56 protein-coding genes, 1 tRNA gene and 1 CRISPR repeat array (2 of these 58 cut by a window edge) are annotated in these 57,671 nt (G+C 39.3%); of the genes, 28 read left to right on the top strand and 29 right to left on the bottom strand.

All coding sequences use genetic code 11. The features are described 5' to 3' along the window. Nucleotides 1-302: the end of a 16S rRNA pseudouridine(516) synthase gene (locus MMO38_RS07680; RefSeq protein WP_241323152.1), read on the top strand. It extends 412 nt beyond the left edge of the window; only the last 302 of its 714 coding nucleotides appear in the window; its start codon lies off the left edge, out of view; its stop codon occupies nt 300-302. Here the strand turns inward: MMO38_RS07680 and MMO38_RS07675 are convergent, their stop codons facing one another. The 3 genes from MMO38_RS07675 to MMO38_RS07665 all read right to left on the bottom strand — a co-directional run bounded on the left by MMO38_RS07675 (nt 303) and on the right by MMO38_RS07665 (nt 2,172). After that, on the bottom strand, nt 303-746 hold the full coding sequence (locus tag MMO38_RS07675) for a GNAT family N-acetyltransferase (protein WP_004670644.1): 444 nt from the start codon (nt 744-746) through the stop codon (nt 303-305). A 99-nt stretch (nt 747-845) separates the two neighbouring features. Next, nucleotides 846-1,154, bottom strand: a complete 309-nt coding sequence (locus tag MMO38_RS07670; RefSeq protein ID WP_004670645.1) for a type II toxin-antitoxin system RelB/DinJ family antitoxin — start codon at nt 1,152-1,154, stop codon at nt 846-848. Between the two features lie 109 nt (nt 1,155-1,263). Further along, entirely contained in the window at nt 1,264-2,172 is a 909-nt protein-coding gene (locus MMO38_RS07665) for a pseudouridine synthase (protein WP_241323151.1), read from the bottom strand. A gap of 117 nt (nt 2,173-2,289) precedes the next feature. Here MMO38_RS07665 and tsaE point away from each other — a divergent pair, with 117 nt between their 5' ends. The 7 genes from tsaE to MMO38_RS07630 all read left to right on the top strand — a co-directional run bounded on the left by tsaE (nt 2,290) and on the right by MMO38_RS07630 (nt 9,018). After that, complete coding sequence (gene tsaE / locus MMO38_RS07660) at nt 2,290-2,766, top strand: tRNA (adenosine(37)-N6)-threonylcarbamoyltransferase complex ATPase subunit type 1 TsaE (RefSeq protein ID WP_241323150.1); 477 nt, start codon at nt 2,290-2,292, stop codon at nt 2,764-2,766. Further along, entirely contained in the window at nt 2,756-4,708 is a 1,953-nt protein-coding gene (mutL, locus tag MMO38_RS07655) for a DNA mismatch repair endonuclease MutL (protein WP_241323149.1), read from the top strand. Before tsaE ends, mutL begins: the two co-directional genes overlap by 11 nt. Nucleotides 4,709-4,714: 6 nt before the next feature. Further along, entirely contained in the window at nt 4,715-5,659 is a 945-nt protein-coding gene (miaA, locus tag MMO38_RS07650) for a tRNA (adenosine(37)-N6)-dimethylallyltransferase MiaA (RefSeq protein WP_241323148.1), read from the top strand. Between the two features lie 90 nt (nt 5,660-5,749). Beyond that, nucleotides 5,750-6,271, top strand: coding sequence for an RNA chaperone Hfq (gene hfq, locus MMO38_RS07645; RefSeq protein ID WP_005197492.1), 522 nt, complete (start codon nt 5,750-5,752; stop codon nt 6,269-6,271). A gap of 352 nt (nt 6,272-6,623) precedes the next feature. Further along, complete coding sequence (locus tag MMO38_RS07640) at nt 6,624-7,481, top strand: EamA family transporter (protein ID WP_241323147.1); 858 nt, start codon at nt 6,624-6,626, stop codon at nt 7,479-7,481. Between the two features lie 245 nt (nt 7,482-7,726). After that, nucleotides 7,727-8,323, top strand: a complete 597-nt coding sequence (locus MMO38_RS07635; RefSeq protein WP_241323146.1) for a TetR/AcrR family transcriptional regulator — start codon at nt 7,727-7,729, stop codon at nt 8,321-8,323. Between the two features lie 68 nt (nt 8,324-8,391). Next, nucleotides 8,392-9,018, top strand: coding sequence for an NAD(P)H-dependent oxidoreductase (locus tag MMO38_RS07630; RefSeq protein WP_241323145.1), 627 nt, complete (start codon nt 8,392-8,394; stop codon nt 9,016-9,018). Nucleotides 9,019-9,133: 115 nt separating this feature from the next. Here MMO38_RS07630 and nfsB read toward each other — a convergent pair whose 3' ends face one another. From nfsB to MMO38_RS07615, 3 genes are all read right to left on the bottom strand, one after another. Next, entirely contained in the window at nt 9,134-9,787 is a 654-nt protein-coding gene (gene nfsB / locus MMO38_RS07625; protein ID WP_241323144.1) for an oxygen-insensitive NAD(P)H nitroreductase, read from the bottom strand. 180 nt (nt 9,788-9,967) lie between these two features. Then, nucleotides 9,968-10,684, bottom strand: a complete 717-nt coding sequence (locus MMO38_RS07620; protein WP_241323143.1) for a UDP-2,3-diacylglucosamine diphosphatase — start codon at nt 10,682-10,684, stop codon at nt 9,968-9,970. A gap of 99 nt (nt 10,685-10,783) precedes the next feature. After that, the gene (locus MMO38_RS07615) at nt 10,784-11,293 is read right to left on the bottom strand and encodes a peptidylprolyl isomerase (protein WP_005197485.1); all 510 of its coding nucleotides are present in this window, start codon (nt 11,291-11,293) and stop codon (nt 10,784-10,786) included. Nucleotides 11,294-11,461: 168 nt separating this feature from the next. Between MMO38_RS07615 and MMO38_RS07610 the strand changes: the two genes are divergently transcribed. Beyond that, nucleotides 11,462-13,189, top strand: a complete 1,728-nt coding sequence (locus tag MMO38_RS07610) for a glutamine--tRNA ligase/YqeY domain fusion protein (RefSeq protein WP_241323142.1) — start codon at nt 11,462-11,464, stop codon at nt 13,187-13,189. Between the two features lie 93 nt (nt 13,190-13,282). Here the strand turns inward: MMO38_RS07610 and MMO38_RS07605 are convergent, their stop codons facing one another. Together MMO38_RS07605 and ahpF are read right to left on the bottom strand one after the other, a co-directional pair. Beyond that, a complete protein-coding gene (locus MMO38_RS07605) occupies nt 13,283-13,594 on the bottom strand; it encodes a hypothetical protein (RefSeq protein ID WP_241323141.1) in 312 nt (103 codons plus the stop codon). Nucleotides 13,595-13,752: 158 nt separating this feature from the next. Then, nucleotides 13,753-15,318, bottom strand: coding sequence for an alkyl hydroperoxide reductase subunit F (gene ahpF, locus MMO38_RS07600; RefSeq protein ID WP_241323140.1), 1,566 nt, complete (start codon nt 15,316-15,318; stop codon nt 13,753-13,755). 232 nt (nt 15,319-15,550) lie between these two features. Here ahpF and MMO38_RS07595 point away from each other — a divergent pair, with 232 nt between their 5' ends. Together MMO38_RS07595 and MMO38_RS07590 are read left to right on the top strand one after the other, a co-directional pair. Continuing rightward, complete coding sequence (locus tag MMO38_RS07595; protein WP_004670660.1) at nt 15,551-15,766, top strand: DUF1653 domain-containing protein; 216 nt, start codon at nt 15,551-15,553, stop codon at nt 15,764-15,766. A 40-nt stretch (nt 15,767-15,806) separates the two neighbouring features. Beyond that, a complete protein-coding gene (locus tag MMO38_RS07590; RefSeq protein WP_241323139.1) occupies nt 15,807-16,394 on the top strand; it encodes a class I SAM-dependent methyltransferase in 588 nt (195 codons plus the stop codon). On the opposite strand, the gene MMO38_RS07585 is transcribed toward MMO38_RS07590, so the two are convergent. Beyond that, the gene (locus tag MMO38_RS07585) at nt 16,371-17,420 is read right to left on the bottom strand and encodes an AraC family transcriptional regulator (RefSeq protein WP_241323138.1); all 1,050 of its coding nucleotides are present in this window, start codon (nt 17,418-17,420) and stop codon (nt 16,371-16,373) included. The two genes, MMO38_RS07590 and MMO38_RS07585, sit on opposite strands and share 24 nt — an antisense overlap. A 119-nt stretch (nt 17,421-17,539) precedes the next feature. Here MMO38_RS07585 and MMO38_RS07580 point away from each other — a divergent pair, with 119 nt between their 5' ends. Then, entirely contained in the window at nt 17,540-18,733 is a 1,194-nt protein-coding gene (locus MMO38_RS07580; RefSeq protein ID WP_241323137.1) for an alkane 1-monooxygenase, read from the top strand. A gap of 60 nt (nt 18,734-18,793) precedes the next feature. Here MMO38_RS07580 and MMO38_RS07575 read toward each other — a convergent pair whose 3' ends face one another. After that, nucleotides 18,794-19,009: a KTSC domain-containing protein gene (locus MMO38_RS07575; protein ID WP_004670664.1), complete on the bottom strand. Its 216-nt coding sequence runs from the start codon at nt 19,007-19,009 to the stop codon at nt 18,794-18,796. A 251-nt stretch (nt 19,010-19,260) separates the two neighbouring features. Beyond that, nucleotides 19,261-19,824: an alkyl hydroperoxide reductase subunit C gene (ahpC, locus tag MMO38_RS07570; protein ID WP_004670665.1), complete on the bottom strand. Its 564-nt coding sequence runs from the start codon at nt 19,822-19,824 to the stop codon at nt 19,261-19,263. Between the two features lie 346 nt (nt 19,825-20,170). Between ahpC and MMO38_RS07565 the strand changes: the two genes are divergently transcribed. The 3 genes from MMO38_RS07565 (at nt 20,171) to MMO38_RS07555 (ending at nt 26,472) form a co-directional block, all read left to right on the top strand. Continuing rightward, nucleotides 20,171-21,331, top strand: a complete 1,161-nt coding sequence (locus MMO38_RS07565) for a sterol desaturase family protein (protein ID WP_241323136.1) — start codon at nt 20,171-20,173, stop codon at nt 21,329-21,331. A 112-nt stretch (nt 21,332-21,443) separates the two neighbouring features. Beyond that, a complete protein-coding gene (hrpA, locus tag MMO38_RS07560; RefSeq protein ID WP_241323135.1) occupies nt 21,444-25,319 on the top strand; it encodes an ATP-dependent RNA helicase HrpA in 3,876 nt (1,291 codons plus the stop codon). Between the two features lie 46 nt (nt 25,320-25,365). Beyond that, on the top strand, nt 25,366-26,472 hold the full coding sequence (locus MMO38_RS07555) for a beta-ketoacyl-ACP synthase III (protein WP_241323134.1): 1,107 nt from the start codon (nt 25,366-25,368) through the stop codon (nt 26,470-26,472). A gap of 67 nt (nt 26,473-26,539) precedes the next feature. Here MMO38_RS07555 and MMO38_RS07550 read toward each other — a convergent pair whose 3' ends face one another. Together MMO38_RS07550 and lipA are read right to left on the bottom strand one after the other, a co-directional pair. Further along, nucleotides 26,540-28,246 carry a DUF4394 domain-containing protein gene (locus MMO38_RS07550; protein WP_241323133.1) on the bottom strand — a complete coding sequence of 569 codons (1,707 nt, stop codon included), beginning with the start codon at nt 28,244-28,246 and terminating at the stop codon, nt 26,540-26,542. A gap of 364 nt (nt 28,247-28,610) precedes the next feature. After that, nucleotides 28,611-29,624 carry a lipoyl synthase gene (gene lipA / locus MMO38_RS07545; RefSeq protein ID WP_004670670.1) on the bottom strand — a complete coding sequence of 338 codons (1,014 nt, stop codon included), beginning with the start codon at nt 29,622-29,624 and terminating at the stop codon, nt 28,611-28,613. Between the two features lie 188 nt (nt 29,625-29,812). On the opposite strand from lipA, the gene sthA reads away from it, so the two are divergent. Together sthA and MMO38_RS07535 are read left to right on the top strand one after the other, a co-directional pair. Further along, on the top strand, nt 29,813-31,228 hold the full coding sequence (gene sthA / locus MMO38_RS07540; RefSeq protein ID WP_241323132.1) for a Si-specific NAD(P)(+) transhydrogenase: 1,416 nt from the start codon (nt 29,813-29,815) through the stop codon (nt 31,226-31,228). An 80-nt stretch (nt 31,229-31,308) separates the two neighbouring features. After that, complete coding sequence (locus MMO38_RS07535) at nt 31,309-31,776, top strand: DUF3465 domain-containing protein (RefSeq protein ID WP_241323131.1); 468 nt, start codon at nt 31,309-31,311, stop codon at nt 31,774-31,776. A 40-nt stretch (nt 31,777-31,816) separates the two neighbouring features. Here the strand turns inward: MMO38_RS07535 and MMO38_RS07530 are convergent, their stop codons facing one another. The 8 genes from MMO38_RS07530 to MMO38_RS07495 form a co-directional block, all read right to left on the bottom strand. Beyond that, on the bottom strand, nt 31,817-32,269 hold the full coding sequence (locus tag MMO38_RS07530) for an Mpo1-like protein (RefSeq protein ID WP_004670673.1): 453 nt from the start codon (nt 32,267-32,269) through the stop codon (nt 31,817-31,819). A 158-nt stretch (nt 32,270-32,427) separates the two neighbouring features. Next, nucleotides 32,428-33,039: a septal ring lytic transglycosylase RlpA family protein gene (locus MMO38_RS07525; RefSeq protein ID WP_004670674.1), complete on the bottom strand. Its 612-nt coding sequence runs from the start codon at nt 33,037-33,039 to the stop codon at nt 32,428-32,430. Nucleotides 33,040-33,371: 332 nt separating this feature from the next. Then, complete coding sequence (gene mltB / locus MMO38_RS07520) at nt 33,372-34,373, bottom strand: lytic murein transglycosylase B (protein ID WP_005197461.1); 1,002 nt, start codon at nt 34,371-34,373, stop codon at nt 33,372-33,374. 19 nt (nt 34,374-34,392) lie between these two features. Next, complete coding sequence (gene rodA / locus MMO38_RS07515) at nt 34,393-35,535, bottom strand: rod shape-determining protein RodA (RefSeq protein WP_004670676.1); 1,143 nt, start codon at nt 35,533-35,535, stop codon at nt 34,393-34,395. Nucleotides 35,536-35,717: 182 nt separating this feature from the next. After that, complete coding sequence (locus MMO38_RS07510) at nt 35,718-36,377, bottom strand: hypothetical protein (RefSeq protein WP_004670677.1); 660 nt, start codon at nt 36,375-36,377, stop codon at nt 35,718-35,720. A 33-nt stretch (nt 36,378-36,410) separates the two neighbouring features. Further along, nucleotides 36,411-37,226, bottom strand: a complete 816-nt coding sequence (gene queF / locus MMO38_RS07505; RefSeq protein WP_241323130.1) for an NADPH-dependent 7-cyano-7-deazaguanine reductase QueF — start codon at nt 37,224-37,226, stop codon at nt 36,411-36,413. Next, nucleotides 37,223-37,996, bottom strand: a complete 774-nt coding sequence (locus MMO38_RS07500; RefSeq protein WP_241323129.1) for an ABC transporter permease — start codon at nt 37,994-37,996, stop codon at nt 37,223-37,225. The genes queF and MMO38_RS07500 overlap by 4 nt, the downstream gene beginning before the upstream one ends. Next, nucleotides 37,993-38,928 carry an ABC transporter ATP-binding protein gene (locus MMO38_RS07495; RefSeq protein WP_241323128.1) on the bottom strand — a complete coding sequence of 312 codons (936 nt, stop codon included), beginning with the start codon at nt 38,926-38,928 and terminating at the stop codon, nt 37,993-37,995. Before MMO38_RS07495 ends, MMO38_RS07500 begins: the two co-directional genes overlap by 4 nt. Before the next feature lie 267 nt (nt 38,929-39,195). On the opposite strand from MMO38_RS07495, the gene MMO38_RS07490 reads away from it, so the two are divergent. Next, nucleotides 39,196-39,699 (top strand): hypothetical protein, encoded by a 504-nt coding sequence (locus MMO38_RS07490; RefSeq protein ID WP_241323127.1) that lies wholly within the window; start codon nt 39,196-39,198, stop codon nt 39,697-39,699. A gap of 309 nt (nt 39,700-40,008) precedes the next feature. Here the strand turns inward: MMO38_RS07490 and MMO38_RS07485 are convergent. The 3 genes from MMO38_RS07485 to MMO38_RS07475 form a co-directional block, all read right to left on the bottom strand. Further along, nucleotides 40,009-40,084: transfer RNA gene (locus MMO38_RS07485), tRNA-Arg, on the bottom strand. Between the two features lie 122 nt (nt 40,085-40,206). After that, the gene (locus MMO38_RS07480; RefSeq protein WP_241323126.1) at nt 40,207-40,779 is read right to left on the bottom strand and encodes a hypothetical protein; all 573 of its coding nucleotides are present in this window, start codon (nt 40,777-40,779) and stop codon (nt 40,207-40,209) included. Nucleotides 40,780-40,880: 101 nt separating this feature from the next. Further along, entirely contained in the window at nt 40,881-41,573 is a 693-nt protein-coding gene (locus MMO38_RS07475; RefSeq protein WP_241323125.1) for a DUF3820 family protein, read from the bottom strand. 257 nt (nt 41,574-41,830) lie between these two features. Between MMO38_RS07475 and MMO38_RS07470 the strand changes: the two genes are divergently transcribed. Then, nucleotides 41,831-43,069 (top strand): alpha/beta fold hydrolase, encoded by a 1,239-nt coding sequence (locus MMO38_RS07470; protein WP_241323124.1) that lies wholly within the window; start codon nt 41,831-41,833, stop codon nt 43,067-43,069. Between the two features lie 293 nt (nt 43,070-43,362). Further along, entirely contained in the window at nt 43,363-44,619 is a 1,257-nt protein-coding gene (gene glyA, locus MMO38_RS07465; RefSeq protein WP_004670686.1) for a serine hydroxymethyltransferase, read from the top strand. 156 nt (nt 44,620-44,775) lie between these two features. Here glyA and MMO38_RS07460 read toward each other — a convergent pair whose 3' ends face one another. Together MMO38_RS07460 and yiaA are read right to left on the bottom strand one after the other, a co-directional pair. Further along, on the bottom strand, nt 44,776-45,210 hold the full coding sequence (locus tag MMO38_RS07460; protein WP_241323123.1) for a glycine zipper domain-containing protein: 435 nt from the start codon (nt 45,208-45,210) through the stop codon (nt 44,776-44,778). Between the two features lie 258 nt (nt 45,211-45,468). Next, on the bottom strand, nt 45,469-45,936 hold the full coding sequence (yiaA, locus tag MMO38_RS07455) for an inner membrane protein YiaA (protein WP_241323122.1): 468 nt from the start codon (nt 45,934-45,936) through the stop codon (nt 45,469-45,471). A 252-nt stretch (nt 45,937-46,188) separates the two neighbouring features. Between yiaA and prfA the strand changes: the two genes are divergently transcribed. Together prfA and prmC are read left to right on the top strand one after the other, a co-directional pair. After that, on the top strand, nt 46,189-47,277 hold the full coding sequence (prfA, locus tag MMO38_RS07450; RefSeq protein WP_004670689.1) for a peptide chain release factor 1: 1,089 nt from the start codon (nt 46,189-46,191) through the stop codon (nt 47,275-47,277). Continuing rightward, nucleotides 47,277-48,095: a peptide chain release factor N(5)-glutamine methyltransferase gene (prmC, locus tag MMO38_RS07445; RefSeq protein ID WP_241323121.1), complete on the top strand. Its 819-nt coding sequence runs from the start codon at nt 47,277-47,279 to the stop codon at nt 48,093-48,095. Before prfA ends, prmC begins: the two co-directional genes overlap by 1 nt. Here the strand turns inward: prmC and MMO38_RS07440 are convergent. Then, on the bottom strand, nt 48,092-48,724 hold the full coding sequence (locus MMO38_RS07440; RefSeq protein WP_241323120.1) for an FMN-binding negative transcriptional regulator: 633 nt from the start codon (nt 48,722-48,724) through the stop codon (nt 48,092-48,094). The two genes, prmC and MMO38_RS07440, sit on opposite strands and share 4 nt — an antisense overlap. Nucleotides 48,725-48,737: 13 nt before the next feature. Beyond that, nucleotides 48,738-49,799, bottom strand: coding sequence for an AraC family transcriptional regulator (locus MMO38_RS07435; protein ID WP_241323119.1), 1,062 nt, complete (start codon nt 49,797-49,799; stop codon nt 48,738-48,740). A gap of 144 nt (nt 49,800-49,943) precedes the next feature. Between MMO38_RS07435 and MMO38_RS07430 the strand changes: the two genes are divergently transcribed. Together MMO38_RS07430 and MMO38_RS07425 are read left to right on the top strand one after the other, a co-directional pair. Further along, on the top strand, nt 49,944-50,714 hold the full coding sequence (locus MMO38_RS07430) for a 3-hydroxyacyl-CoA dehydrogenase (RefSeq protein WP_241323118.1): 771 nt from the start codon (nt 49,944-49,946) through the stop codon (nt 50,712-50,714). A gap of 148 nt (nt 50,715-50,862) precedes the next feature. Further along, nucleotides 50,863-51,546, top strand: coding sequence for a superoxide dismutase (locus MMO38_RS07425; protein ID WP_277602816.1), 684 nt, complete (start codon nt 50,863-50,865; stop codon nt 51,544-51,546). Between the two features lie 190 nt (nt 51,547-51,736). Here MMO38_RS07425 and MMO38_RS07420 read toward each other — a convergent pair whose 3' ends face one another. After that, nucleotides 51,737-52,756, bottom strand: a complete 1,020-nt coding sequence (locus tag MMO38_RS07420) for an AraC family transcriptional regulator (RefSeq protein WP_241323117.1) — start codon at nt 52,754-52,756, stop codon at nt 51,737-51,739. Between the two features lie 279 nt (nt 52,757-53,035). Here MMO38_RS07420 and MMO38_RS07415 point away from each other — a divergent pair, with 279 nt between their 5' ends. The 4 genes from MMO38_RS07415 to MMO38_RS07400 form a co-directional block, all read left to right on the top strand. Then, on the top strand, nt 53,036-54,055 hold the full coding sequence (locus tag MMO38_RS07415; protein WP_241323116.1) for a triacylglycerol lipase: 1,020 nt from the start codon (nt 53,036-53,038) through the stop codon (nt 54,053-54,055). A gap of 82 nt (nt 54,056-54,137) precedes the next feature. Further along, the gene (locus MMO38_RS07410; protein ID WP_241323115.1) at nt 54,138-55,172 is read left to right on the top strand and encodes a lipase secretion chaperone; all 1,035 of its coding nucleotides are present in this window, start codon (nt 54,138-54,140) and stop codon (nt 55,170-55,172) included. 1 nt (nt 55,173) lies between these two features. After that, a CRISPR array of direct repeats spans nt 55,174-55,983; the repeat unit is 28 nt; unit sequence TTTCTAAGCTGCCTATGCGGCAGTGAAC. A gap of 247 nt (nt 55,984-56,230) precedes the next feature. Next, the gene (locus MMO38_RS07405) at nt 56,231-57,004 is read left to right on the top strand and encodes a HesA/MoeB/ThiF family protein (RefSeq protein ID WP_241323114.1); all 774 of its coding nucleotides are present in this window, start codon (nt 56,231-56,233) and stop codon (nt 57,002-57,004) included. A 57-nt stretch (nt 57,005-57,061) separates the two neighbouring features. Further along, nucleotides 57,062-57,671, top strand: partial view of an AarF/UbiB family protein gene (locus MMO38_RS07400; protein WP_241323113.1) — the 5' portion only. 689 nt of this gene lie beyond the right edge of the window; only the first 610 of its 1,299 coding nucleotides appear in the window; its start codon is at nt 57,062-57,064; the stop codon falls past the right edge of the window.

Raw genomic sequence — 57,671 nt, 5'->3', positions numbered from 1 at the left:
CAGATCCAGTAACAACTGAACAAAAACACCAATTAGAGTTGGGCGTGGAACTACGCAATGAAAAAGGTATTTATGCGGCAACCGATGTTCAGTTAATCTCAGAAAATCAGCTTTCAATGACCATTCATCAAGGCGTCTATCATCAAGTTAAACGCATGTTGGCAGCCGTGGGTAATAAGGTTGAATCTTTACATCGGCATCAAATCGGATTGCTCGAACTTCCTCAGCTCGACGAAGGCGAGTACTTCTATTTAACACCTTCGCAAAAGCAGTTGAGTCAGAATATTCAATTGGATCTGTAATTATTTTAAAAAGCAGTGAAAGGTTTTAAATTCATCATCATGGATAAATCCCATTTTTTCATAGAGCTGATGGGATTGGTAATTATTCTTTTGCGTTTCAAGGCTAATGCGTTGAGCATTTTCATGACGAGCAAACAGGATAGCGGTATCGATCAATTGTTTTGCAGAACCTTGTTTCCGATAAGTCGGGGTAACGTAGACATCATCTAATACATAGTAGGTTTCACAAGCAACGGATGAAAAGGCGAGATAAAGTAAAACAAAGCCTGTAAAAATTTCATCTTTTACATGAATAAAAATAACACTGTCTTTGTTGTCAAATCGATGATTTAAAAATTGAAAAGACTGCACAACATTGGATGAAGCACCGTAGAACTGACGATATTCATCAAATAAGACTGCCAATTGATGCAGGTCTTCTTTGGTTGCTCGCTTTACAATCATCCTTAATTCATCCTATAGCTTATCGTTTTATTTGGACTGTCAGGATAGCGAAAAAAATTCAGCTTAAAAATTAAAAACTTGTGTATAAATGCGACATTGTTAAGTTTTGTCACTTTCACCTAAAAGCGCATTCAGCTCTTCAAATAAATCCTCGTGATCATCTTCAATATTCACATCTGATGGATTCTCTGTTGTTGCTGTCGCTTTTGATTTCCTTAGTTTGAGCAATTGTTCCATATTGATATTCTGGTTTTCAATTGCAAAGGGAATAGATTTAGTAAGCACCACCTGTTTAAAGAAAAGGCGGACTGCTTGAGCAGGGGAGATACCAAGCTGTTTAAAAACGGCAAAGGCTTGTTTCTTTTCCTGTGAATCAAGTCGAACCTGATAAACTTCTGTTTTTCGCATGAAGAATAAGACCAAATATTTTTAGTTATGGTCATGTATTTTAAACGATCACAATGTAATTTCAATATTTTTGCAGTGAAAAAATAGAATTTTTGTCATTACGTTGTGTTTACAGTGTTAGTTCATAGTTAGAACTAAAGCTCATTTGCATATCTAAAATGGGATCTATGAAGTGAATTGCTTTTGCAAGTAATTGTAAAGGATGACTAAAGTCTTCATCTGCTTTGTGTACAACGTTTGGATAAAATGAGTCATTTAGGATTGGAACACCGAGATAATTGAGATGTACACGCAACTGATGTTGTTTACCAGTTTTTGGTTTGAGTAAATATTTTGCGTGTGTTTGGTCGTGATCTAACAATTCGATCCATGTCTCAGTGTTACTGGGTTTATTCGCATTGACTTGCATGGTGTAAAAAGGATCACTTTTTTCTAAATGCAGTTGTAAGGTCTGTGGAAATTTGAGTTCAGGGCGATAGGCCGCGATGGCGTGATAAGTTTTTTGAACTTTTCGTTCTGCGAACAGTTGTTGGTAAGTACCACGTGATTCTGTTCGTTTACAGAACAAAACCACACCTGCTGTTTCTCGGTCAAGCCGATGGATTGGAGTCAAATCTGCATAGCCAGTCTGTTTTTTTAACCGAACCAATAAGGTTTCCTGAACGTATTGACCAGTTGGGCTCATCGTTAAAAAATGCGGTTTGTCGACGACGAGCAAGTCTTCATTTTCAAACAGGATTTCGTGTTGAAAGGGCACGTGGATTTCATACGCCAAAAAACGATAATAAAAAATATGAGTATTCGGCGTATAAGGGCTATTTAATTGTAATATTGAGCCGTCTGCAGCATAAATCAGTTCATCTTTAAAGCGTTGTTGCCATTCTTGAGATTGGATATGAGAAAAATGCTGACACAAATACTCAAAAATAGTGGGTGTAGAAATATCATTGGGTAAAAAAACTTTACTGGCACTCACGCCATTGATGAGTGGTGGTGTGAATTCAATGATGGGTTTCATGCAACAATACTAACCTAGAGTGAACGCTGTAAAATAAGCCAGTTTAAAAGCTGTTTATTAGGCTTTAAAGCAGCGCAATGTTATCATAGCCACCATCCCAATTTTGTTTTATTTGCCATGTCATATTCAGTGAAATTTACCTTAAATCATGAACAAGACACTCAACATTTTGCACAAGTGCTTTCTCAATATGTGCATTCAGGCGTTATTTATTTAATTGGGGATCTTGGTGCAGGTAAAACCACATTCACACGCTATTTTCTACAACATTTAGGGCATCAGGGTTCGGTCAAAAGTCCAACGTATACGTTGGTAGAACCGTATACGATTCAGGGCAAAGAAATTTTCCATTTTGATTTATATCGTTTAGATGATCCTTATGAATTAGAACTAATGGGAATCCGTGATTATTTGGAAATAGAGGATGCATTATTCTTATTTGAATGGCCATCTAAAGGCGGTGATGAAATTCCCAAAGCGGATGTTGTTGTTGATATCCAAAAATCGGACGATGAATTAACCCGATTTGTAACTTTAACCGTTAACTCCGAATTGTTATCCCAAACTTTGCAGGAACAATTGAATGGTGCATGATTCAACCCGTCGTATTCATACACTTAATGCCGCTTTAGCCAACCAGATTGCTGCGGGTGAGGTGATTGAACGCCCATCCTCAGTGGTGAAAGAGTTATTAGAAAACTCGATTGATGCGGGTTCAACTGAGCTGATTATTCGTATTGCTCAAGGTGGTTCGACCCTGATCGAAATCATTGATAATGGTAACGGCATTCACGCTGAAGATTTACCATTGGCGGTGATGCGTCATGCCACCAGTAAAATTCAAACAGCTGAAGATTTACATGCCATTGTGAGCTTAGGTTTTCGGGGGGAGGCATTAGCCTCTATTGCTGCGGTTTCACGGTTGACATTGACCAGTAGCCAAGATGAAGCTGGGATTGGTTATCAAGTTGAAGTCAATGGTACGGCTTTTGATCACCAACAAGTACAAGCTGTCGCAGCACAAAAAGGCACACACATTCGCGTGCAGGATTTATTTTTTAATGTGCCTGCTCGCCGTAAATTTTTAAAAAAACCAAGTACAGAGTTTGGCCACATTGAAGAAATTGTACGCCGTTTGGCTTTAACCCATTTCGATATTCGTTTTGTACTTGAACATAACGATCATATTCGTTTGAATTTACCGATTGCGGATAGTGGCGAGCTGCGTTACCAACGAGTACAACAATTACTCGGACAACAATTTATTCAAAATGCCTATTGGATTGATGCCGAAAGCATCAATATGCGATTGTCGGGTTGGTTAGGTCATCCTTCTGATGCCAGAGCGCAGGCCGATATGCAATATGTCTATGTGAATGGTCGTATTGTAAAAGATAAAACCATTTCTCATGCGTTGCGTATGGCCTATGATGGGATTTTGCATGGACATCAACATTCTTCTTATTTGTTGTTTCTAGAAGTAGATCCTGAAAATATTGATGTCAATGTCCATCCAACTAAGCATGAAATCCGTTTCTTGAATCAGCGTGAAGTACATGAGTTCGTACGTCACTATGCCAAAGCAACTTTATCTCAGTTTCAAACCGCCAGTGCAGATTTAGCACAAGCGATGAAAGTGGATGAACTGGTAACTGAGAATGCCCAATACCAGCCGCAGCCTAAGTATCAAGAACAGTTTCCTTTGCATCGCGCAAATGATGCGATTGAGCCACAGTCGCATGATCAAAATCAAACTGATGTATCGACAGATTTACTCACTGAGTTTAATCAAAGTCGACCTCAGGCAGTGCAATACAATTCATCTCATTCGCAACAACCAAGATATAATGGCTCTACGCAACTGAATAATGCATTAAAGAGCTATTTATCACCGTTACGTGATGATGCGGACCTGGATTCGGAACAACAAATGCCATCTCGAGTAGATGAATTTCCACTGGGTATTGCGATTGCACAATTGCATGGCATTTATGTTTTGGCACAAAATACCGAAGGTTTAATCATTGTTGATATGCATGCAGCCCATGAACGAATTTTATTACAGCAGATGAAAGCCGCATGGGATAAGCCTGAGTTTTGGACATCACAACAATTACTGATTCCAAAAATAGTTTCAATTGCCCGAATGCAAGCAACACGTGTAGATGAGTTGCAATCACAATTGCAACGTTTGGGCTTGGAGGTTGATCAATATGGTGATGAGCAAGTCATTGTTCGTGGTGTACCTGCGATTTTACACAAAGCGAATTTTGAAAAACTTATTCCTGAACTACTCAATGATCTTGATCCAAATGACGAAGCGAGAGGATTGTTGCAAAAGCGTGATGAGCTATTGGCAGGTATGGCGTGTCATGGGGCAGTGCGAGCACATCGGCAACTGAGTTTGTCCGAGATGAATGCGTTGTTACGTCAAATGGAACAAACTGAATTTGCCAGCCAATGTAATCATGGTCGCCCAACCTGGCGCGCATTTCCATTGCATCAATTAGATAAATTATTTGCTCGAGGAGAGTAGTTTTACATGTCAAATCAATTGCCCGTGATTAATTTAATGGGGCCTACCGCAAGTGGTAAAACAGCATTGGCATGTGAGCTATATGAGCGTGGTAATTTTGAGTTAATTTCTGTTGATTCCGCTTTGGTGTATAAAGATATGGATATTGGTACTGCGAAACCGACTAAAGAAGAGCAAGCGCAGTATCCTCATCATTTGATTGATATTATTACGCCGTTAGAGGTTTATTCTGCAGCTCAATTTGTTGAAGATGTTTGTCCTTTAATTAATGATATGCATGCGCGTGGCAAAACCCCAATTTTGGTCGGCGGAACCATGTTGTATTTTAAAGCGTTACTGGAAGGTCTTGCAGATAATCTGCCAAATGCAGATCAGGCAATACGTGATGCGATTGTTGCAAAAGCCGAGGCGGATGGCTGGCAGGCAGTTTACGATGAGCTGGTAGCAGTTGATCCTGTTGCTGGTGAGAAATTTAAAGTATCTGATAAACAAAGAATTATTCGAGCATTAGAGGTCTATCGGATTACAGGTGAGCCCATTACAAAATTGCAAGCGGAGCAGCCTAAAAATCAACCCTATCGTTACATATTTCATAACTACGCATTGATGCCTGATCGGTTAGAATTACATCAACGCATAGAGCAAAGATTGAGCAAAATGTGGAGCATTGGTTTTTTAAATGAAGTAGAGGAATTAATTAGAAAATACGATTTAAATGATAATTTACCCTCCATGCGGTCTGTGGGTTATCGCCAAGCTTTAGATTTTTTATTAAAAAGTGACCTAAGTCTCAAAAATAAAGTAGAAATGGAGAACAAAGCGTTATTCGCGACACGGCAACTCGCCAAACGTCAATACACTTGGTTACGTTCTTTGCAAGAAATACACGATTTTAAAACTTACGTGACGATAAAGCAGGCGAAAGAAGACTTGCGAAACTTCTTGGGATAAAGCAAAATTCGCAGGCTGTCTTTTTATAATTTTTAGTTGAAAAATAAAGATAGTTTTTTTGCGCTGATTTAAAAATTTTTGGAGTTAAAAATGTCTAAAGGTCAAACTTTACAAGATCCGTTCTTAAATTCTCTCCGTAAAGAACGTATTCCAGTTTCTATTTTCCTTGTGAACGGTATTAAATTGCAGGGTCATATTGAGTCTTTTGACCAATATGTTGTTTTATTAAAGAATACTGTAAGCCAAATGGTTTATAAGCACGCGATTTCTACAGTCGTTCCTGCACGTAATCCACGTCCAGCTGGTGCTCAAGCTACTGGCGGCTTCCCAGCACAAGCTGGCACTACTGGCGGTTTCGGTGGTGGTCAAGGCGGTGCTGCAGGTGGCTTCGGCGGTCAAGGCGGTGGTTTTGGTGGTCAAGGCGGCGGCTTTGGTGGTCAAGGTGGCTTTGGTGGTCAAGGTGGCTTCGGTGGTCAAGGTGGCTTCGGTAGTCAAGGCGGTTTTGGTGGTCAAGGCGGCGGCTTTGGTGGTCAAGGTGGCTTCGGCGGTCAAGGTGGTTTTGACAGCGAAACTAAATTTGAAGATGGTCAAGAAGACGAAAATAATCGTTAATTGATGGATGATCTTTAAAAAAATGCCAGTCTTAAAATAGACTGGCATTTTTATTTGTGCTTTAAGGGTCTGTTGACATTTCAGCCATGCATTGCGTTATAGGCTAAAACAACGCAAACAAGGCATGAAACGTAGGCAATGGCTACTCCCTTGTCAAGTTTCATAACGGAGTTTGAGGAAGTTTTAGCCATAACCCTTCGGGATAGGGATATTTTTTGCCGCTACTGTGTTATGTCTTGCGCATTTAGAATGACTAAATTTTGCAAAACATGCCTTGTATCGACTAAAAATATCCACTGTCGCAAGCATCTGTGAAATGTCTACAGCCCCTTATATAAGTTCAAGAATTGCTATGGAAATCATTTTTGCTGCGGCATGTTGTAGCGTTATCGTTTCAATTTTGCTGAAATTTCTAAAAACTAAAGGTTTTGATGTTTTACAAATGATTGCATGGAACTATTTCAGTGCAAGCATTCTATGTTTCTATTGGTTTAAAACCGATATTACCCATATCTCATGGGCGCATACACCTTGGTGGTTGATTTTAATCCTCGCTGTGTTATTGCCTAGTATTTTCTTGTGTTTAGCAAAGTCATTACAATACGCTGGGATTTTAAAGACAGAAATAGCCCAACGGCTAGCTGTGATACTTTCTTTGTTAGCCGCCTATTTTATTTTTGCGGAACAGTTTAGCCAATTAAAATTAATCGGTGTTGTTTTAGGTGTGATTGCGATATTGGCGATTATTTTTGGCCAAGCAACTGAAAACACCAATAAAAGTTTAAATCTAAAATCGGCACTATTTTTATTTTTTGTATGGGCGGGCTACGCTGCGATTGATGTATTGCTCAAATATAGTAGCAGTCTGGGTTTACAGTTTGCTGTCACGTTAAATTTAACTTTTATCGGCGCATTTATTTTGTCGATTGCTTATCTTGCAGTGACTCAGCCTCATTGGCAGCCAAAGAATATTTTCATGGGTTTAATTTTAGGTGGACTGAATTTTGCCAATATTGCTTTATATGTCAAAGCACATATGATTTTTAAAGATACACCTGCCATAGTATTTGCAGGGATGAATATTCTTGTGGTGGTACTCGGGGTATTGAGTGGTGTGGTTTTATTTAAAGAACGATTAAAAGTCTATACTTGGGTGGGACTGATCTGTGGAATTGTTGCGGTACTGTGTTTAGCCAAAGCTATGATGTAGAAATTGTATATTGTAAAAGCAGGTCTTTTAAATTTTGATTCAAAGAATTTTAATGAAAGATAAGACTTCTTTCTTGAACCACTTGTATCCCTTTCCATGAGAGATGCAAAGTGGGTGTACATAATGATGAAAGCGGTCTATGGGGGTGATGCATAGGCATGCATGTAATTATTACTGAAGATAACTGAGTTTAAAGTTGTATTCTAAGTAAAATATACAATGCGAATGATGATGAGATCGTATATATGACTGGTAAAAGACTAAGCAAAGATGACCGTAGACAGCAGCTTTTACATGTCGCTCGATCGATTATTCGTGAACAGGGTGTTGAAGCGCTAACATTGGGTTACTTAGCGGAACAGGCTGGGATTAGCAAACCAATTGCGTATCGGCATTTTAAAGATAAAGAAGGTTTATTAATCGCCATTTATAAAGAATTTAGTGACAAACAAAAACAGGATTTATCCAGCGCATTAGTACAGCATGCAAATAGCTTAGATCAGACCATTCATATTTTTTGTAGCGCGTGTTTGAAATGTCATATTGCAATGGGGCCAGAAGTTGGTTTGGTTGTTGCTGCACTTTCTGGAACGGATATCCTGCAAACTTACCTACTGCAGTGCCAAAAAGAATTTATTGATATTTTTAAAGATAGTATTCATCCCTTTATTCGACTCGAAGGTCAAGATGGTGAAGCAATCATTATTGCAATAACAGGACTGATGGAAACAGTTTGTGTGGCTGCAAGTAATAATGTGATTGGGGCTGCAGCGGCACAAAAGGTGATGGAAAACTCTATTCTTCTTATACTCCATGATTTTTTAAACAAAGCGGATGTTTGACAGAGACTATTGATCACATAAGTTACTAATGGTAACTTATGTATTATAATATCTCTGGAATAATATTTATGTCGATTTTAGAACAAAACAAAAATGCATTGGTTGTCATTGCTCACCCGGACATGAAGTCGTTATCGCATCAAATCTCACACTATATCGCGAGGCATTTGACTCAGCAGGGAATGAATGTCGAAATTGCTGACTTGTATGAAGAGGACTTTAAACCAGCTATCACCATTCCTGATCTCAAGGCCTATCGTGGTCAGCAAACATTGGGCAATGATATTTTGTTGGAACAAGCACGTTTTGACCGTGCCGATATCGTTTATTTTGTTTTCCCTATCTATTGGTGGTCTATTCCTGCTGTTTTAAAAGGTTGGTTTGAACGTGTATTTACCCACGGTTGGGCTTTTAAAGTAGATGATCAGGGTGTGTTAACTGGAGAACTTAAAAAGATACCTATAAAACTTATTGGAACGGGTACAGGAGATCAAGCTGGATATGATAAGCATGGTTATACCCAAGCGATACATACACAGGTCGTAGAGGGGATTTTTGGATTTTGCGGAATAGAAGATGTGCAAACATCGATTCTCTATAATTCTGATTTTATTCAGGCTGAAGATCTACAGACATTTTTAAAAGAACTTGATACTAATGTTTTAGATCTAAATCAGCGAAGTGCGAGTTGTTAGATAAATAATTCTAGATAGATCAATTAAAAAGCCACTTTAACAAGTGCTAACTTGATCTATCTGCCGCTAATGTTCCGAATTAAACGAGTGCGGTTTTCCGCTGTGAACTCACAAGTTATAAACGAGTAAAAATGACATCTTCCGGAAGTCGTGATTTGGGTAGATTCGCATTAAAATCTTGTTCACTGCGATAACCTAAAGCGACGATGACAGAGGCTTTTAAACCTTTTTCGGTTAAACCAAATTCTTGATCAATGGTATTCCGATCAAAACCTTCCATTGGTGTCGCATCAATCCCTTCAAGCCCCGCAGCAAAAAGGAGTTGACCCAGTGCTAAGTAAGTTTGATTTTCCATCCACGCAGAAAGATTTTTCAATTCGTTGCGATAAAACTCAACGTAACCTTGACGTGTATCTCGTTGACCTTGTTTAGCTGCCTCATCTTTAAAGCGACCACTGGCGGCATCTTGTTGAAGTAGTTGTTCTAAGTATTCAGGTGTGATGTCGGTACGGGTACAAAAGACCAAAGTATGTGAAGAGTTCAATACTTTAGCAGCATTATAAATGTAATTGCCTGTCAGACCTGCTGCAATACGTTGTTTAGCTTCGTCGGTCTCAGCGACAAGGAAATGCCAAGGTTGAATATTTACAGAGGACGGGCTAAAGCGTAAAACTTCTAAGAGTTTTTCGAATTGTTGCTTTGGGATTTTTTTATTTGCATCGTAAGCTTTAGTTGCATAACGTGTTTTTGCAGTAAGGAGTGTATCCATGTTTTTGAATCCAATTAAAACTCGCTTTATTCTACTGGATATATATTTCACTGAAAGTAGCTAAATGTGATTTCTATATAGATTTAAGTCGTATATGAGTGCGTCGTAGCAGTTATTTTTTTGGTAATGAGTGTAAGTATAAATAAGGACAATGATTGATGACTTAAATGTTAACTGATCCTAATATGACCACTGTTTAAAATCGAATTGATCATTTTCTTGCTCATTGATTTCTAAAATCCAAGCCGAATTTGCGCGCCAGTCACCCAATACGATACGTTGTTTATTGCCTAGTTGGTGGATTTCTGGACGGTGTGTATGCCCATGAATTAAGAAATCGACTTCGCTAATCACATTTTCTACAGCTTGTGCATTTACATCCATGATGTCATAGCTTTTGAGTTGCTTGGTTTCACTGCTTTTTTTACGAAATCCATTGGCAAGTTTTTGTCTAAAACTTAATGGTGTGCGCTTTAAAAAACCGAGTAAAACAGGATTGCGAATTATTTTACGGAAACGTTGGTATGCAATATCGTCAGTACATAGGGCATCGCCATGTTCGAGACGAATTTTCATGTGGTTGATTTCGAGGCTATAGACATCAGGTAACAAAATTCCGTCGAATTGATCTAAGAATTTTTGACCTAAGGCGAAATCACGATTACCCACTTGGAAGTAAACTTGGTTGCCAGCAGAAGTAAATGTTTGCAAGGCACTGATAATTTCATTTAACCACGGTGCAGTATAATCATCACCGATCCAAGCGTTGAACCAATCGCCTAAAATGTAGAGTTGGGTATTTTTATTTTTATATTCGTTCAGTAATTCTAAAAACCCTCGAACGAGTCGAGGGTGATCAGGTGACAAATGTAAATCTGAGATAAATAGGTAAGTCACACTTTTATCCTTTTAATCTCCCTAAATCCCTCTTTAAAAAGAGGGACTTTCCTCCCTTTATAAAGGGATTTGCGTAGCAATGCTACTCAGGAGGGATTATTATTCAGAGATAATTTTAGCAGATTCGATCACAACATTCTCTAAAGGAACGTCTGCATGATAACCACGATTACCTGTACGTACGCCTTTGATTGCATCTACAACGTCCATACCTTCAACAACTTTACCAAATACAGCATAACCCCAACCTTGAGCTGTTTTGCCTGTGTGGTTTAAGAAAGAGTTATTTTTAACGTTAATGAAGAATTGAGCAGAAGCAGAGTGCGGTGCTTGAGTACGTGCCATTGCAACAGTACCTTCATCGTTACTTAAGCCGTTGTCAGCTTCGTTTTCGATTGAATCACGCGTTGCTTTTTCTTTAAAGTTTTCGTCCATGCCGCCGCCTTGGATCATAAAACCTTCAATCACACGGTGGAAAATTACGCCATCATAGAAACCGTCACGTACATATTCTAAGAAATTTGCAACCGTTTTTGGTGCTTTTTCAGCATTAAGCTCAAGAACAATACGGCCTTTATTGGTGTTTAATTCGACTTGAGGAAAACTCATTACATTAATCTCCTAAACATGGGCAAATTGACCATGGGTTTTTGGTTGAGAGAAGCATAAGCAAACTGTAAACTACAAGGCAAGTAAAAAACGTTAAAATCTTTGAGAAAAAGTAAAGATTGCGTTTTTATTCCCTATTTTTTAACTGTAAGAAGTGATTTACACACTATGAAGCCAAATGATGTTGTTTCAGAACTGCCAAAGACCCCGACACCGAATACTCATGCCTCTGTCGATGCAGCGCAGCAAGAACAACAGGCTGGCTTAGATTTTGTACGCCAAGTAATTACTGATGATTTAAGTGATGGACGTACCCAAAAAGTTGTTACTCGTTTTCCACCTGAGCCAAATGGTTATTTGCATATTGGTCACGTAAAAGCGATTTGTTTAAACTTTGGTATTGCCGAAGAGTTTAACGGTTTATGTAATTTGCGTTTTGACGATACCAATCCAGATGCTGAAGAACAAGAATATGTAGATGGTATTGCCAATGATGTGAAATGGCTCGGCTTTGACTGGAATGGCGAGCCACGCTATGCTTCGAGTTATTTTGACCAGCTCTATGCATGGGCAGTGCAATTGATTGAACAGGGCGATGCCTATGTTGATTTGCAAACACCTGAAGAAATTAAGTTAAATCGCGGTAATTTTGTTGAGCCTGGGAAAAACTCGCCGTATCGTGATGCGACTATTGAAGAGAACTTGGCGCGTTTTGAGCAAATGCGTAATGGTGAGCTTCAAGAGGGTGCTGCGGTTTTACGCGCCAAAATTGATATGGCAAGCCCAAATGTGCACATGCGTGATCCGATTCTTTATCGTGTGTTGCATTCAGAGCATCACCAAACGGGTGATAAATGGAAAATGTATCCAATGTATGACTATGCGCATCCATTGTCTGATGCGATTGAAGGCATTACCCATTCACTTTGTACTTTAGAATTTCAAGATCACCGTCCATTTTATGATTGGATCGTTGCAAAGGTTCATTCTCAAGCCGTACCACGTCAGTATGAATCATCACGTTTAAATATTGATTACACCATCACCTCTAAACGTAAGCTGCGTAAGCTCGTTGAAGGTGGTCATGTCAATGGTTGGGATGATCCACGTATGCCAACCGTAGTCGGTATGCGTCGTCGTGGTTTTACCGCTGAGGGTTTACGCGATTTTTGCAAACGTGTTGGTGTTTCAAAAACTGATGGTATTGTTGATGTTGCAATGCTTGAATTCTGTATTCGCCAATCTTTGGAAAATACGGCTGCGCGCGGTATGGCGGTATTGAATCCATTAAAAGTGACATTGACCAATTTGCCTGAAGAATTGGACTTAACTCATGCCCGTCATCCAAATGTCGATATGGGTGAACGTATCATTCCTCTAACACGCGAAATTTATATTGATCGTAAAGATTTTGAAGAAGTGCCGCCGAAAGGCTTTAAGCGTTTAATTCCTGAAGGTGAAGTGCGTTTACGTCATGCCTATGTGATTAAATGTGATGAAGTGATTAAAGATGCTAATGGCGAAGTGATCGAACTGAAATGTTCAATTGATCCAAATACCTTAGGTAAAAATCCTGAAGGGCGAAAAGTCAAAGGGGTAGTGCATTGGGTATCAGCGAGTAAAGGCATTCCAGCGGAAGTGCGTATTTATGATCGCTTATTCACAGAATCGGATCCTGAAACAGGCGATGATTTCTTGGCAAATCTTAATACAAACTCACTGCAAATCGTGCAAGCGGTGGTTGAACCTGCTTTAGCGCAAGCGAAACCTGAAGACCGATTCCAATTTGAACGTGAGGGTTATTTTGTTGCTGATCAATATGATCATCATATCGAAAAACCAGTGTTTAACCGTATTCTTGACTTGAAAGACAGCTTTAAAGTCGAGAAAAAGTAAAAAACCGAGTGAGTTTTCTTCTATTTAAATGATATTTGAAAACCTGAAATAAAAAAGCCTCTGATAACAGAGGCTTTTTTTAATCTCAACGAATTATTGTTGAGCTTTTTCTTTCGCATCAGCAGCTGTAGATTCAATAGCACCTGCAGCATTTGCAGCAGCTTCACGTGCAGCAGCTTCGGTATCCGCAGCAGCTTCAGCAGTAGCAGTTGCGGTGTGATCAGCAGCAGCATCGATTTGATCACCAGCAGTGTCAATAGCTGTTGCAACATCATGACCCGCTTGGTCAGCAGCATGCTCTAAGTGTTCGCCAGTTGTAGCCCCTGTTTCAGGTGCTTTATCTTTATTACAGCCTACAAGAGCAACAGTAGCAGCGAGACCTAAAGCAACAAGTAATTTATTCATTTTCATATTTCCTTTTCATTGTGGCATCCAAAAACAATGGATAGCAAAAATATAAACACAAAGCGGATAGATAATAAAGTTGAATATTTGTTGATAACTTGTAAAAACACGCACTTACATTTGAAAATGTAGATGCGTGCACATGTTTTTAAGCTGTGTTAATTACCCGAACGAATCATATAATCAAAAGCAGAGAGTGATGCTTTAGCGCCTTCACCCGTTGCAATGATGATTTGTTTGTAAGGCACAGTGGTACAGTCACCCGCAGCAAACACACCTTTGACATTGGTTTCATTACGATCATTCACCATGATCTCACCACGATTACTGAGTTCAACCGCACTGTCTTTCAAGAAATCGGTGTTTGGTAATAAACCAATTTGTACAAAGATCCCTGCAAGTTCAACCACATGTTCTTCATCAGTTGCACGATCTTTATACTTTAAGCCAGTGACTTGAGAACCATCACCCAACACTTCTGTACTTAATGCGTTCAGAATCACGGTGGTATTTGGCAAACTATTTAATTTGTTCTGCAACACTTGATCGGCACGAAGTTTGGTATCAAACTCGACCAAAGTGACATGCTCAACGATGCCAGCAAGGTCAATTGCTGCTTCAACACCTGAGTTCCCGCCACCAATCACCGCAACACGTTTACCTTTGAACAGTGGACCGTCACAGTGCGGACAATACGCCACACCACGGGTACGGTATTCTGCTTCACCTGGTACATTCATTTCTCTCCACCGCGCACCTGTAGAAAGAATGATGGTTTTTGATTCTAGCTTGGCACCATTTTCAAGTTCAACTTCAACCAAGCCAGATGCTGTTTGATCTGCACCGATGATTTTGCTGACACGTTGCAAGTTCATGATATCGACATCATATTCACGCACATGCGCTTCCATCTCGGCAGCAAACTTAGGGCCGACAGTTTTTTGTACAGAAGTAAAGTTCTCGATATCCATGGTATCCATCACCTGACCGCCAAAGCGCTCTGCCACGATACCGGTATTGATCCCTTTACGAGCCGCATAGATCGCTGCGGTTGCCCCAGCAGGACCTCCACCGATCACCAAGACATCAAAGGCATCTTTGGCATTGATCGCTGCTGCATCTTTCTCAGCTGAGTTGGTGTCTAACTTGGCAAGGATTTCTTCCAAAGTCATACGACCTTGACCAATGTGTTGATCATCTTGGAATACCATCGGTACAGCCAAGATTTTGCGTTGTTCCACTTCGTCTTGGAAGAATGCACCATCAATCATGGTGGTGGTGGTATTGGGATTGTTGATCGCAATCAAGTTCAATGCCTGAACCACATCTGGACAGTTATGACAGCTCAATGAGATAAACACATCAAAGTTTGCCGCAAGATTTAAGCCTTTAATTTGGTTTAAAACCTCATCAGAGACTTTAGGGGCATAACCAGACACTTGTAACAATGCCAAGATCAAAGAGGTAAACTCATGTCCCATCGGTAAACCGGCAAAGAATACACGTGGCTGTTCACCTGCTTTCGCTACCCCAAAACTTGGACGTCGAGCATTTGAACCATCAAAACGCGCGGTCACCTGATCAGATAACTCAGCAATTTCAGTGACCAGTTCTTTGATTTTTGCAGCTTTGTCGGAATCATCTAAAGCAGCAACCAACTCGATCGGACTTTCTAAACGTTCTAAATAAGCTTTTAATTGAGTTTTAATATTTTGATCTAACATCGATGTCTCCAAATTCTCAACAATTCAAGTCGGCTAAATTCATTCAATGAGGCTATAGTACGCAAAAGCACTAAATAGGTAAAACAGTATGTTTTTATGGGTTTGATCGGTTTTTTGGATTGATGCTGTGGCTGTTGTATTTTTGATCATTGATATCTTTAAAAGTTTGATTAGGATAGATCTTGTTATATAAATGCAATCATTTCATGGCATAACTAAAAAGGTAAGCGAGATGGCGTTACAACGTGGTATCTATCAACATTATAAAGGACAGCTTTATCAGGTGTTTAACGTGGCTCGACATAGTGAAACAGAAGAAGAGTTGGTGGTTTATCAATGCTTATATGGTGATTACTCGATGTGGGTACGCCCACTTACCATGTTTACTGAAACTGTTCAGCTTGAAGGGCAAGTTATTCCAAGATTTAAGCTGATACAAGCGACCTAAACTCGATATTTTTTAGTTTGAGCATCATGGAGAATCAGATATGACCAACACTGTTTTTTTACAACGTATTGCTGATTTATATGATGAGTTTAAACAACATGATGCTCGGCAGTCGGATCGTTTAAGGCGTTACCGCAATATCGAGGCAGAATCAGCTAAATTGCTGGCGATGCTGGTACGTACACAGCAATCAAAACGCATTCTCGAGATTGGAACTTCCACAGGATACTCCACCTTATGGTTGGCAGAATCAGCCAAAACGGTTCAAGGGAGGGTGCTCACTTTAGAAATCAATGCATTTCGGAGTGCGCAAGCCAAAAAATATGCAGAAGATTTTGAGTTAGAAGGGTTTATTGATTTTTGGGTGGGTGATGCCGCTGACTATTTGAAACAAGCAATGGAACCCTTTGATCTCATCTTGTTAGATGCAGAACGTGGCAGTTATGTGAGTTATTGGGAAGACTTAAAACGCTTATTAAAATCCTCTGGCAGCACCTTGATTATCGATAATGTTATTTCACATCCAGCCGAAGTTAAGCCAATGTTAGAATTGATTAAACAAGATGAACACTATATGAGTAGTATTTTACCAGTGGGAGCTGGTTTATGTATGGTTGTTGTCAAATAGCTGACTTCTATTTTGATGCTCTAAACGATAAGCCTGTGGACTATAACCTCGTATTTTATGAAAAGCGCGGGTGAAGTTGGCGGGGTTTGAGTACCCTAATTCATAGGCAATATGGGTAATGGTAAACTTAGAATTTTCTAATAGATCAATGGCTCGTTCGGTACTAATCTTTTGCTTTAGTTGGTGGAATTCGACACCGTACTTTTGCAGATAACGTTGCAATGTTTTGGTCGAAATATTTAAGACTTTTGCACATTCATTTAATGTCGGGATTTGATTGGCTTGACGAAGCATCATACTAACCCATTCGACAATCTCTCCCTGATGATAAATTCTTTGAATTTGCTCCTGACAACGTTGTTCGACCACTTTTAAACTATGGGCATCGGCTAAAGGCAAGGGAAGTGAGAGCTGCTGTTGATCCATAATCACGCGAACGCCTGTAATCCAATGATCGTTAAAATGAAAATTAGCTTTGATTAAATGGATATACTGTTCTTTATATTTTGGTTCGGGTACACTGAGATAAACCTGATATCGTTGTAATTGGTTCCCAGCTAATTCTAATAAACTGTAATAAAAAGCCACTGCAATCGCTTCGATATGGAAGGCAAGACATTGTTTATTCATTTGTAATATCGGTTCAAATAATAACTCAACTTTTTGCTGATCGTGTTGAAACTGAATCGTGAGTTTAAAGCTTGGCATAATCAGTCTGAAGTATTGAGCGATCAGTCGTAAAGCATGTTCAAGATGTGGGCTGGTCATGAGGGCATAACCCACCAGACTATGTGAGCTTAGCTTGATATTTTTGCCTAATTGGAATGCGAGGTCTTCGGTATTGGGGAGGTTTAAACCCATTTCAATAAATTGTTCAATCTGTTGAATGCTAAGGAGTTCAGTCGTAGAAAGTTGATCACGTAATTGCATTAATAGGTTGTTATCATATTGATTTGTTTGAATTAAAATATAAATCAATCGTAGATAATAACGTGAAGGAATGACAGGAATTTGTTGGTTTTGCACAATTAACAATCCATATAGTCTTAAAATGATAATACCAAGTCTTAAAATGATAATAAAGACTCACTTTAAAAGAACACAATTAATGGAAGCAAAAAGAGTAATTGATTGAGGAGTTTCTAATGAATATGCATACTCAACTGGATGTAGAGCACGCAACAACACGGTTCAAAGATAAAAAACGTCATTGGTGGTTATTAGGTTTGGCTGTACCTGCAATTGCCATGAGTGGCTTAGCTGGTTATCAGTTTGGTCCTAAAAAAACGAAAAAGTTTTTTGCTTCATTTGGTCCTTTGTTTTTGCATGGTGTTATTCCGAGTTTGGATAAGCTGATTGGTGAAGACGCTGAAAATCCACCGATTGATGCAATCGCAGATCTAGAAGCTGATCCATATTATGCGCGTATTGTTAAACTGTATATTCCCTTGCAATACGCTGTAAATATCTACGGTACATATCTCGCAAGTCGAAACAATACGTCTGTCGCCGATCAAGTTTTATTGGGAACATTAATCGGCATGGTGAATGGTGTCGCGATTAATACTGCACATGAGTTGAGTCATAAAAGTGGCAAGCTAGAACATTATTTATCGCATCTGGCATTAGCACCATCAGGTTATAACCATTTCCGTATAGAACATCCTTATGGTCACCATCGTCGTGTTGCTACCCCAGAAGATCCCGCTTCATCACAATTTGGCGAAACTTTTTGGAAATTTTTACCACGTACAGTCATTGGAAGTTTTAAGTCCGCGATTGAAATCGAAAAGAGCCGTTTAGCTCGTAAAAAATTACCATTTCTATGTAAAGAAAATGAGCTCTTACATGGCTGGGCAATGTCAGCCATTTATCATGCAGCGATGTTTAGCAAATTTGGTGTACGTTCAATACCGTTTCAAGTGACTCAGGCGGCGTATGCAGTAACGCTGTTTGAATCTGTAAATTACATCGAACATTATGGTTTAAAGCGTGAAAAGCAAGCCAATGGAAAATATGAAAGGACATTGCCTGAACATAGTTGGAACAATAATAATGTGGTGACCAATTTGTTTTTGTACCAATTACAACGACATTCGGACCATCACGCCAATCCAGCGAGAAGTTTTCAAACCTTACGTCATTTTGAAGATGCACCTCAATTACCCGCGGGTTATGGTGCAATGATTCTCCCTGCATTTGTTCCTGCATGGTGGTCAAAAATTATGGATGATCGAGTCGTGCAGCACTACAACGGTGATTTAGCTAAAATCAACATGCATCCGAGTGCCAAAGAAAAAATGTTTGAGAAATATGCAGAGCAAACGGATGTTGCGTGATTAGGGACTATAGATATTCTCATTTTAGCAACAGAAATCAGCCCAAATCGGGCTGATTTTTTATGAGGAAGCTGAAATAGAGAGTCGTTTAAAATGTAAGTCAAATTCAAGATACTTGTGTACAAATGCAGCTTTGTCGGTAGAGCGGAGTAAGTTGTCGTAAATAAATTTTGGTACGGGATGGTACAGTTCACCTGAACCATTATTATAAAATATTTTTAAATAGCGTGAAGAAACGTCATATTTCCAAGAAGTTACGATAACAGTTTTTTCCATACATTTGCCCCCATATCTACAGTAGACCCATGTCCATATAAAAAACGCTTTACTCCATCATTTGACAGTACCCCAAGTCTCAGAAGCTGACAATTGATAAATGAACTTTGCTATGAAGATATAAGTATAAGAATTGTAAAAAAATTGCAATTAAAAAGAAGCGCAGACAAGCAGAAATTTATAAATATTTTAGACAAAAAGAAACCACCCAAAAAAGGGTGGTTTCGGACTTATCTGTTGAATCTAATGAATTAGATTTTACCAACTAAGTCGATAGATGGAGCGAGGGTAGCTTCACCTTCTTTCCATTTCGCTGGGCAAACTTCACCTGGGTGGCTAGCTACGAATTGAGCAGCTTTAAGTTTACGTAAAGTTTCTGATACATCACGAGCAATTGAGTTGTCATGAATTTCAGCAGTTTTGATTACGCCTTCAGGGTTAATGATGAACGTACCACGAAGTGCTAAACCAGCTTCTTCAATATGAACATCAAAAGCGCGTGTTAATTGATGAGTAGGATCACCAATTAATGGGAATTGAGCTTTACCAACAGCAGGAGAAGTTTCATGCCATACTTTGTGAGAGAAATGAGTATCAGTCGTTACGATATAAACTTCCGCACCAGCTTTTTTGAATTCTTCATAATTGTCAGCAGCATCTTCAACTTCTGTTGGACAGTTGAATGTAAATGCAGCTGGCATAAAAATAAGAACAGACCATTTACCTTTAAGATCTGCTTCAGTTACTTGAATGAATTCACCGTTACGGAATGCATCAGCTTTAAATGGTTTAACTTCAGTATTAATCAAGCTCATCATTGTCTCCATGATTGCGGTATATCTTTAAACTAGGAAAGTGTTTACGAGATATAGAATAGTTAATTTTTAATTATTGGGGAAATGGTATTTTTACATGATTAGAATCGGAAAAATGAATTGATCGATTTAAATCCACATTTTCACCCAATCTATCCTGATTTGACTTCAAGTTGATGACGTCAAGATGACAGGAGATTTTAAAATTAATGCGTTAGACAACATGCAGTCTATATCATTAAAATTCAAGGGTAGAATGGAAAAATATATAAAAAATGTTTAATTTCTAGACTATAATTTAATTTGTGAGCTTTTTGCTCGAGTAGATAGCGAATTAACACCAACAATGACTGATCATTTAAGAACAAGATTCGAAAACTTAGAACTGAATATGGGTTTGGGGAAAATTAGCGCTTTTATTTCAATGTCCTTAGGTCTGCTAAGTATATTCGGCGCTTTATGTTTTTTATTTCCCACAGTATTAACGACACCAGAACTTCGCCCATTTTATGTGCAATATCATGATGTATTTTATTTTAGTTTAATATTGGCTATTGTTCTGAGTGTCGGTTTTGGCACATATAGCTCAATCATTCGTCAAAATCGATATGGGTTTTACGGATTATGTTTTGCTTTAGTTGCAGCAGTTCTCGGCTGTGGCTTGATCAAAGCACCGATACTTCCAAGTCTTCCTTTCTATGCTGGGATTGATTATTTCGTTCTGACGCTTGTGATTTTGGCTGTTATTTTTATTCCGCTTGAGGGTTTTTTTGCCAAAAATCCTGAGCAAAAAATTCTTAGGGTTGGCTGGGTGACAGATATGAAATATTTCATGTTTAGTCATATTGGTATTCAGTTATTCACCTTTTTAACAGTCATGCCAATTCAATATTGGATCACTCATTTACCAAATAATCCAATTGTGCCTTATGTGCAGGCGCAACCGATTTGGTTACAGTTCATCGAGTTACTGATTGTTGTGGATTTTGTGGTGTATTGGCTGCACCGAGCGATGCATGAAGTGAATTTCCTTTGGCGTTTTCATGCCATTCATCATTCTACTGAATATATGGATTGGCTGGCATCTTCACGTTTGCATGCTGTTGAAGTGTTAATGACACGTTTTTTAGCAACTTTACCTATTTTTCTTTTGGGTTTTCACACTTCAGCCGTGTTTGCGTACCTGATCTTTATTTCCTTTCACGCCATATTTATTCATTCTAATGTACGTTTTCGCTTTCCTTATTTGCGTTGGATTATTGCCACTCCTGAGTTTCATCATTGGCATCATTCTTCTGAAAAGCCTGCAATTGATAAAAATTATGCCGCATTTATCCCTGTGTATGATGTCATTTTTAAAAGCGTGTATATGCCAAATCATTTGGCGAGTGTGTATGGTACGGTAGGCTATAAAATTCCAAATAGTTTTGTGAAGCAGTTTACTTGGCCTTTTAAAAAATACGTAAAGCGTTTTCTTCAGCGTTTTGATTCGTCATCTAAATCTTGAAGATATTGATCAATCTGCATCAATTTCCCAACGGGATTGGTGCAGTTGCTTTGCATAGCAACACTTTAAAGCGTAAAATAGCCGATTATTTTATTTTCAGGAAAGCTGTTCAGTGCAGAGTCATTTAAATGTAGATCAATGGGTTATGGCACGTGACCGCCACCGTTTAAATCGACTGCGCAAAGATAAAAAAACCGAAACAGCAGAAATTGAAAAACTATTTGCACAATCGAATCATAAAGTTAAACAGCGATTGGCGCGTCTCCCAAAGATCAAGCTTAACCAAGACCTACCTGTTACGCGCTATGCAGATCGTTTGATTGAAGCGATTCAAAAGCATCAAGTGATCATTGTGGCGGGGGAAACTGGCTCAGGTAAAACCACACAGCTTCCTCAAATTGCAATGCTGGCAGGTCGTGGTTTGACAGGCATGATCGGGCATACTCAGCCACGTCGTTTGGCTGCACGCAGTGTATCGCAACGTATCGCGGAAGAAGTGGGCGAAAAACTCGGTGAATCCATTGGTTTTAAAATTCGATTTAATGAACAAGGGTCACAAGACTCGATTGTTCGTTTAATGACGGATGGTATTCTGCTTGCTGAACTGACCAATGACCGATTCTTATCAAAATATGACACGATTATTATAGATGAAGCGCATGAGCGTTCGCTCAATATTGATTTTATCATGGGCTATTTAAAGCAGCTTTTGCCGAAGCGCCCAGATTTAAAAGTGATCGTGACCTCAGCCACGCTTGATGTAAATCGTTTTAGTCAGTATTTTTACAATGCACCCGTATTTGAAGTTGAAGGGCGGAGTTTCCCTGTTGAGCTTCGTTATCGTCCAATTTCTGAACTGAATATTGTCGGCAGTGATGATGACGAGTTTGATGATTTTGAGGAAAATTTACCGCGTGCGGTCGTACAAGCGGTAGAAGAATGTTTTGCTGATGCGGATAGCAAAGGTCATCCAGAACATGCTGATATTTTAATTTTTGCCAGTACTGAGCAAGAGATTCGAGAATTACAGGAAACCCTGCAAAAATTTGGTCCTCGTCATACTGAAATACTTCCGCTATATGCACGGTTAGCGATTGCAGAACAACAAAAGATTTTTAGTCCGAGTGGAAAAGGGCGACGGATTATTATTGCCACTAACGTTGCTGAAACGGCACTTACCGTACCGAATATACGTTATGTGATTGATAGTGGTTTTGCACGTCTTTCACGTTATAACTATCGTTCGCGGGTACAACGTTTACCGATCGAGGCGATTTCACAAGCTGCGGCGAACCAACGTAAAGGGCGTTGTGGTCGTATCGCTGCGGGTGTGTGTATTCGTCTTTATAGCGAAGATGACTTCCTTAGCCGCCCAGAGTTTACCGAACCAGAAATTAAGCGAACCAATCTTGCCTCTGTGATTTTACAAATGCAAAGTTTGGGATTGGGCGATTTGGAAGATTTCGATTTTATCGAGCCACCTGATTTCCGTTTAGTCAATGATGGACGTAAGTTGTTGGTTGAGTTGGGCGCTTATAACGAGCACACTCAATCCGCTCATAAGAAGAAAGGTGGATTAACCAAAATCGGTCAAATGATGGCACGTATGCCGATTGATCCTCGTTTGGCGCGTATGATTATTGGTGGTGCGCATTTCGGTGTGCTGAAAGAAATTTTGGTGATTGTCAGTGCTTTGGCGGTTCAAGATCCGCGTGAACGTCCTGCGGATAAACAAATGCAGGCGGATCAAAAGCATGCCTTATTTAAAGAAACCGATTCTGACTTTTTATTCTATTTAAAGCTATGGGATACCTTACAAACCAGCCCAGAGACACAATCAGAAAGTAAGCGTCGTCAATTCGCGCGGAACCATTTTTTAAGTTGGTTGCGTTTACGTGAATGGAAACAAACTTATCAGCAGTTGGTTGAGTTGGCTGAAGGTTTGAAACTTAGCTTTAATGAAAAACCAGCCAATTATGAGAATTTACACCGTGCTTTGTTAACAGGTTTACTTTCCTTTATCGCCAACAAAACGGATGAACGAAATACCTTTATGGCAGTGCGCCAACAAAAAGCCAAGGTATTTCCAGCCAGTACTTTACATAAGACCAATACCGCTTGGGTGATGGCATTTGAGATGGTGGAAACTTCTCAAGTCTATTTGAGGACGTTGGCGAAAATTGATCCTGAATGGATTTTATTGGCTGCTGGCGATTTATTGAAACATCACTATTTTGAACCGCACTGGTCGAAAAAAGCGGGTATCGTCAACGCCTATGATCAGATTTCATTGTTTGGTTTGATTATTGAACCTAAGCGACTGATCAATTTTGAAAAAGTGGACCAAGCTGCTGCACATGAAATCTTTTTACGAGATGCGTTAACAACAGGGCATTTGGGGATTACTCCACCATTCCTAAAACACAACTTATTAAAACTTGAGGAAGTTGAGCGCGTTGAAGACAAATTACGTCGTCGTGACTTGGTGGTCGATGAAGAAACGATTTACCAGTTTTATGCCAATAAAGTTCCGACCGAAATCGCCAGCCGTCGTAGTTTTGAAGATTGGCGAGCAACGGTAGAGCCTGAACATCCACGTTATTTATTTGTTGATGATGACGCGTTGTGGATGAATGATCGCCCAACCACGCAGCAGTTTCCTGATTATTTGCATAATGGACAATTACGCTTGGCGGCCAGCTATCGTTTTGACCCAAGTCATGATGAAGATGGCGCGACTGTGAAGATTCCAGTGCAAGCCTTAGCACAAGTTGATGAAAATCAATGGTCATGGGGCATTCCAGGTTGGCGACAAAATTTAATTGAGGCGCTGTTAAAAGCATTGCCAAAAGATAAACGTCGAAATATTGTTCCTATTCCAGATACAGCACGAAAGTTGATACAAGGGATCGATGCAGTTCATTTGCGTGAACATTTATTTAGTTATTTGGCTTTTGCCTTACGCGGTGAGCAAATCACTGAAAAAGATTTTTCTTTTGAACGAATTGATCAATACCTTATTCCTTTTATTAAAGTTCTCGATGAAAAAGGTAAATTAATCGCGCAAGGTCGTGACTTGGATGAGTTAAAAGCGCGTTGTCGTGTAGAAACGCATCGCGCTGTAAAGCAACATGAGGGTGAGTTTAAAACTTTTCCTGAGCATTTTGTTTTTGAAGCTTCACAAAAAGTGACGGGTGTATTGGTGAAACAATATCAAGCACTGGTACCAAGTAAAGCATTTGCTGATTTAGATGCAAAAGATGAATCTGGTGTTGTGATTCAGACGTTTAATGATCAAGAAGAAGCAATTAAACAGCATAGAGAAGGGATAATTCGCCTTGTTCACATGCAACTTGGTGATTTGATTCGTCAATTGAAGAAGCAAATTTCAAAACCATTGGCATTGGCTTATTCACCATTAGGTGATAAAGCAAAGTTGGAACAAATGTTGGTTTACGCGACTTTGCAAGTTTCGATTCAAACACTTCCTATTGATGCCGTAGAGTTTGAAAGCTTATTGGCAAATACCAAAAAGCATTTTTTATCTTTGGGTCAACAGACATTGATTGATTTGACTGAAATATTTACGCAATGGCAGCAAGTTCGCCGTGAATTGCTCGTCCTCGATCAAACCATTTTCACTCGCAGCGTAGATGACATCGAAGATCAACTAGATCTTATGTCCCTCGCAAACTTTGTTTATAGTCGTCCCGCTGATCTTTGGCAGGAATACCCGCGTTATTTAAAAGCTTTGCTATTGCGTTTAGATAGATTGCCCAATAATCTACAAAGAGATCTTGCGGCAATTGATGAAGTCGATCCTTGGATGGACAAGCTATTTAAATTTAAAAATGATCCTAAAATCAAAGAATTGTACTTGATGATGGAGGAGTTGCGAATTTCCTTGTTTTCTCAACCGATGAAAACAAAGATGCCAATTTCACCAAATAGATTACAAAAACTATGGGATCGATTATCAATCGGTTAAACTGAGCAATAATGAAAGCTAGAACCATTCTTTACAGGAGTTTTACATGGGCATTCGTATAACAGGTACAGGGTTATTTCACCCGACCGAATCTATTTCCAATGCAGAATTGGTGGAAAGTTTAAATGCTTATGTAGAACAATATAACCAAGAACATGCTGACAAAATTGCAGCAGGTGAATTAGAGCCATTACGCGGTTCAAGTCCTGAGTTTATTGAAAAAGCATCAGGTATTCAGCGCCGTTATGTGGTTGAGAAGTCTGGTATTCTTGATCCAAAGCGTTTACGTCCTCATTTACAAGAACGTAGCAATGATGAGCTTTCACTTCAGGCAGAGTGGGGTGTGATCGCAGCCAAACAAGCGATGGAAAATGCAGGTGTTACTGCAGAAGACATCGATGTTGTGATTTTAGCTTGTTCAAATATGCAACGTGCTTATCCAGCAGTGGCGATTGAGATCCAATCCGCACTTGGCATTCAAGGCTATGCTTACGATATGAATGTAGCTTGTTCTGCTGCCACATTTGGTTTAAAGCAAGCTTATGATGCGGTGAAGTGTGGTGCTCGCCGTGTTTTACTGCTCAATGTTGAGATTACATCAGGTCATTTAGACTATCGTACCCGTGATGCACACTTTATTTTTGGTGATGTTGCGACAGCATCGATTATCGAAGAAACTGAAACAAAATCAGGTTATGAAATTTTAGATATTCATTTGTTCACGCAATTCTCAAACAATATTCGTAATAACTTTGGTTTCTTGAACCGTAGTGAAGATGCGGTGGTGGATGATAAATTATTCCGTCAGGATGGTCGTAAAGTCTTTAAAGAAGTTTGCCCACTTGTTGCAAAAATCATTACTGCACAATTGGAAAAACTTGAATTGACAGCTGAGCGGGTTAAGCGTTTCTGGTTACACCAAGCCAATGCCAATATGAATGAACTGATTTTAAAATTAGTTGTGGGTAAAGAGGCTGATTTAGAGCGTGCGCCAATCATTTTAGATGAGTTTGCAAATACCTCATCTGCGGGTGTGATCATCGCGATGCATCGTACAGGTGAACAGGTCAATGATGGTGAATACGCCGTGATCTCTTCATTCGGTGCAGGTTATTCAGTCGGTTCGATCATTGTGCAAAAGCATATTGTATAAGTTTGTGAAAGTTTAAAAAAAACACCGCATCTGAATATGCGGTGTTTTTTTATTTAAGCAATGATATTTACTTCAACATAATGGCGAGGTCTATCAGTTGTGGGGTGGTGGTGCTACCAATTGTCGAAGCAGCCAGATTGGGTGTGCCGTCTACACTAATGGCGAGTCTTGCTCTTGGTGTCATAATCGTTGTATCACTGTTTAAATCGATGCGATATAAAACGGATGGCCCGGTCATTCCAGACACGGTTGCTAAAGCAAAACCATTGTCTCCACCAGCAATGTCAAAACCATTATCCATACCTAGATTGATTCCTAATGCACCAATTGAATTGAGTACACCATCATTTGGTGGACTTTGTTTCACTAAAAGTTGGTTGCCTTGATCTAAGTTAAATAGTTCTGTACCAATCATTGGGATAGGTGTTTGGAAACTGTTGGTATAGGCTGCTGCACTGACAACCGCATCATCAATACCATTTAAGTCACCATCAGTAATGGTGTCACCTGTATCAACATTGATCCTTAAACTTTGTCCTGTATTACTAATGACACGTAAACGATCAGCAGCAGGGTTAAAGTCAACAGCAAAGCTTGTACCAAGTAGCATTGTGAAAGGATTATCATCACCCGTCGCAGCTTTCAGTGAGGATTGAAGTGTTGCCATACCTGTTTGAGTATTAATGGTATATAGATTTGATTGGTCACTGAGTCCATATAGCATGCCAGATTTATCAGTCGTGGTTTTAAATCGAAAATCGATTCCAATAATTTTTTCTGCAACTTTTAAACCGGTAATATTGGTCTGTTTGACTGAATTTGGTGTGTTCGCCATAAAATGAATCAGCTGGTTGTTGGCACTCAAACCATATGTATGTGCGCCGCTATCGGCAGTACTTGCGAGTGCTAAACCTCGAATACCAGAAGTCTGAAATAGATTTGGCAAGTTTTTGCTTTCAACAACGGCAGCATTTTCTGAGCCGACGGCAGCAACATTGAGGTGGTGGAGTTGATATGTGCCTGCTACTTTAAGGGCGGCATAGCCAACGTTATTAATCGGGTCAATATCAAAACCACCGCCGCCTTCAACATCAACACCTGATGCAAGCATTGCTGAATTGCCTAATGTGCCCGCATTTGCATTTTGTAAATAGATACGATCAGTATTCTGGTCAATACTAAATAATCGTGTTGAAGCTGTACCAGCAAACGCATTGGTATATGCAGCAGCAATAATGGCGACTGATTCACCCCCTAAACTAATGTTGCCATCTGTGATCGTCGCCCCCGTATCAACATTAATTCGCAGATTTTGTCCATCATTGCCGATGACTCGCAAGCGATCCGCTGCTGGATTAAAGTTTACAGTCATCAGGTCAGGATTGCCTGTGATTTTGTCAAATGGTGCATTGCCGTCTGTAGTATCCGCTGGGTCAGCAACTAACTTACTTACCCAAGTCGCACGTCCAGTTTGAGGGTTTAGCGTATAGATATTGCCCATAGTGCCGACGGCATATAATTTTCCATCTTTTGGACGGTGGTCAATGCCAATCAGTTGTTCACCAGATTGCAGATTTGTGATTTTTAAATTAGAAACCAACATTTCAGGTTGATCACGATTGATTGAACCTATCATTCCATTGCTTGTCAGAATCAGCACATCGCCCGTTTTCGTGGGAGAGGGATTGGAATTATTATTTGAGTCATTATTGCAACCCAAAAGGAATAAGCTGCCTAAGACTGCGGTAGTCAGTGATAATATTCTTGTATTCATTTTTTAAATCCTGATTAATATTTTTGTTCATAAAAAGCCTTAAGAAATATTCCTTATTAATTATAAAACTTGGGGCTTCTGTGATTGAGGGACTTACTGTAAATAAAGATTGAGCGCTTTATTTTTAGCTGTTAATTTAAAAAAATTTATTAACTAGAATCAGCATATAAGTGCTGATATTGAAAGTAAATCAATGTTTTTAAGTGGTTTTTTTGTAGTTGGGTTTTGAGTTGTAATTATTCACGCGGACTTCACGGCTGATCAGAAATTTTAATTTTTAGGATGTGGTGATTTATGTGAGTTAGTGTTCTTAGGTATAAAAAAAAGAGAGAATCATGGGATTCTCTCTTTTGCTTGGAAACGATTATGCTTCTACTGTTTGGACTGCGATTTTTTTAGCAGGATCTGCTTTACGTCGAACAGCAGGAACCGGTTCACCACGATATTGGCGGTCAGCGAAATAGCTAGAACGTACCATTGGTGCAGACCAAATATTTCTAAAACCTAATTTACGTCCATGCTCAGCATAACGCTCGAATTCTTCAGGTGTGACAAAACGATCAATTGGTGCATGTTGTTTCGATGGCTGTAAATACTGACCAATCGTGATGTAATCTACGTCATGTGCTCTAAGATCATCCAAAAGGGCAATCACTTCTTCTTCAGTTTCACCAATGCCGACCATCAAACCACATTTGGTTGGAATATCTGGACAATATTCTTTAAACATTTTTAACAGATTTAAAGAATGTTGGTAGTCAGAGCCCGGACGCATGGCTTTATATAAGCGTGGTACGGTTTCAATGTTGTGGTTGAAAACATCAGGCGGGCATTCGGTCATGATGCGAAGTGCAATATCGAGGCGTCCACGGAAGTCTGGAACTAAAATTTCCAACAATGTATTTGGACTAAGTGCGCGTGCTTCTCTGATACAGTCAACAAAATGTTGAGCACCGCCATCAAGTAAATCATCACGGTCCACTGAGGTGATTACGGCATATTTTAAGCCGAGATTCGAGATCGTTTCTGCCATGTGGCGTGGTTCATCCGCATCAAGTGCATTTGGACGACCATGCGCAACATCACAGAAAGGACAGCGACGTGTACAAATATCGCCCATGATCATAAAGGTTGCTGTACCACCACCAAAACACTCTGGCAGGTTGGGGCAAGCAGCTTCTTCACAGACAGTATGCAGTTTTTGCGAACGCAAGGTTGTTTTGATACGTTGAACCTCTTCTGGTGCGGCCATCTTGACGCGAATCCAGTCTGGTTTACGAGGTACTTCAACCGTAGGAATCACTTTTACAGGAATTCTTGCGACTTTTTCGGCGCCACGAAGTTTTAAGCCCTGTTCAGCTTTACGGTGTTCAGACATATCTTTTCTACAACCTTTAACTTGAGATATCTAGACATTATAGTCAAATTTACGAGTGTATAGGACGAAATAGGTATTCATTTTAAAAATGTGTATATATAAAATATATGGTTGAGAAATACATCAATTCAACGCATATTGGTTATCATGTATATAGTAATAAACGTTTAACAGTCAAGGAGCTTTGAATGCCACGTAAGAAAGAGGTCGTTGGTGGGAATATTGTAAAATATGATGCAGTCATTCTCGGTTCTGGCCCAGCTGGTGAAGGCGCGGCAATGAAGCTGGCAAAAGCAGGTAAACGTGTTGCAATAGTGGATGTTCGTGATCAACTCGGCGGTAACTGTGCGCATGTCGGTACTATTCCAAGTAAAGCGTTACGTCAAACAGTTTCAAGTATTATCCGTTATCAACGTGACCCAATGTTTCAAAAAGTAGGTGAGTGGAAACAATTCACCATGAAACAGGTGCTACGTAACGCGCACAAAGTGATTCAGCAACAAGTCGATACGCATACCCGTTTTTATGATCGCAATAAAATCGAAACTTTTCATGGCCGTGCCTATATCCACGATAAAAACACCGTCTTGATTTTCAGTCATGATGGGATTAAAGATACGATCATTTGTAAACAAATCGTGATTGCTACGGGCAGTCGTCCTTATCAACCCCAAGGATTAGATTTTAATCATCCTCGCGTATTTGATTCAGACAAAATTTTAGATTTAGATTATACGATTCAAAAAATTATCATTTATGGTGCGGGTGTTATTGGATGTGAATATGCGTCTATTTTCATTGGATTAGACCATAAAGTTGACCTAATCAATACTCAGCAAAAGTTATTGAGTTATTTGGATGATGAGATTGCTGATGCCTTGTCTTATCATTTGCGTGAACAAGGCGTTTTGATTCGTCATAATGAACAAATTGATCGTTTAGAAACGTTTGACGATCACGTGGTATTGCATTTACTTAGCGGTAAGAAAATCAAAGCTGATGCGATCTTGTGGTGTAATGGTCGTTCAGGCAATACCGATGGTTTAGGTTTAGAAAATGTTGGTTTAGTGCCAAATAGCCGCGGTCAGTTGATGGTTAATGATCAATATCAAACCGAAGTAGAAAATATTTTTGCTGCGGGCGATGTCATTGGTTGGCCATCACTAGCATCCGCTGCCTATGACCAAGGGCGTTGTGCAGGTGCAAATATGGTTGGCGAAAAAAATGTCAAACCAATTAAAGATGTGCCAACTGGAATTTATACCATTCCAGAGATTTCTTCGATTGGAAAAACCGAGCAAGAACTAACGGAAGAAAAAATCCCATATGAAGTAGGACAGGCTTCTTTCCGTCATTTGGCACGTGCCCAAATCACAGGTGATACGGTCGGCGAATTAAAGATTTTATTCCATCGAGATACTTTAGAAGTGCTGGGCATTCACTGCTTTGGTAACAACGCGGCTGAGATTATTCACATTGGGCAGGTGGTGATGCATAGTCCAAACAATACCTTAAAGTATTTTGTAGAAACGACATTTAACTATCCGACGATGGCAGAAGCATATCGTGTTGCTGCCTTGAATGGGATGAATCGTCTATTCTAAGTGTGCTAGACATTGTATGATCTAAATGCCAATCAAATTGATTGGCATTTTGCTATTTTGTATTTGATAAAAGGGTTGCTATGAAAACTCAGAAAAATAATGTACTGGTCTTGATTGTTATTACCTTGCTGATCTTTGCTTATGTTGGTTTAGAGCTTAAGCAAAAGAGCACACAGTTCGAGACATCTTCATCTGTTGAGCAGCGTGTTATTGATGATCAAGCCAAGATCATGCAAGCCTATCAACAACAACGAAGTAAGCTTCAGGTGCGCTCACAAGGAATAGTGAAAGCGATTTTGCCTGATGACAATGATGGCTCAAGACATCAAAGAATGATTTTAGAGTTGGACAATGGTTTGACGGTTTTGATTGCCCATAATATTGATTTGGCACCACGAATAGAGGGATTGCAAAAAGGCGAAACGGTAGAGTTTTATGGGGTGTATGAATATAACAATAAAGGTGGGGTGATCCATTGGACACACCACGACCCAAGAAGAAAACATATTGATGGATGGTTGAAATATAAAGGAAGAATGTATCAGTAACGATCTTCCTTTATGGGTTGCTGTAAAGATATACGCTAAATCAGCTTGTAAGCGCCAATTTTTGACGGGATTTCCATTTAGGTAGGACTTTAGCTAAATAAGCATCCATACACCATACAGGGCCAATCAGGAGGAATTGTAAGTCTTTAAAGAAAGACGGTTTTTTACCTTCCACTTTATGTCCGTAAAATTGACCAATCCAAGCGATGACGAATATGCCGATATAGAAACCGATGCCCACAGGTAAGATAATAATCAGCCATGCCATTACAGCGAGTAAAGCAGCCATTGCAACCGCAAGTACAATATCTAGGCGAGCATAGAAAACCAAAGTCAAAACAAGTAATAGCGCGGTTAATAAGGCACTAAAGTGCGCGAGAATACCAATAATCGAAAAAAGAATTGCTGGAACACATACCCAATGGATTTTTTTATTGGTTTGGTTTTGATGACTTTCACTATATTCATCGAACCATTCGTCGATTGATTTCACAGCGCTCTCCTTGCGATCTTGGTTATTTTTAATTATCTCAATATACCGAAGAAAGTTAGAAGGGTCAAAATATCTGCGGGGTGGTATGGTGTGTTGCCGTGCAAAAATGATAAAAGCCACACTAGGCGGCTTTTATTGATTGTATGACTGACTGTAACTTAAGAGTTAGGCCCGTCTACACGTTCGATGCTCACTTTACCAAGACCTGCATTTGTAAGTCCAATTTGCTTCGCTGCACCATAAGATAAATCAAGTACACGGTTACCATGGAAAGGACCACGATCGTTTACCTTTACCACAACACTTTTACCATTATCACGATTGGTTACACGGATATAGCAGTTTAGTGGAAGGCTACGGTGAGCAGCGGTCATTGCATTCATATCGAATGTTTCACCACTTGCTGTTTTACGGCCATGGAACTGACGACCATACCAAGAAGCAACGCCAGTTTGGCTAAACTTACGAACTGTGTTCGAAGCAACCGCATTAAGCTTTTCAATCACTGAAGGCTCTTCTTCAGGAATGTCAATTTTTGCTGCAATCGTTTGGCGACGTACTTGGTCACCCGAACGCTCAGTGATTGAAAGACTATTTACGTTAGAAAGACGCGAATTAAAATTTTGAGAATCTTTACTTAGAACACGAGCGGCTAAGTTAGATCCATCCACATCATTACTCAATGATGAAGATTGTACCATTTCTGCATGTAACGGGCTTAAACTTAAGCCGGCTGTCAGCGCTAGAATATATTTTAGCGAAAACTGCATTGTATAAACTCCTAGAGAACATGCTTTTCTACTTCAATCAAACAGTCTGAAATATAGTGCACATGTCTAATTATTCACTTTTGCAATTTGCAATTTGGGGGCAGTTGTAACCACTTAAAGAGTTTGAACAGCCCGAACACTTGGGATGGATAATATTCATCGGCTATGAAGTGTGTCTAGTCATTAAAGATAAATAGCAACAAAAAGAACAAAAACACACAGTTTTTGATTAAAAAATGAACAATATTGTAACCAAATATGAAAATAGCTCAAAAATCATACTTTTTTAATAATAAAATTATTGACTTTTTAGTGTTGCTGAAAAAGCTAGTCTATCGACTAGCTACTTCAGTGCCTAATAACCATACAGCAGTCGCATACATACGGCTTCTGTTGTAGGTGGTAATGACTTGGAAATTTGGATAAGTGATGTAATAGATCGGACCAGAACGATCTTGTAATTCAATGACATTTACAAGGTCTAAATCATCAATTTTTACCAAAGGGTTAACAGGTGATATACCCAATCGTTTGAGTTCACCGTAAGGTCTAGGTAAGGTCAAATCTTTCGCAATCACGCTTTCTGGATCATTGCCTAAATAACGAGCAGGGAAGCCAATTGGTCGATCTCGTTCCCAACCATGTTTAGCTAAATAGTTCGCAATTGATCCAATTGCATCAACAGCCGAATTTCTAAGATCAATATGACCATTACCATCGTAATCTACACCGAGTTTTTGAATATTGCTCGGCATGAACTGTGGATAGCCAATTGCACCTGCATAAGAACCAACAATACTATTGGTTGGATAGCCTTCTTTATATGTCCATGCAATTAGTGCTGCCAGTTCATCACTAAAGTAATCTGCACGACGAGGGTAGCCAAATGCAAGTGTTGCTAAGGCATCGCGGGAGACGAAAGAGCCTTTATTTGCGCCGTAGCCTGTTTCTACCCCTAAAACACCGAGGATAACTGCTTTAGGTACACCAAATTGCTGTTCTGCGCGGTTTAGAGTATCTTCGTATTGATTTTTAAAACGGATACCGCGTTGAATCGTGCCTTCAACCAAAAACATTGAACGATAATCATACCAAGGTTTACTTTCACCTGGACGCGTCATAATATTTAGAATGTTAGGAATATTACGCGCACCACTCATGGCAGTATCGATTTGTTCACCGCTCAAATTATATGTTGTCATCGCTTTTTGTTTAAAAGCCATATAATTTGGATGAGTGTAAAATTCGTTCGCGTATGCCCAATTACAGCTTAAAAATAAACTGGCACTTAAGCTAAGAAATTTAACTGTTTTATTTAAAGTTATATGCAACATATGTTTATAAAATTCCTCGTTATCGATGCGTATGGATGGACATAACCAGTCCAAAAGTAGACATCAGCGTTATAATTGCAGTTCCGCCATAACTCATGAACGGTAACGGCACACCTACTACGGGTAAAATACCACTGACCATGCCAGCATTTACAAATACATAAACAAAAAATGACAAACCAAATGCGCCAGCGATCAAACGGCCATAATTATGGAAGCTTTGTAACCCAATTTGGAATGTTCTAAAAATAATCGCGAAATATAAAAGAATAAGTAGTATTACGCCAATCAAACCAAATTCTTCTGAATATGCGGCAATAATAAAGTCGGTATGACCCTCAGGAAGAAAATGTAGATGAGCTTGCGTGCCTTCTAAGAAGCCTTTTCCAGAGAACCCACCAGAACCAATTGCTGTTTTGGATTGGATAATATTCCAACCTGTACCTAAGGCATCCGCTTCAGGATTTAAAAGTGTGAGTACACGTTGACGTTGGTAACCATGCAATAAAAATGTCCATGCGATCGGAATAATAATGGCGACTGCACCAGCGGCAGCAGCGATCAGCTTCCAAGATAAACCACTTAAAAAGAGTACAAAGATACCACTTGCAATAACCAGTAATGAAGTGCCTAAGTCGGGTTGTTCTGCGATCAATAAAAAAGGAATAAGAATCAGAACTAATGACAGTATGACTTGAGAAAAACTTGGGGGTAGTGCTTTGCGTGACAAGAACCACGCAATCATCATCGGCATGCCGACTTTCATAAACTCGCTGGGTTGCACACTACCAAAGCCCGGAATATCAATCCATCGCTGCGCACCCATACGCACTTCACCAAAAACCATAACCGCAATCAGTGACAACACGCCAAAAATGTAAAAGTAGGGCGAAAATGCCTGATAGACTTTTGGGGGGATTTGAGCCAAGCCCAACATGACGCCAAAACCGATGCCAAAACTTATTGCTTGTCTCGTAACTAAGCCAACATTCTGAGCGGAAGCACTATATAAAATAGTCAATCCAAGTATGGCATTTAAGATCAAGAACAGACAAAGCCATGGATCAATGTGTAATTGTTGCCAACGAGAAAGCTGCGTGGCTGTACTTAATCCATCGCGGGGTGCTTGACGTAAAAATTTATATTGTGAGCTTGGGGACATGTGATTCTAAATCAGGTAAAGCTAAGCTTCGAGAATGCTAACATAAACGTGAGCAAGACCAAAGCAACGCTTTGGTTGAAGCGCAAGAGACAATCAAAATTTAGAAAATGTGACATTTATAAGTTTTAGTTTACGATAAAAAAACGGCCATTTTGAAATGACCGTTTTTTATCAGCAAAAGCTTATTTTTGTACTAACAATTGATCAAAGTGTTTAGCGAATACTGCAAGCTCAGCTTGGCTTAGACTTGGAATTAATTTCTTAATTACAATATGAACCGCAGTCTCTACACCGCTGGTTGCAACGCTTGCAGCACCACGTTTAAGCATCCCTAAACCTAGCGTCTTATTGTACTCAGTCATAAAATGATGAATCAACGCATCAGCAAACGATTTAAACTGTTTGGTGAGCGCATCACGTTGTTCCTTGCCATTACCAGCTTCGACTTCCGCAAAACTCTTTTTCATATCAGCAACAAGACTATCAGGCAGTACAGTACCAATACGTTGTTTACCTTCGTTGTCGATAAACAAACTTTTTTCCATAAAGTTCAATGACTCTAATACTTGGTCATTTGATGTTTTACCGAGTAGTTGTTTCATCAAAGACGAAACAATGCTACGAATTTTTTGAGCAAGTTCTTCAGTGGTATCTCGTTTGTCACTTGGTGGAAACTGTTGAACCAAATGAACCAACATGGTGTCAATTAACTCATCAGTAAGCTGTAGAGATATTTTGTCACGTAAAGGGTATTGTGGTTCTTTACTGTCACGATTGGCTTGTGCAAGTTGAATATCCTGACTCAAGCTTGCTGAAGGAAGAATACCGAAATAACTGGTCATTGAAGAACGTCCTCTATATCAAATTTATTCGTTTTATTGTCGTGCCAAGCGAATTGGCTCGGGCATCCATGACAAATCTGAAACTCGACATGGATTAATATCCAATCCTCCACGACGAGTATAAGTTGCATAGACCATCAACTTTTCTGGTTTAAGCAATTGCCAAATATCCGCAAATATTTGTTCTACGCATTGCTCATGAAAACCATTATGCTGACGGTACGAGATAATATAAGCTAATATGCTGCGATAACAAGGTCTTTTGCCTTTAAAACGGATAAAAACAGTCCCCCAATCTGGCTGTCCAGTCACAGGACAATTACTTCTAAGAAGATGTGAGTAAAGCTCAATTTCTATATTATCTTGTGTCGTCATATCGTGCTGCAACAAAGTTGCATCGGGGTGCTCAGACAAACGCTCAGGGATAAGGTCATCAATACAAATACCCGTGGGTTGAGTAATCTTCAGATCATCCACTTGAAACAATTCAAGTTTAAGCGTTGCGCCAGCAGCTTTTGATAAATCTTGCTCAACAGTCTCAATAAATACCTGTCTAGACGCAAATTGAGTGAAGTTCAAACTATTAAAATAAAGCTTGAGTGATTTTGATTCGATCAGATTTGGCGAGCTTGCAGGCAAGGTAAGACGGCCAATCGCAACTTGGGGTAATCCATGAGGATTTAACCAAGAAATTTCAAACACATGCCACCAGTCTTTGCCCTGAGTAATCCCATCAATATGTGCATATTGTTGGCGGGATTCAGCGCGAGCGATTGGAAATAAAACGTCTGGCTGATATTGAGTTGGGTATTGGGTGTCTTTACCCAACAAAGAATGTTCTACACTCATTCACGCATTCCTGAACCACGAGCTAATAAATGATATGCAATTGCATAAAGGACAACACAGCATAAGGTCACAACGATTAATGAAAGTGAAACATTCACGTCACTATGCCCTAAAATGCCAAAACGGAAAGCATTGACCATATATACAATTGGGTTAATTAAAGATAAGTTTTGCCAAAAAGGACTTAATGCACTAATGGCATAGAACACGCCGCCTAAGTAGGTCAGCGGTGTCAATACAAAGGTCGGGATAATTGAAATATCATCAAATGACTTGGCATATACAGCGTTGATTAAACCACCAAGTGAAAACAATAACGAAGTAATGATGACCGTATAAATAGTCACAAAGAAATTATGAATTTCTAGATGTGCAAAGAACAAGCTCATGATCGTCACAATTAAGCCAACCAATACACCACGAGAAACGCCGCCAATCACATAACCCCACAGGATCAGATGTAGAGGTACAGGACTCATAATCAATTCTTCAATGCTTTTTTGAAATTTGGCACTAAAGAAACTTGAGGATACATTGGCATAGCTGTTGGTGATGACTGCCATCATGATTAGACCAGGGATAATGAACTGCATATAGCTAAAGCCGCCCATTTCACCAATACGTGAGCCGACTAAGTTGCCAAAAATCACAAAGTACAAACTCATGGTGATCGCAGGGGGCAATAAGGTTTGTGGCCAGATCCGCATAAAACGGCGAATTTCTTTAACAACTAAAGTCCAAAGCGCGGTTTGTAATTGACTAAAGTTCATTGATCCGCTCCTGCAAGATTCTTCTCAACCATTTTTACGAATAATTCTTCTAAGCGGTTCGATTTATTTCGCATACTACTGACGTGGATATTCTGTGACTGTAACAATAAGAATAAATCATTCATGTTATGTGCTTTATCCATCGTTACTTCTAAAGTCACAGGATCAATTAAATTAAAGGTGAAACCGATAATATTAAAATCAATCGAATTGATCGGTTCTACCAGATCACAAATGAACGATTCTTCATTCATTTGATTCAGGAAACCTTTCATCGAGGTATCTTCTTTTATGACGCCACGATCGATGATCGCTATACGACGGCATAGCATTTCAGCTTCTTCAAGATAGTGGGTCGTCAGAATGATTGATGTTCCATTTTCATTCATTTCAGTCAGGAAATCCCACATTGAGCGACGTAATTCAATATCGACACCCGCCGTTGGTTCATCCAGAATCAGCAACTTAGGTTCATGCATCATGGCACGTGCAATCATCAAGCGGCGTTTCATACCACCAGAGAGCATACGAGATTGAATGTTTCGTTTGTTCCATAAGCCAAGTTTTTCTAAATATAATTCGGCACGTTGTTCCGCCAGTTTTTTGGGAATACCGTAATAACCTGCTTGGGTCACTAAAATATCAAAGGTTTTTTCAAACTGACCAAAATTGAATTCTTGAGGAACAACACCCAGACATTGCTTGGCATGTGAAGGGTGGGTATCTAAGTTATGCCCAAAAATCTCAACTGAACCCGATGTTTTTTTGGTTAAAGAGCTAATGATACTAATCGTCGTCGATTTACCTGCACCATTAGGTCCTAATAATGCATAAAATTCACCTTCAGGCACGGTCAAATTAATACCTTTTAACGCCTGAAAACCATTACGATAAGTTTTGGACAAATCGCTCAACACCAAAGCATCAGTCATGAACGTCTCACGTTGTTAAATAGAATGAGTATTCTGAGCGATATGGAAAAATAAACCAAGTGGAAAAGTGGTTTATCATGTTCTATATATGGAACAGAGTAGCAAAGAGCATGGCAACTAGTGTTGATTATTAGCATTGTACGAGGCACAGCGAGTAATAAATTTGGTTTGGCGATTGATTTTTACTTACTCAATGCCAATTCATAAATTTAACCTAGCTTTTCCTATTGAAACAAAATATGCTCGTAGAAAACATGGGAATTTTTTATGAAAAAGTTTTTATTATACGGGGCTTTGCTTGCTTTAGTTGGGTGTACATCAATTCAAGAAAACAAGAATGATACCTTAGAGGCAATATCAGATCCATTGGATGAACTTTTATATAATCAGAAAATTATCGATGCTAACTATAAGTTTTATAACCTGAAAGACTATCAAACGGATCCGGTTCTTCTCAAAGCAGTAAATAATTATTATAAAGATCTTCCCAGAGAAGTAAGTATTGGGCATAGCATAGATTCAGTTGATTTTAGTCGTAATCATTTTTTTATTAGACATTCGATTGATACGAAAATATATAGAGGACCAATAAAAATAGACAATCGACAATTATTAAAAAAGATTCTTGTTGAAGAGCAATGCAAGGGTTTATTTGCACATAGTAAAGCAATAAAAAAGAAAGGAGGTATGGGCATTACTCAAACCTATTATTTTGTAAAAGAAAAATTTAGGGTGGTGATGGATATGAACACTCTAGAGTGTAAAAATTAAAGAGTCGCACGAGTTTTTAATGACCTCATTTTTATCAATAATTAAAAATAATCCACCACCATCTATCAACTTAGTAATTGAGTTGGCTGAATTTTCTTGTGGTAACTGATCTTTGATTTAATGCGACTATCAGTAAGGCTAACGACTTGTTTTGAAATTTACGGTAACTTTTTTAAGTGATTAAGCACTTACCGCAACTGATGCGGTAATTATTGAGAGAGCATGAGAAGAATTGATAATAAACTTGATCGAAGAATATTTGTTTTGCAATGTTTTTTAGATGATTTGAGAAGGGATGAAAAGTAATTATGGTGCGCTCAGCGGGACTCGAACCCACGCCACAGGCTTCGGAGACCTGTACTCTATCCAGTTGAGCTATGAGCGCATGTGTGCCACATCATAGGCAAAAAATACTTATAGGTAAATATATACCTTTAAACAAAGATGCTTCTTGATTATTAAAACAACGATTTTAGTATTATTTAGAAATACTCATCCCGATATGTTCTATAAATGCCGCACCGAGTAATTAATCAATTTCAATGTTTGATTCAACTGATTTGGTGCAATGCGAGATTCCTGTAGAGACGTAATCCATTGCATCTGACAAAGTTTGAGTTGAGATATAGTCTTGCTCTTTTGTATCTGCTGAATCAATGGTTTTGCCATTAAACCGCAATAGGTGGTTAGTGTTTGAATCATGACTTGCTGAACTTCAACAAAAGAAAGTTTTTCTAACGCAAGTACCTCTTCAATATTTTGATTGTTCGTCGCTGTTGTTGTCTCTACGCTTTGTGTCGGCATAGAGTGCGTTAAATTATTTGCTTTATGATTTTCTATGTATAAATCTTCTTGGACTCTCATTTTTGTAGTCGATGAAGTTTGCTCAGCTAACAAGCCCATGTCTATTAATTGTTGAACAAGCTCAGTTGGGGCAATTTTCTTCTTATAGTCATGATCAAGCATTTGGAAATCTTCATGATCAATCAGCAGTAATAAACGACGTTGGCGCGCATTTAAAGCAATATTACGTTGTTGTAAGGCTGTTTGTCCCAGCTCAGTTTTAAAAAAATGTGACATATGTTCGTCTTGCCCCCAGCCAAAAATTTGATAGGGGCTAAGATACGGTGCAATAATGACATTTATGTTAATAATTTATTAAATATCATTGGGTTGATATTTTATTTAATCAGTTTCGTCTCTAAAGCCTTACGTAAATAAATATCTAAATCATCTTGGCGCAGTAACCATTGAATATAGTCAGCTGGTAAGTCTTGGATGGCTGTACCTTTATGTTTACCAAAAGTGATCGTTTTAGGAATACGTGCTTCTTCTGAGGCAAGATAAAGTTGTTCAATATTCTGAATATCCAACTGATGAATAATATGCATCAAAATATTGGCTGTTAAGATGATATCAGCATCAGCACGATGCGCACCTTTTAACATGTCTCGCGCTTTATCGCTGCCTTTAGAGATCAAATAAATTAAGGCTGAAATATTGTACGCTTCAGCATCTTCCCATACTCGACGTGCAAGCGCTAAGGTACAAATCGGTTTTAATTTTGAGATATCCACGCCACATTTGGCGATGGCTGTCACATCATAATCAACATTATGACCAATGATATAAGTGGTTTGTTCTGGCAGTTGGAACGTCGTGTAAAACGGTCGATCAATTAAATCTGATTCTAAAATATGATGCACCGCCATTGCGGCAAAGGAAATCGGTTGACCGACTTGATAAAGCTGATCAAAAATTTTCTTTTTATCTAAGCTTAATTTTCCATTTTCTATTTCGATGGGTGCATAAGCGATTTCAATCGGCAAACCATTTAGTGTATGTGTTTCAGTATCTAAGATAATGGCTTGCATGATGTTAAACCTACGACGAATTTAGAATTTTATTATCTTACAAGAAATTCTATAAAAGCGGTGTGAATGATCGCTTGAGTCTTTTGATTTTTTTAGAAATTGAATGGATGTTGCATAAATAAAAGTCAAAAAATAGAATGAATGATAAAAAAGTACTTGAAACAATTTTGTAATAGGCGTAATTCTTGTTGCTGTAATTGCCTTAGAGTAATCATTCCTAAGGATAAAATCATAAAAAATAGTTAAGGAAAAACGAAATGCACATGAAGTTATTAACGGTTGCGATGCTGAGTACGAGCTTATTACTTACAGCTTGCGGCGGCGGTGACGATAATGGGACGACGATATTTGTTCCAAAACCTGAAATTCCTGAAAATAATATAAAAGATCCTGTTGCAGGTATCCCTGAACCTTATACGAAGTCAGACTTTAGTGCCGTTGCTTCTGAAAGTTTAATTCTGACGTATAAGATGTTGGGCGTGAATGGTAAAGAAACATTAGCAACCAGTTTGTTGTTTGTACCTGGTGGACCAATGCCAGCAACAGGCTGGAAGATTGTTGCTTGGGCACACGGCACGACTGGGGTTGCTGATCAATGTGCGCCGAGTCGAAATGCAACAAATGACTATATAAAGGGTATGATCAGTCAATTACTTGCCGCTGGTTATGTCGTTGTTGCACCTGACTATGAAGGGCTGGGTGAGCCAAGTGGTCGAGAACTACATCCATTTTTAAATGTGAAAAGCGAGGCATATTCAATCACTGATGCAGTCGTTGCTGCTCGTGCTTATTTATCAGGGCAAGGTAAACTTACTTCACGTCAATGGATGACAGTCGGGCATTCTCAGGGAGGTCATGCCGCTTTAGGAGCTGCACAATACGCGAGTCGTGCCAAACTTGATTATAAAGGAACGATTGCGGTTGCACCTGCATCGAACCTTGCAGCGATCCTAGCTTTAGGGGAGCAATCTGTTGAAAATGCACCTGTAAATCAACAAATTCCAGTGTATGCACAACTGGACACCTTTACAGCACTCATTACCGCGGGTTTGCGCAATCAAGAACCTACTTTTGGTTATTCAAATATTTTTAAATCGCCAACTGATCTAATTGCGAGTAGAGCAGAACAAGATTGTGGAGATGTACTAGGAGATAAGTTTGGTGCTGCTATGCAGGAGCATTTAAAAAGCAATGTTGATTTAACAAACTATCCACGAACTCAAATGAATTTTATGACTATTCCTTTGGTTAAATCGTTCTTAGAAAAGGATTCTCAACCAGCTCAAGTAAAACTAAATCAACCTGTGATTATTTATCAGGGCGGGAAGGATGCGACCGTTCCGAAAGCAGCCACCGATTTATTGGTATTGACCGCAAACAATAAGGGTTCAAGCATTCAATATTTCACTAACGCTGAATGGGATCACGGCACAGCTTATGCTCTTAATATCAATAATATTGTGAATGATGTTAAAGCGACTATGCCAGCTCAATAAATAACGAGGAAGTAAGCCCAGCCATTTTATCTTCATGTGGTTGGGCTTTAAAACCGTATTCATTTTTAATCCTTACCTTTTTCTTTCCTGCCTCCCTTATCTTGAACACCTTGATCTGATAAAACCGCCGTTGCAATCTTCCAAATTTGTACTTTGAGTTTTTCAAACGAAACATGAATGAAATTCACGAAGAATTAAATAAATATCGATCTGTGAAACAGTAAACTTCATGCTATAATTCGCACCAATCTTTAGCACGGCTTAAAAGCCCTACTTTATAGGACCCTCCGCTAATGTTTGCCAATATTTCTATTGCTGAATTTGATCCAGAAATTGCTCAAGCGATTGCTTCTGAAGGCGTACGCCAAGAAGCTCATATTGAGTTAATTGCATCTGAAAACTATTGCTCTCAAGCTGTGATGGAAGCACAGGGATCAAAACTTACTAACAAATATGCAGAAGGCTATCCTGGCAAACGCTATTATGGCGGTTGTGAATATGTGGACGTGATCGAACAACTTGCAATTGATCGTGCAAAAGAATTGTTCGGTGCTGATTATGCAAACGTTCAACCACATGCGGGTTCTCAAGCGAACTCTGCCGTTTATTTAGCGCTTCTTAATCCAGGCGATACAGTATTGGGTATGAGCTTGGCGCATGGCGGTCACTTGACGCATGGTGCTAAAGTTAGCTTTTCTGGTAAAACCTATAATGCGATTCAGTATGGTTTAAATACTGAAACAGGCGAAATCGACTATGAAGAAGTCGAGCGCTTAGCCCTAGAGCACAAACCACGTATGATCGTGGCAGGTTTCTCTGCTTATAGCCAAATCGTTGATTGGCAACGTTTCCGTGACATCGCTGACAAAGTCGGTGCTTACCTATTTGTTGATATGGCGCATGTTGCTGGTTTAGTTGCTGCGGGTGTTTATCCAAACCCTGTGCAAATTGCTGACGTAACAACCACAACAACGCATAAAACCCTCCGTGGTCCGCGTTCTGGTTTAATCCTTGCGAAAGCAAATGAAGAAATTGAGAAAAAACTTCAATCTGCTGTTTTCCCAGGTAACCAAGGTGGTCCTTTGATGCATGCGATTGCTGCTAAAGCAATTTGTTTCAAAGAAGCGATGTCAGAAGAGTTTAAAACTTACCAACAACAAGTTGTTAAGAATGCTCAAGCGATGGCTGAAGTCTTCATTTCACGTGGTTATGATGTTGTTTCTGGCGGTACAGAAAACCATTTATTCTTGTTGTCATTGATTAAACAAGAAGATGTAACTGGTAAAGATGCAGATGCTTGGTTAGGTGCTGCTCATATCACAGTAAACAAAAATGCTGTGCCGAATGATCCACGCTCTCCATTCGTTACTTCTGGTATTCGTATTGGTACGCCTGCGGTGACGACACGTGGTTTCGGTGAAGCTGAAGTGCGTGAACTTGCTGGTTGGATCGCTGACATTATTGATAGCAAAGGTGATGAGAAAGTCATCGCTGATGTTAAAGCTAAAGTTGAAACTGTTTGTGCAAAATTCCCAGTATATGCAAACTAATTTGTATATCTAAAAAAGCGCCGTAAGGCGCTTTTTTATTGTCTAATCAAATTGATGAGAGGATGGTTTTTACATGGCAATCATATTTTTTATCTACTCATGTAGGATTAATTTCTAGTAGCGAATAATAAAGCACCCGAAGGTGCTTTATTTGAATCAATGACGATGATGTTTTTTCTTTTTCTTCCATTTTTTCTTTTGGTTTTGGCGACTGTCATAATAACGATCTTGACCAACTTGACGACCTAATGCTGCACCACCAGCGGCACCAGCAGCAGCGCCGATATAACCACCTGTAGTTCCGCCGACATTTTTACCAACAGCATAACCACCAACACCACCTAAACCACCACCAATGGCAGCTTCTGTACGGGTACGTTTGTTACTTGCAGCAGCAGCGCCACCCGCACCACCTACAGCAGAGCCAATCAAAGCACCATTATGGCCGCCAACTTCTTTACCAATAGCCGTACCTACCACACTACCTAGCGCTGATGTTGCAGCGACACGAGTGGCATTGTCAGCATGAGCAGCAGTGACCAAAGAAGATGTTGCGAAAATCGCACTACATAACCAAACGTTTAATTTCATTTTTGACTCCATGTCCTGAGTAAATTGGACATCATTTCTAATGGGTGCAAATGTAACAAGAGTTGAGTGAGAAATTGTGGAGAGGTCAGTCTGAAGTATTGCGGTTTAGTGTCTGGATTGTAGCGTTTTGTTGCGAAACAAAAGTTATTATATAAAAAATCATGATAAAACAATTGGTTGTGATTTTGTGGTGAAAGAAGTTTTATGCTCTAAAACTTCTTTATATTTATTTAAGGGTCTGCTGACATTTCACAGACCTTAGTCTTGATCATTTTGTTGTGATGAAGATTCTTCGCGCTGTGGTTGACGCGTATCAAGTCCTGTTTGTAGACGTAAATAGTTCAAATCACGAATATTCTTTTGTGTCGCCACCACACCAAACAAGCTGAGTAGAAATGACATGATGTAAAAACCTTTTTCACTCATGGTGATGTCAGCATTCCATAAACTAATCAGCAACAGTACAATACATACAGCCATAGATGCCCAGCATAAAGCATAGTAGATCGCTGTCACGGGAATCTCTTCTAATTGGTCTCGAACTGTTTTTTGTAATGACGCGGCAGAAAATAAGCCATAAAGTAAAATCACAAAGTAATAACCTTTTTCATGCAGTGGCATATCGGCATTCCACAATCCGATAATGAAACCAACGCCTCCTGTGAGTAATGCGACCCAACTTGCCGCAATAAACGCAGAGGTAGGGCGGTTAATAAAATTATTCATCGTTTTATCCTATTGTTTTATCTTTGTATTTACTCTTTTAGACTTTTTTATATATGAGATCGGCAATTAGAACAAGTCATGAAAACCAAAGCTGAACAATTTGTGATGAAATGATGATGGAATCGTAAGTTACGGGGCTTCTCTATGTCTTTTAATCAGTAGAATCTGTAAACTATGCGCAATTTTTTGATTTTGCTTATGCCTTATCATTTTGATAAGCGCTGAGCCTTTAGATTTTGAGATATTTCGCCCATGAAAGCATCACTCCGTTTAAGACTAGATCAACTTTGTGATCGTCATGAAGAGCTGACTGCATTGCTTGCTGATGTAGAAGTGATATCAGACAATAAACGTTTCCGTAAACTGTCTCGTGAACATAGTGATTTATCAGAAATTACCGAAGTTTGGGGTAAATATCGTCAAGCTGAAGAAGATATTGAAACCGCAGAAATGATGAAGTCTGATCCAGATTTCAAAGATATGGCAGAAGAAGAGATTAAAGCCAATAAGGCGCTTTTGGCTGAATTAGAAGAACAACTCAATGTTCTGATGATTCCTAAAGATCCAAATGACGCCAATTCAGCATATCTAGAGGTTCGTGCTGGTACAGGTGGGGATGAAGCCGCGATCTTCTCGGGTGATTTGTTCCGTATGTATAGTAAATTTGCTGAAACACAAGGCTGGCGTATTGAAGTGCTTTCAGAAAATGAAGGTGAGCATGGCGGCTATAAAGAAGTGATTTGCCGTATCGATGGTGATGGCGTATATGGGCGTTTGAAGTTTGAAAGTGGTGCACATCGTGTACAACGTGTTCCTGCAACCGAATCTCAAGGTCGTGTGCACACTTCAGCGTGTACAGTTGCCATTCTGCCAGAAGTCGATGTCGATACCACAGTTGAAATCAATGCTTCAGATTTGCGTATTGATACATACCGTGCATCAGGTGCAGGTGGTCAGCATATTAACAAAACTGACTCTGCTGTGCGTATTACCCATATTCCGTCGGGTGTCGTGGTTGAGTGCCAAGAGGAGCGCTCTCAACATAAGAACAAAGCCAAAGCGATGGCACTACTGGTATCTCGATTGGAAAATGCAAAACGCCAAGCACAAGAAACAGCAACCTCTGAAATGCGTCGTGATTTAGTTGGATCGGGTGATCGTTCAGAACGTATCCGTACCTATAACTATTCACAAGGTCGTATGACAGATCACCGTATCAATCTGACTTTATATAAGTTGGATGCGATTATGGAGGGTGATTTGACAGAATTACTAGATAGTTTACATCGTGAATATCAAGCAGATCAGTTAGCTATGCTGGCGCAGGAAAATGGCGGCTAATGAATATTGCTCAAGCTTTAGAGATGAATGGCGAAATTGATAGCTATGAACGTCAAGAAGCAGCATGGCTACTTGAACATCTTTTAGGTGTCAGTGCTTTAGAATTAAAACTAAGACTTGAGCAAGAATTGACTGAAATTCAAGAGCAAACTTACCTCGCGGGGCTTGCTCGAATTTCACAGGGTGAACCACTCGCGTATGTCATCGGTTCACAACCATTTTGGACTTTAGATTTAAAAGTGACACATGACACTTTAGTTCCTCGTCCAGATACTGAAATACTCATTGAAACAGTTTTAAGACTGCGGCTTACTCCAGATACCAACATGGTCGATTTAGGCACGGGGACGGGTGCAATTGCTTTAGCACTTGCGAGCGAACGTCCGCTGTGGCAGGTGACTGCAACCGATATTTATCAACCGACATTAGATGTTGCTAAAGAAAATGCGGTTCGACATGGCTTAACTCAAGTTAAATTTGCTTGTGGGGCTTGGTTCGATGCTCTAGACGCGCAAAAGTTTGATTTAATTGTATCAAATCCGCCGTATATTGATCCTGATGATGTGCATATGCAAAAGCTCAAGTCAGAACCTGAACGTGCATTAGTTGCGGATCAGCATGGGCTTGCAGATATTGAAACCATCATTTCTCAAGGGAAAAGTTGGCTCAAGGCTAAAGGATGGATTGTCCTTGAACATGGTTATGATCAAGGACAAGCAGTACGTGAAATCTTTGAACAGTACGGTTTTAGCGAAATCGAAACGATCAAAGATTATGGTGGTAATGATCGGGTCAGCTTAGGACAAAAGCTGTCTTAATCTTCGATATATTGCTGAACGGCTTTGGCTAAACCTTGCTCGCCTTGTTGTTCTAAACCAGCAACAACGCCTAAAGCATCAATTTTCTCACGATTTTGACTAAGCTTGAATTTACCGGTAATTTTTTCAATTTGGATCTCAATTCCAATAATCCCTTTCAACTCTTCGGCAATATATTCGCTTGGTGCATCTGACATTTTCCAAGGTTTGGCTTGTTTGGCCTCATGCGTACGGGTGAGTTTTGCCAGAATTCCCCGCAAAGACTTTTCATCATGTAAAAAGTTAATCTTTCCTTTGATATGCACAACTTGATAATTCCATGTCGGTACATGTTGATGATGTTGCTGCTTGGTTGGATACCAGTTAGGCGAGATATAACCTTGTTCTCCCTGAAAAATAACGAGGACGTCTGTGTTATTCTCAATTTGTGTATGTAGAGGGTTGCCCTTGGCGATATGTGCGATTAAAAAAGCAGTATCACTTTCTTTGTCGAGTAATAACTTAAACGGCAAATGATTGGCTTCTACACCTTCAGCACTATGACTAATCAACGTTGCAAAAGGATAGTCTTGAATGAGTGCGTATAACTTCTCAAGATCTTTTTCCACAAAAATTTCAGGTAAGAACATCATTAAACTCCATTTACGACTCTAAATGACCGAGAAAATTTTGTTTACTCGGAGATGATTTCCTATAACTACCGGGACTTACGCCACTCCATTTTTTAAATGCGCGGTGAAAGGCACTGGGGTCATGGAAATTAAGATCATCGCTGATGCTTTGAATTGAATCATTAGTTTTACTTAATCTTTCAATCGCAATATCACAACGAATATCATTTTTAAGCTGTTGATAACTGACACCTTCTTGTTTTAGACGTCTTTGAATTGTTGCAGTCGACATATTCAACTGTTGCGCAAAATCTTTCAGCTCAGCCCACTGAGAAGGCGCTTGTACGAGCAGTTGACGACGAATTTGTAAACTTAAAGAATTTTCATTCTTAAAACGTACAATCAAATTGTACGGTGTATGTTTTAGAAAATCCTTTAAGGCATTTTTATCTTTCTTAATTTTATGTTTGAGATAATGAGCGTCAAATTCAATTCTGTTTTGTTCAGCATTAAATTGAATATTTTCACAAAAACGGACACGATAGTCCTGTATTTCTACAGGCTGATGACATTTAAATGTCATTTTGTGAAAGTTAATGCGTTGATCACTTAACCAACACATTAAACTATGCACTAACATTAAGAATGTGGAGTAAGTGAACATGCGTTTAGGTTGTTCACGATCATGTAATATTAAATACGCTTTATCGCCTTGTTGAATAAGTTCAGCTTGAATATCATCAAGCACTAGCGCTAAAAATCTCAGAATTTCCTTAATCGCTTGCTCTAATGTTTCGGTATTAAATGCCAGTTTGGCCAATAATTTATAACTTCCTCGGCGCATTGGATGCGTATCCATTCCCAAGAATTCGTCATTCATGCTTTCAGCAAGTTCTACCCATAATTGTGCACACTGTGTGACAGGAATACGGGCTTTCGTTGATGTTAATAACTCAGATGAAATGCCAGCGCGATTGGCAATCTGTACAATATTCAAACCACGACTTGCAGCGACGCTCACTGCTTCACGAATCAGTGCATTAGAAATTGTATCTTTAGTGGAATGAAGATCAAGACTTGGGTTTAGGCTCATATGCGACAGAAACAATAGGAGGGTAAATCGGTTGAATGCTCAAAAGTTGCATCACATTTGTTACTTTTTGGAATTGTATCGGAAAAAAGTTGTCTTTACTCTCTGTTATAAAAATATATCACTTTAATTTGATAGGAAAAGTAAATGAAAATTCAAGGAAAGCACTTTGTTATTACAGGTGGTGGTTCAGGTCTAGGTGCTGCAACTGCTGAGTATCTCGTTGAAAAGGGTGCTTCTGTTACCTTGGTGGATATGAATGCCGAAGTTGGAGAACAACAAGCGCAGGCTTTGGGTGAAAAAGCGCAGTTTGTAAAACTAGATGTCACTGATGAACAGGCAGCAGAGCAATTTTTTAAAACTGTGCTGGAAAAACATGGCAGTTTGCATGGTTTAGTGAACTGCGCAGGGATTGGGCCATCGGCAAAAGTAATCGGAAAAGAAGGGGTACATGATCTCGCTATGTTCTCAAAAGTTTTGCATATCAATGTCACAGGGACCTTTAATATGCTTCGCTTTGCAGCAGATGCGATGAGTAAAAATACCGTCGAGGACGGTGACGAAGATCTCGGCGTGATTGTGAATACAGCTTCGGTTGCTGCTTTTGATGGTCAAATTGGTCAGGCTGCTTATTCGGCATCTAAAGGGGCTGTGGTGGCGATGACCTTACCACTTGCGCGTGAATTGGCACGTCATGCGATTCGCGTGATGACTGTGGCACCAGGCATTATGGAAACGCCAATGCTCAAAGGCTTACCACAAAATGTCCAAGATGCGTTAGGGCAAATGGTGCCTTATCCATCACGTTTGGGTCGTCCTGAAGAATTTGCGCGCTTAGTGGTTCATATTGCTGAGAACTCATATCTCAATGGTGAAGTGATTCGCTTAGATGGCGCGATTCGTATGGCTGCGAAGTAACTGAATAGATCTGAAAAGTGCAGTCAAATAGCACTGTACTTTTCAACTTTTTGATCGTTTTAATGTATCCGTTTGTAGCCTATTTTGACGCATGCATGATTTACTTATATATTGATAATGAAAACTATTATCAAATTGGATTTAAATAATGCGATATCTGAACAAAGGTTTATTGGCTTTGGTTGTGTGTTCGAGCTTGAGTATGTCTGCTTTTGCAGATTTCACACAAGCACCGTTACCCTACAAAAGTAATGCTTTAGAGCCTGCCATTGATCAGCAAACGATGGAAATTCACTATGGTAAACATCACAAAGCATATGTCGATAATTTAAATGCTCAGATCAAGACGTATCCTGAACTGGATAAATTAAGTGTAGAGCAAATCCAACAACAGATTTCTAAATACAACGCAGCCGTTCGTAATAATGGTGGTGGGCATTTTAACCATGCTTTCTTTTGGGAGAGCTTAGCGCCAACCAATAAAACAGGGAAGGCAAATGCCAAGTTATTAAAGCAAATTAATCAAGATTTTGGTTCATTCAAAGCTTTTCAAGAACAATTTAATCAAGCAGCGACCAGTCGTTTTGGCTCAGGTTGGGCATGGTTAATTGTCAATCAACAAGGTAAATTAGAAGTTACTTCAACCCCAAACCAAGATAATCCATTGATGGACATTGCTGAGAAGAAAGGTCAACCTTTGCTTGGTTTAGATGTTTGGGAACATGCGTATTATTTGAAATATCAAAACCGTAGAGCAGATTATACCAACGCCTTTTGGAGCGTCGTGAATTGGAATAAAGTCAATGAACGCTATGCGAAAGCTGTAAAATAGGTTTTACATACATCCATATGTTCAAGTGTGAATAGATGATTGGAACTTTCTAATCGGTTAATTCAAAAAAAGCGATGGTAATGGCCATCGCTTTTTCTTAATTTAATTGCGTGATTCCTGAATATAAATAGCTGATATAACAGTTTGTAAATTTAAAAAGATAATAATTTACTCGACTTCTCCAACAAAACTATTCGATTGCCCACCGTTTATAGGCGCGATTAAAACTCGATATAGAGGAGTAACCCAGTTTTTTTGCGACGTCATCTTTGGTGATAAAAGGGTTCAGGAGCATTTTTTGAGCTTTTGACTTACGAACATCATCATAAAGGATTTGGAAGCTTATATTTTTTTCTTGCAACATACGTTGTAAGGTTCGCTTGGTAAGATTTAATTTTTTTGCAACTTGATCAATGCTTAACAAGCCTTCAACTTCATCATCAATCAGTTGTTTGACGCGATACAGGATATCTTGTGTTGTCGCTAAATCATCTAATTCTTTTTGACAAAGAAGCTTAAATTTTTCGGAAGTGAGTGGGTCTGACATGCTCAAGGGCATTTCTAAAAGCTGAGTAGAGGTAATTAAGCAGGTACGAGGTTGCTCGAAGCGGATTTGTTCAAAAGTCGAGCTTAGTATCTCTTCAAAACGAGAAAAATATTCTGGATATTTACACTGTAAATCTATACTCGGTTTGAAGCTTGGAATGAAAAATCTGACCAAATATACAAAGCCCGTTAGAAAGAAAACACAGCTAAACTCATATGCTTGTAAGTCAGCACGATCATCAAAATCAATCGCAGTACCGTCATAAATAATATGGTAATAGGCGCGTTCTTGCTCGATGTTAAAACTTAACTCAACAAATGAACATTGCAAACTGACAAATTGATTGATGGTTTCAATAGCATCCAGCGGATTTTTTGAGATTGCGACTGTAAAACCAAGCAAACCATGTGAGCTAATTTTTAATTGACGGCCTGCGAAGAAACCAAGGCCTTGTTCTTTGGTGAGTTCAATCGAGCGCGCAATCACTTTTTTAAATGAAGAAAGACTAATTTTATAATTCAGATCGTTTAGTTTTTCTATTTCAACACCAGTGCCCCAAAACAACTCTGCAACAGTGATATCCCACTGTGAGACGACTTCACTAATCAAGTGAGCATAAGAACTACTAATGAAATGCTGATGAAGATGGCGAGGAATACTCATAACGCTACTCAAATTCCTTTTGAAAGCTTATTTGATTTAATTTGAAAATAATGTAGCACACGTAATTTCAAAATGTACACTCATCGGAATTTTGTCACTTAATAAAAAAATTGGCGCGTGATGTTATGATTTTGGCGCAGTTTGTTTTAGTCTAAAAATCACACAATATTTCTTGCGAGTATACTTTTGCAAGTCTTTTGTAGATTTGGAATGATTCCTTATACAAAGTTTAAAGACGATATTGTTGTTATAAAAATGAAAAATGCTTGGAGCAAAAACGTGAAAAAAAAATATCTAAACGCTATGACTTTGATGGCTGGCATGCTGGTGAGTAGCGGATCTGTTGTTCATGCTGGTTTGTTCGATTTTCTATCACCAAAAGCATCATGGCAAAATTGTAATGTGAACTCCTGTTCCGTTGGCGGAAGTGCAAGGGTGACATCTGACTATGCAAAAACCAAATATCCTATTTTGTTAGCACATGGGATGGCTGGTTTTTCGGCTGTTGGCCCAATGCAATACTGGCATGGGATTACAGAAGACTTGGTTGGAAATGGTGCAAATGTCTTTGTGGCACAACAAGCATCCTTTAACTCGTCAGAGGTTCGTGGTGAGCAGTTGTTACTCCAAACCAAACAGGTTTTAGCGATTACAGGTGCTGAAAAGGTAAATCTGATTGGACATAGCCACGGCACACATTCGATTCGATATGTGGCAGGTTTATTACCGAATAGAGTTGCATCTGTTACAGCAGTTGGAGGTCCAGTTAAAGGTTCAGATGTTGCTGATGCAGTATATGCCTTTACTCAATCTCCAGTTGGCCCTGCAGCAACTCCTGTGATTGCAGCGGCGGTGGATGCATTTGGTGCATTGATTGGTATCGGTTCTGGTAATTATTATGACCAAGATGCGTTGGCAGGGCTTAACTCACTAACGACAGCTGGATCTGCTGATTTTAATCAACGCTTCCCAGCAGGTGTACCAACAACAGCCTGCGGATCAGGTACGGAGCTTGCAAGTAATGGGGTTCGATACTATTCATGGAGTGGAACAAGTCCATTTACCAATGCTTTAGATCCAATGGATTATGCATTAACAGCGACATCATTAATAATACCGGGTGAAAGTGATGGTCTTGTTCCTCGTTGTTCAAGCCATTTGGGCACAGTAATACGTGATAACTATGCATTTAATCATTTAGATGAAGTCAATCAGGTCTTAGGGCTGGTGGGCTTTTTACAAAATCCTGTGACACCATTTCGTCTCCATGCTAACCGCTTGAAAAACCAAAACCTTTAAAAATATGATCAAGGGAGTAATGGATTTACTCCCTTGATTTAACATAGATTCAATAATTAATTAGAAAATAGAGTAACGGAATATGAGTGCTAAGGTATTAAATAATAAAATAATAATTTTTTTAAGTATCGCGTGTTTGTTTGTTTTGTTGACCCTAATCTATTGGGCTTTTAAACCTGAAGATCAAAATAAAAGCAGTCAAAATGATCTGCATACTCAAAGCTTGATGAAAAATAATATTCTGCCTAGTGGTGGGAATGAAAGTAAGACTGGGAAAATGCCTACGCTTGCGCCGTCTTTACAGGGCACTCAAATTGATTGTCCGATTCAAGTTGATGCAAAGGGGAAGTTGATTTTAACTGTTGGTATTCGCAGTTGTTTTGATTATTTCTTTTCGAGTTTGGGAGAAAAGACTGAACCTGAGCTTATTTTAGATATTCGCCAATACTTAAGCGCAACTTTACCTGAAACGGCTGCAAGTTATGCAAGCTATTTACTTGATCAATATGTGGCCTATACTCATAGCTTGAAGAACCTTAGAACCAGTACTCATTTTAAAAGTGATGAAATTGATAAGTTTCAAAATATCATTGATCAAATGGCGAAGTTACAACAACAGTTTTTTAATGAGGCTGAAATTCAAGCTTTTTTTGGGAATGAAAGAAGTCTGAATCAGTTTAGTATTGATCAAATGCGCATTCACGCTAATAAGAGTTTAACTACGCAGCAAAAGGCAATGGAGTTGGCGAAGATGATTGATCATTTACCCGAAACGATGGCAGATGGTGTGAGAGTTTCAATGCAATTTTCTGAATTACAGCAATTAACCCAAGAGATTCAAGCGAAAGGTGGATCAGCGCAAGAGTTGCGGAATATGCGCGAAAGTTTATTGGGGCCAGAAGCTGCTGATCGTTTAGAAAAAGTTGATCATGAAGAAGCTATCTGGCAAAAGCAGGTCAATCATTATCTGTCAGAGCGTCAGCGGATTTTGCAAAGTGACGTGGATGATGCAAACAAACAGAAATCAATTAACCAACTTCGTAACAGTACATTCGGTACTAAAGAAGATTTATTGAGAGCGCAGTCTTATGAAATTATGCATGATCAGAAGAAGTAAGGGGTGAAGCCGCCTAAGCGGCAGTGAACATCCCACGCTCTACCCATGTTTTATTTCTAGCTTTTCTAAGCTGCCTATGCGGCAGTGAACAGATTATGTGAACTAATTCACTATCTTTGATTTTTCTAAGCTGCCTATGCGGCAGTGAATATTACTGGTATTACGAGTTGGCATTTTGGAGTTTTCTAAGCTGCCTATGCGGCAGTGAACTATGTAAAAAATGACACTGACGGCATCATTGCTTTTCTAAGCTGCCTATGCGGCAGTGAACCCAGATCTGTGATTTCGTTGAATTCACTTAGATTTCTAAGCTGCCTATGCGGCAGTGAACTTCTCTTACTGCTACAACTGCTTCAATTTATCTTTCTAAGCTGCCTATGCGGCAGTGAACGGTTGTATGACGAGTTAGAGCAAGCGCTCAAGTTTCTAAGCTGCCTATGCGGCAGTGAACGTGCTCTTATCTGCAATGCGAATGATGTACATTTTCTAAGCTGCCTATGCGGCAGTGAACAATGATGTTCGCTTTTATCTTACAGGTGTTTTTTTCTAAGCTGCCTATGCGGCAGTGAACGGGGCGCGCGTGAAGACTTGCTTCGTTTACGTTTTCTAAGCTGCCTATGCGGCAGTGAACAACGGCGTGTACTGGGAACCTTGTGTAAACATTTTCTAAGCTGCCTATGCGGCAGTGAACGCCAAATAAATTAAACGCATGTCTACCCCGTTTTTCTAAGCTGCCTATGCGGCAGTGAACTGAATCACTAATTTATAATAATCTGTTATATATTTCTAAGCTGCCTATGCGGCAGTGAACTATAAAATAGCATAAATAAATTAAGCAAAAACATAAAGTTGAACGCTAATTTATGTAAATACCCAAAGTTTTTACACTGTATCGTAACTTATTGATTTTATTAGGCTGTTAAAGAATAATAAAAATATTGGGGTAAAAGTGTGAGTTTGTCAAAGTAAAATCATTGAAGATATAACACTTATTTCTTTGCTAAATCATTTTGCACATTTAAAATCAAGAATAAGTGATTCATTTGAGAAGAAAGAACGTGTCTGACCATCAAGAAAATGCATTTGAACTGAGTGACGATGAGATGCATCTATATAGTCGTCAGATTCTGTTGGATGGTTGGGATATTGAAGCACAAGAAAGACTGAAACTAGCTAATGTTCTGATTGTCGGTGCAGGGGGTATCGGTTGCACAAGTGCCGAATTGCTTGCTCGTGCGGGCGTAGGAAAGATAACGATTGTTGATGCCGATAGTATTGAAATGAGCAATCTACAACGACAGATTGCGTTTACCTCAAATGATTTGGGACACTACAAAGCAGAAGTTCTAGCTAAACATCTACAAGATATTAACCCACATATACAAGTCAACTATCAAAATATACGATTTGATGAAACGAATGCTGATGATTTAGTACAGCACCAAGATGTAGTTTTAGATGGTTGTGATAACTTTACTACCCGATATCTAGTAAATTTAACTTGTAGAAAGCAGCAAGTCCCACTGATTAGTGCGTCTGCGATTGGTTTTGAAGCACAATTATTTATGGTGGATACCGATTCAGCTTGTTATGAATGTCTATTTCCTAAAGAACAGCAAGCAGATGAAGGCTTGCGTTGTGCTGAATCTGGGGTACTAGCGACCACACCTGTAATGATAGCGTCATTACAAGCACATCACACTTTGCTTTATTTAGGCTTGGGTTTAACACCGCTCAAGCAAAAACTGTTACTTTGGAATGGTTTCAACCTTTCACAGCGCATTCTACAATTTGAAAAAGATGCAAATTGTCCAGTTTGTCAGGCAACTTGATCGGTAATATCAGCAAACTTTGCTAAACTAATGCCATTTTCGAGACAATGAAAGATTATGAAAAGAAATATTTTATTTGATGGACTACGCTCTGTTGCACGTATTGGTGAGACAGTTATGGTTGCGGCACAAGCAGGTGTGAAATATGCAACCGAAAAACCGAGTAACGCTAAACTCATGCGTGAAACCTTTGAATCATTAGGTTCAACTTATATTAAGCTCGGACAGTTTATTGCCAGTACACCATCTTTATTTCCTCGTGAATATGTTCAAGAGTTCCAAGGTTGTCTAGATCAAACCCCAACGTTGCCATTTAGTTATATTCAAGGCGTTTTGGCTGAAGAGTTTGATGGCAAAAATCTCAATGAGATTTTTAGTTTTATTGATGAAAAACCGCTTGCTTCAGCATCAATCGCTCAAGTACATGCTGCTAAATTAGTCACAGGTGAAGACGTTGTATTGAAAGTACAAAAGCCTGGGGTTGAAACCATCTTATATACGGACTTAAATGTTGTACATTGGGCTGCAAAATTACTAGAAAAAGCAGTTCCAAAGATTAAATTTGCATCTTTGTCCGAAATCGTAGATGAGATCAAAACACGTATGGTACGTGAAGTCGACTTCATTGAAGAAGCACAAAACCTCGATGATTTTGTTCAATACCTCA

This window comes from Acinetobacter sp. NIPH 1852 (assembly GCF_022549455.1).
In the GTDB taxonomy this organism is placed as follows: domain Bacteria; phylum Pseudomonadota; class Gammaproteobacteria; order Pseudomonadales; family Moraxellaceae; genus Acinetobacter.
The sequence above is the reverse complement of the archived record's forward strand: the minus strand, read 5'-3'. Positions and strand labels throughout refer to the sequence as shown.

Bases quoted from the DNA above. Each gene is read 5' to 3' on its own strand.
- MMO38_RS07675 (WP_004670644.1), bottom strand. From the start codon at position 746: ATGATTGTAAAGCGAGCAACCAAAGAAGACCTGCATCAATTGGCAGTC.
- MMO38_RS07670 (WP_004670645.1), bottom strand. From the start codon at position 1,154: ATGCGAAAAACAGAAGTTTATCAGGTTCGACTTGATTCACAGGAAAAG.
- MMO38_RS07665 (WP_241323151.1), bottom strand. From the start codon at position 2,172: ATGAAACCCATCATTGAATTCACACCACCACTCATCAATGGCGTGAGT.
- tsaE (WP_241323150.1), top strand. From the start codon at position 2,290: ATGTCATATTCAGTGAAATTTACCTTAAATCATGAACAAGACACTCAA.
- mutL (WP_241323149.1), top strand. From the start codon at position 2,756: ATGGTGCATGATTCAACCCGTCGTATTCATACACTTAATGCCGCTTTA.
- miaA (WP_241323148.1), top strand. From the start codon at position 4,715: ATGTCAAATCAATTGCCCGTGATTAATTTAATGGGGCCTACCGCAAGT.
- hfq (WP_005197492.1), top strand. From the start codon at position 5,750: ATGTCTAAAGGTCAAACTTTACAAGATCCGTTCTTAAATTCTCTCCGT.
- MMO38_RS07640 (WP_241323147.1), top strand. From the start codon at position 6,624: ATGGAAATCATTTTTGCTGCGGCATGTTGTAGCGTTATCGTTTCAATT.
- MMO38_RS07635 (WP_241323146.1), top strand. From the start codon at position 7,727: ATGACTGGTAAAAGACTAAGCAAAGATGACCGTAGACAGCAGCTTTTA.
- MMO38_RS07630 (WP_241323145.1), top strand. From the start codon at position 8,392: ATGTCGATTTTAGAACAAAACAAAAATGCATTGGTTGTCATTGCTCAC.
- nfsB (WP_241323144.1), bottom strand. From the start codon at position 9,787: ATGGATACACTCCTTACTGCAAAAACACGTTATGCAACTAAAGCTTAC.
- MMO38_RS07615 (WP_005197485.1), bottom strand. From the start codon at position 11,293: ATGAGTTTTCCTCAAGTCGAATTAAACACCAATAAAGGCCGTATTGTT.
- MMO38_RS07610 (WP_241323142.1), top strand. From the start codon at position 11,462: ATGAAGCCAAATGATGTTGTTTCAGAACTGCCAAAGACCCCGACACCG.
- MMO38_RS07605 (WP_241323141.1), bottom strand. From the start codon at position 13,594: ATGAATAAATTACTTGTTGCTTTAGGTCTCGCTGCTACTGTTGCTCTT.
- ahpF (WP_241323140.1), bottom strand. From the start codon at position 15,318: ATGTTAGATCAAAATATTAAAACTCAATTAAAAGCTTATTTAGAACGT.
- MMO38_RS07595 (WP_004670660.1), top strand. From the start codon at position 15,551: ATGGCGTTACAACGTGGTATCTATCAACATTATAAAGGACAGCTTTAT.
- MMO38_RS07590 (WP_241323139.1), top strand. From the start codon at position 15,807: ATGACCAACACTGTTTTTTTACAACGTATTGCTGATTTATATGATGAG.
- MMO38_RS07580 (WP_241323137.1), top strand. From the start codon at position 17,540: ATGAATATGCATACTCAACTGGATGTAGAGCACGCAACAACACGGTTC.
- MMO38_RS07575 (WP_004670664.1), bottom strand. From the start codon at position 19,009: ATGGAAAAAACTGTTATCGTAACTTCTTGGAAATATGACGTTTCTTCA.
- ahpC (WP_004670665.1), bottom strand. From the start codon at position 19,824: ATGAGCTTGATTAATACTGAAGTTAAACCATTTAAAGCTGATGCATTC.
- MMO38_RS07565 (WP_241323136.1), top strand. From the start codon at position 20,171: ATGACTGATCATTTAAGAACAAGATTCGAAAACTTAGAACTGAATATG.
- MMO38_RS07555 (WP_241323134.1), top strand. From the start codon at position 25,366: ATGGGCATTCGTATAACAGGTACAGGGTTATTTCACCCGACCGAATCT.
- MMO38_RS07550 (WP_241323133.1), bottom strand. From the start codon at position 28,246: ATGAATACAAGAATATTATCACTGACTACCGCAGTCTTAGGCAGCTTA.
- lipA (WP_004670670.1), bottom strand. From the start codon at position 29,624: ATGTCTGAACACCGTAAAGCTGAACAGGGCTTAAAACTTCGTGGCGCC.
- sthA (WP_241323132.1), top strand. From the start codon at position 29,813: ATGCCACGTAAGAAAGAGGTCGTTGGTGGGAATATTGTAAAATATGAT.
- MMO38_RS07535 (WP_241323131.1), top strand. From the start codon at position 31,309: ATGAAAACTCAGAAAAATAATGTACTGGTCTTGATTGTTATTACCTTG.
- MMO38_RS07525 (WP_004670674.1), bottom strand. From the start codon at position 33,039: ATGCAGTTTTCGCTAAAATATATTCTAGCGCTGACAGCCGGCTTAAGT.
- mltB (WP_005197461.1), bottom strand. From the start codon at position 34,373: ATGTTGCATATAACTTTAAATAAAACAGTTAAATTTCTTAGCTTAAGT.
- rodA (WP_004670676.1), bottom strand. From the start codon at position 35,535: ATGTCCCCAAGCTCACAATATAAATTTTTACGTCAAGCACCCCGCGAT.
- MMO38_RS07510 (WP_004670677.1), bottom strand. From the start codon at position 36,377: ATGACCAGTTATTTCGGTATTCTTCCTTCAGCAAGCTTGAGTCAGGAT.
- queF (WP_241323130.1), bottom strand. From the start codon at position 37,226: ATGAGTGTAGAACATTCTTTGTTGGGTAAAGACACCCAATACCCAACT.
- MMO38_RS07500 (WP_241323129.1), bottom strand. From the start codon at position 37,996: ATGAACTTTAGTCAATTACAAACCGCGCTTTGGACTTTAGTTGTTAAA.
- MMO38_RS07495 (WP_241323128.1), bottom strand. From the start codon at position 38,928: ATGACTGATGCTTTGGTGTTGAGCGATTTGTCCAAAACTTATCGTAAT.
- MMO38_RS07490 (WP_241323127.1), top strand. From the start codon at position 39,196: ATGAAAAAGTTTTTATTATACGGGGCTTTGCTTGCTTTAGTTGGGTGT.
- MMO38_RS07480 (WP_241323126.1), bottom strand. From the start codon at position 40,779: ATGTCACATTTTTTTAAAACTGAGCTGGGACAAACAGCCTTACAACAA.
- MMO38_RS07475 (WP_241323125.1), bottom strand. From the start codon at position 41,573: ATGCAAGCCATTATCTTAGATACTGAAACACATACACTAAATGGTTTG.
- MMO38_RS07470 (WP_241323124.1), top strand. From the start codon at position 41,831: ATGCACATGAAGTTATTAACGGTTGCGATGCTGAGTACGAGCTTATTA.
- glyA (WP_004670686.1), top strand. From the start codon at position 43,363: ATGTTTGCCAATATTTCTATTGCTGAATTTGATCCAGAAATTGCTCAA.
- MMO38_RS07460 (WP_241323123.1), bottom strand. From the start codon at position 45,210: ATGAAATTAAACGTTTGGTTATGTAGTGCGATTTTCGCAACATCTTCT.
- yiaA (WP_241323122.1), bottom strand. From the start codon at position 45,936: ATGAATAATTTTATTAACCGCCCTACCTCTGCGTTTATTGCGGCAAGT.
- prfA (WP_004670689.1), top strand. From the start codon at position 46,189: ATGAAAGCATCACTCCGTTTAAGACTAGATCAACTTTGTGATCGTCAT.
- prmC (WP_241323121.1), top strand. From the start codon at position 47,277: ATGAATATTGCTCAAGCTTTAGAGATGAATGGCGAAATTGATAGCTAT.
- MMO38_RS07440 (WP_241323120.1), bottom strand. From the start codon at position 48,724: ATGTTCTTACCTGAAATTTTTGTGGAAAAAGATCTTGAGAAGTTATAC.
- MMO38_RS07435 (WP_241323119.1), bottom strand. From the start codon at position 49,799: ATGAGCCTAAACCCAAGTCTTGATCTTCATTCCACTAAAGATACAATT.
- MMO38_RS07430 (WP_241323118.1), top strand. From the start codon at position 49,944: ATGAAAATTCAAGGAAAGCACTTTGTTATTACAGGTGGTGGTTCAGGT.
- MMO38_RS07425 (WP_277602816.1), top strand. From the start codon at position 50,863: ATGCGATATCTGAACAAAGGTTTATTGGCTTTGGTTGTGTGTTCGAGC.
- MMO38_RS07420 (WP_241323117.1), bottom strand. From the start codon at position 52,756: ATGAGTATTCCTCGCCATCTTCATCAGCATTTCATTAGTAGTTCTTAT.
- MMO38_RS07410 (WP_241323115.1), top strand. From the start codon at position 54,138: ATGAGTGCTAAGGTATTAAATAATAAAATAATAATTTTTTTAAGTATC.